This window comes from Mesorhizobium sp., assembly GCF_004962245.1.
Classification (GTDB): Bacteria; Pseudomonadota; Alphaproteobacteria; order Rhizobiales; family Rhizobiaceae; genus Mesorhizobium.
In genome coordinates, this window is record NZ_SUHQ01000011.1 from 1 (window position 1) to 54,810 (window position 54,810).

Annotated in this window: 60 protein-coding genes (1 of these 60 only partly in view); 31 read left to right on the plus strand and 29 right to left on the minus strand. The window is 62.3% G+C overall.

The features are described from left to right. Positions 1-563 (plus strand): TIGR02117 family protein (locus E5X88_RS13350; RefSeq protein ID WP_292161877.1); only part of this gene is annotated, 563 nt, incomplete at its 5' end. Positions 564-585: 22 nt separating this feature from the next. Here the strand turns inward: E5X88_RS13350 and E5X88_RS13355 are convergent. Then, positions 586-1,866 carry an FAD-dependent monooxygenase gene (locus E5X88_RS13355; RefSeq protein WP_292161879.1) on the minus strand — a complete coding sequence of 427 codons (1,281 nt, stop codon included), beginning with the start codon at positions 1,864-1,866 and terminating at the stop codon, positions 586-588. Positions 1,867-1,875: 9 nt separating this feature from the next. Beyond that, positions 1,876-2,121: a zinc-finger domain-containing protein gene (locus E5X88_RS13360; protein ID WP_145720512.1), complete on the minus strand. Its 246-nt coding sequence runs from the start codon at positions 2,119-2,121 to the stop codon at positions 1,876-1,878. A 342-nt stretch (positions 2,122-2,463) separates the two neighbouring features. On the opposite strand from E5X88_RS13360, the gene E5X88_RS13365 reads away from it, so the two are divergent. Both E5X88_RS13365 and ppx read left to right on the plus strand, forming a co-directional pair. Then, positions 2,464-4,665 carry an RNA degradosome polyphosphate kinase gene (locus tag E5X88_RS13365; protein WP_292162195.1) on the plus strand — a complete coding sequence of 734 codons (2,202 nt, stop codon included), beginning with the start codon at positions 2,464-2,466 and terminating at the stop codon, positions 4,663-4,665. Further along, a complete protein-coding gene (ppx, locus tag E5X88_RS13370) occupies positions 4,665-6,197 on the plus strand; it encodes an exopolyphosphatase (RefSeq protein WP_292161884.1) in 1,533 nt (510 codons plus the stop codon). The genes E5X88_RS13365 and ppx overlap by 1 nt, the downstream gene beginning before the upstream one ends. Positions 6,198-6,240: 43 nt before the next feature. Here the strand turns inward: ppx and E5X88_RS13375 are convergent, their stop codons facing one another. The 5 genes from E5X88_RS13375 to E5X88_RS13395 all read right to left on the minus strand — a co-directional run bounded on the left by E5X88_RS13375 (position 6,241) and on the right by E5X88_RS13395 (position 10,784). Next, entirely contained in the window at positions 6,241-6,663 is a 423-nt protein-coding gene (locus E5X88_RS13375) for a DoxX family protein (protein ID WP_292161885.1), read from the minus strand. Positions 6,664-6,840: 177 nt separating this feature from the next. After that, a complete protein-coding gene (locus tag E5X88_RS13380; RefSeq protein ID WP_292161887.1) occupies positions 6,841-7,275 on the minus strand; it encodes a DoxX family protein in 435 nt (144 codons plus the stop codon). 123 nt (positions 7,276-7,398) lie between these two features. After that, positions 7,399-8,796 carry a class II fumarate hydratase gene (gene fumC, locus E5X88_RS13385; protein WP_292161889.1) on the minus strand — a complete coding sequence of 466 codons (1,398 nt, stop codon included), beginning with the start codon at positions 8,794-8,796 and terminating at the stop codon, positions 7,399-7,401. A gap of 142 nt (positions 8,797-8,938) precedes the next feature. Beyond that, on the minus strand, positions 8,939-9,997 hold the full coding sequence (locus tag E5X88_RS13390; RefSeq protein WP_292161892.1) for a glycosyltransferase family 10 fucosyltransferase: 1,059 nt from the start codon (positions 9,995-9,997) through the stop codon (positions 8,939-8,941). A gap of 19 nt (positions 9,998-10,016) precedes the next feature. Then, positions 10,017-10,784, minus strand: a complete 768-nt coding sequence (locus E5X88_RS13395; protein WP_292161893.1) for an NIPSNAP family protein — start codon at positions 10,782-10,784, stop codon at positions 10,017-10,019. Positions 10,785-10,878: 94 nt separating this feature from the next. On the opposite strand from E5X88_RS13395, the gene E5X88_RS13400 reads away from it, so the two are divergent. Then, positions 10,879-11,535: a TetR/AcrR family transcriptional regulator gene (locus E5X88_RS13400; protein ID WP_292161894.1), complete on the plus strand. Its 657-nt coding sequence runs from the start codon at positions 10,879-10,881 to the stop codon at positions 11,533-11,535. A gap of 39 nt (positions 11,536-11,574) precedes the next feature. Next, positions 11,575-12,258 (plus strand): hypothetical protein, encoded by a 684-nt coding sequence (locus tag E5X88_RS13405; RefSeq protein ID WP_292161895.1) that lies wholly within the window; start codon positions 11,575-11,577, stop codon positions 12,256-12,258. A gap of 20 nt (positions 12,259-12,278) precedes the next feature. Here E5X88_RS13405 and E5X88_RS13410 read toward each other — a convergent pair whose 3' ends face one another. After that, positions 12,279-12,863, minus strand: a complete 585-nt coding sequence (locus E5X88_RS13410) for a hypothetical protein (protein ID WP_292161896.1) — start codon at positions 12,861-12,863, stop codon at positions 12,279-12,281. Positions 12,864-12,983: 120 nt separating this feature from the next. Between E5X88_RS13410 and E5X88_RS13415 the strand changes: the two genes are divergently transcribed. Beyond that, positions 12,984-14,114, plus strand: a complete 1,131-nt coding sequence (locus E5X88_RS13415; protein ID WP_292161897.1) for a metallophosphoesterase — start codon at positions 12,984-12,986, stop codon at positions 14,112-14,114. 74 nt (positions 14,115-14,188) lie between these two features. On the opposite strand, the gene E5X88_RS13420 is transcribed toward E5X88_RS13415, so the two are convergent. Next, entirely contained in the window at positions 14,189-14,368 is a 180-nt protein-coding gene (locus E5X88_RS13420; RefSeq protein ID WP_292161898.1) for a CsbD family protein, read from the minus strand. Positions 14,369-14,892: 524 nt separating this feature from the next. Here E5X88_RS13420 and E5X88_RS13425 point away from each other — a divergent pair. From E5X88_RS13425 to E5X88_RS13445, 5 genes are all read left to right on the plus strand, one after another. Beyond that, positions 14,893-15,102, plus strand: a complete 210-nt coding sequence (locus E5X88_RS13425; protein ID WP_010915421.1) for a cold-shock protein — start codon at positions 14,893-14,895, stop codon at positions 15,100-15,102. Positions 15,103-15,450: 348 nt separating this feature from the next. Beyond that, on the plus strand, positions 15,451-15,678 hold the full coding sequence (locus E5X88_RS13430; protein WP_292161899.1) for a hypothetical protein: 228 nt from the start codon (positions 15,451-15,453) through the stop codon (positions 15,676-15,678). Next, entirely contained in the window at positions 15,678-16,085 is a 408-nt protein-coding gene (locus E5X88_RS13435) for a hypothetical protein (protein ID WP_292161901.1), read from the plus strand. Before E5X88_RS13430 ends, E5X88_RS13435 begins: the two co-directional genes overlap by 1 nt. 1 nt (position 16,086) lies before the next feature. Beyond that, the gene (locus tag E5X88_RS13440) at positions 16,087-16,254 is read left to right on the plus strand and encodes a hypothetical protein (RefSeq protein WP_292161903.1); all 168 of its coding nucleotides are present in this window, start codon (positions 16,087-16,089) and stop codon (positions 16,252-16,254) included. A gap of 53 nt (positions 16,255-16,307) precedes the next feature. Further along, positions 16,308-16,643, plus strand: coding sequence for a YkgJ family cysteine cluster protein (locus E5X88_RS13445; protein WP_292162196.1), 336 nt, complete (start codon positions 16,308-16,310; stop codon positions 16,641-16,643). 99 nt (positions 16,644-16,742) lie between these two features. Here the strand turns inward: E5X88_RS13445 and E5X88_RS13450 are convergent, their stop codons facing one another. Further along, positions 16,743-17,531 (minus strand): class I SAM-dependent methyltransferase, encoded by a 789-nt coding sequence (locus tag E5X88_RS13450; RefSeq protein ID WP_292162198.1) that lies wholly within the window; start codon positions 17,529-17,531, stop codon positions 16,743-16,745. A gap of 161 nt (positions 17,532-17,692) precedes the next feature. On the opposite strand from E5X88_RS13450, the gene E5X88_RS13455 reads away from it, so the two are divergent. From E5X88_RS13455 to E5X88_RS13470, 4 genes are all read left to right on the plus strand, one after another. Further along, the gene (locus tag E5X88_RS13455) at positions 17,693-18,775 is read left to right on the plus strand and encodes an ABC transporter substrate-binding protein (protein ID WP_292162199.1); all 1,083 of its coding nucleotides are present in this window, start codon (positions 17,693-17,695) and stop codon (positions 18,773-18,775) included. After that, positions 18,765-19,832 (plus strand): iron ABC transporter permease, encoded by a 1,068-nt coding sequence (locus tag E5X88_RS13460; protein ID WP_292161905.1) that lies wholly within the window; start codon positions 18,765-18,767, stop codon positions 19,830-19,832. Before E5X88_RS13455 ends, E5X88_RS13460 begins: the two co-directional genes overlap by 11 nt. Then, complete coding sequence (locus tag E5X88_RS13465) at positions 19,826-20,617, plus strand: ABC transporter ATP-binding protein (protein WP_292161907.1); 792 nt, start codon at positions 19,826-19,828, stop codon at positions 20,615-20,617. Before E5X88_RS13460 ends, E5X88_RS13465 begins: the two co-directional genes overlap by 7 nt. A 152-nt stretch (positions 20,618-20,769) precedes the next feature. After that, positions 20,770-21,381 carry a LysE family translocator gene (locus E5X88_RS13470; RefSeq protein ID WP_292161908.1) on the plus strand — a complete coding sequence of 204 codons (612 nt, stop codon included), beginning with the start codon at positions 20,770-20,772 and terminating at the stop codon, positions 21,379-21,381. 12 nt (positions 21,382-21,393) lie between these two features. Here E5X88_RS13470 and E5X88_RS13475 read toward each other — a convergent pair whose 3' ends face one another. Then, a complete protein-coding gene (locus E5X88_RS13475) occupies positions 21,394-21,756 on the minus strand; it encodes a nuclear transport factor 2 family protein (protein ID WP_292161910.1) in 363 nt (120 codons plus the stop codon). 48 nt (positions 21,757-21,804) lie between these two features. Beyond that, complete coding sequence (locus E5X88_RS13480; RefSeq protein WP_292161912.1) at positions 21,805-22,263, minus strand: OsmC family protein; 459 nt, start codon at positions 22,261-22,263, stop codon at positions 21,805-21,807. A gap of 142 nt (positions 22,264-22,405) precedes the next feature. Here E5X88_RS13480 and E5X88_RS13485 point away from each other — a divergent pair, with 142 nt between their 5' ends. Then, positions 22,406-23,017 (plus strand): TetR/AcrR family transcriptional regulator, encoded by a 612-nt coding sequence (locus E5X88_RS13485; RefSeq protein WP_292161913.1) that lies wholly within the window; start codon positions 22,406-22,408, stop codon positions 23,015-23,017. 156 nt (positions 23,018-23,173) lie between these two features. On the opposite strand, the gene groL is transcribed toward E5X88_RS13485, so the two are convergent. Next, complete coding sequence (gene groL, locus E5X88_RS13490; RefSeq protein ID WP_292161915.1) at positions 23,174-24,826, minus strand: chaperonin GroEL; 1,653 nt, start codon at positions 24,824-24,826, stop codon at positions 23,174-23,176. Between the two features lie 62 nt (positions 24,827-24,888). Next, positions 24,889-25,185, minus strand: coding sequence for a co-chaperone GroES (gene groES, locus E5X88_RS13495; protein WP_006203049.1), 297 nt, complete (start codon positions 25,183-25,185; stop codon positions 24,889-24,891). 333 nt (positions 25,186-25,518) lie between these two features. Here groES and E5X88_RS13500 point away from each other — a divergent pair, with 333 nt between their 5' ends. Next, positions 25,519-26,454, plus strand: coding sequence for a helix-turn-helix domain-containing GNAT family N-acetyltransferase (locus E5X88_RS13500; RefSeq protein WP_292161917.1), 936 nt, complete (start codon positions 25,519-25,521; stop codon positions 26,452-26,454). 148 nt (positions 26,455-26,602) lie between these two features. Here the strand turns inward: E5X88_RS13500 and E5X88_RS13505 are convergent, their stop codons facing one another. Then, the gene (locus tag E5X88_RS13505) at positions 26,603-27,991 is read right to left on the minus strand and encodes an FAD-binding oxidoreductase (RefSeq protein ID WP_292161918.1); all 1,389 of its coding nucleotides are present in this window, start codon (positions 27,989-27,991) and stop codon (positions 26,603-26,605) included. Between the two features lie 119 nt (positions 27,992-28,110). On the opposite strand from E5X88_RS13505, the gene E5X88_RS13510 reads away from it, so the two are divergent. The 5 genes from E5X88_RS13510 to E5X88_RS13530 all read left to right on the plus strand — a co-directional run bounded on the left by E5X88_RS13510 (position 28,111) and on the right by E5X88_RS13530 (position 35,702). Continuing rightward, complete coding sequence (locus E5X88_RS13510) at positions 28,111-29,019, plus strand: LysR substrate-binding domain-containing protein (protein WP_292161920.1); 909 nt, start codon at positions 28,111-28,113, stop codon at positions 29,017-29,019. Positions 29,020-29,205: 186 nt separating this feature from the next. Beyond that, on the plus strand, positions 29,206-29,685 hold the full coding sequence (locus E5X88_RS13515) for a MarR family transcriptional regulator (RefSeq protein WP_292162201.1): 480 nt from the start codon (positions 29,206-29,208) through the stop codon (positions 29,683-29,685). Further along, positions 29,682-30,860, plus strand: coding sequence for an HlyD family secretion protein (locus E5X88_RS13520; RefSeq protein ID WP_292161921.1), 1,179 nt, complete (start codon positions 29,682-29,684; stop codon positions 30,858-30,860). Before E5X88_RS13515 ends, E5X88_RS13520 begins: the two co-directional genes overlap by 4 nt. 418 nt (positions 30,861-31,278) lie before the next feature. Next, complete coding sequence (locus tag E5X88_RS13525) at positions 31,279-32,814, plus strand: DHA2 family efflux MFS transporter permease subunit (protein WP_292161922.1); 1,536 nt, start codon at positions 31,279-31,281, stop codon at positions 32,812-32,814. A gap of 197 nt (positions 32,815-33,011) precedes the next feature. Beyond that, on the plus strand, positions 33,012-35,702 hold the full coding sequence (locus E5X88_RS13530; protein ID WP_292161923.1) for an EAL domain-containing protein: 2,691 nt from the start codon (positions 33,012-33,014) through the stop codon (positions 35,700-35,702). Between the two features lie 112 nt (positions 35,703-35,814). On the opposite strand, the gene E5X88_RS13535 is transcribed toward E5X88_RS13530, so the two are convergent. Beyond that, complete coding sequence (locus E5X88_RS13535) at positions 35,815-36,330, minus strand: CAP domain-containing protein (protein ID WP_292161924.1); 516 nt, start codon at positions 36,328-36,330, stop codon at positions 35,815-35,817. 276 nt (positions 36,331-36,606) lie between these two features. Here E5X88_RS13535 and E5X88_RS13540 point away from each other — a divergent pair, with 276 nt between their 5' ends. Next, entirely contained in the window at positions 36,607-36,837 is a 231-nt protein-coding gene (locus E5X88_RS13540) for a hypothetical protein (RefSeq protein ID WP_292161925.1), read from the plus strand. A gap of 244 nt (positions 36,838-37,081) precedes the next feature. Here the strand turns inward: E5X88_RS13540 and E5X88_RS13545 are convergent, their stop codons facing one another. The 5 genes from E5X88_RS13545 to E5X88_RS13565 all read right to left on the minus strand — a co-directional run bounded on the left by E5X88_RS13545 (position 37,082) and on the right by E5X88_RS13565 (position 40,136). Then, a complete protein-coding gene (locus E5X88_RS13545; protein WP_292161926.1) occupies positions 37,082-37,552 on the minus strand; it encodes a nuclear transport factor 2 family protein in 471 nt (156 codons plus the stop codon). A 107-nt stretch (positions 37,553-37,659) separates the two neighbouring features. After that, the gene (locus E5X88_RS13550) at positions 37,660-37,986 is read right to left on the minus strand and encodes a nuclear transport factor 2 family protein (protein WP_292161927.1); all 327 of its coding nucleotides are present in this window, start codon (positions 37,984-37,986) and stop codon (positions 37,660-37,662) included. Between the two features lie 10 nt (positions 37,987-37,996). Beyond that, positions 37,997-38,980 carry a saccharopine dehydrogenase NADP-binding domain-containing protein gene (locus tag E5X88_RS13555; protein ID WP_292161929.1) on the minus strand — a complete coding sequence of 328 codons (984 nt, stop codon included), beginning with the start codon at positions 38,978-38,980 and terminating at the stop codon, positions 37,997-37,999. Between the two features lies 1 nt (position 38,981). Then, positions 38,982-39,377 carry a VOC family protein gene (locus E5X88_RS13560; RefSeq protein ID WP_292161930.1) on the minus strand — a complete coding sequence of 132 codons (396 nt, stop codon included), beginning with the start codon at positions 39,375-39,377 and terminating at the stop codon, positions 38,982-38,984. A gap of 15 nt (positions 39,378-39,392) precedes the next feature. After that, positions 39,393-40,136 carry an SDR family oxidoreductase gene (locus E5X88_RS13565; RefSeq protein ID WP_292161932.1) on the minus strand — a complete coding sequence of 248 codons (744 nt, stop codon included), beginning with the start codon at positions 40,134-40,136 and terminating at the stop codon, positions 39,393-39,395. A gap of 135 nt (positions 40,137-40,271) precedes the next feature. Between E5X88_RS13565 and E5X88_RS13570 the strand changes: the two genes are divergently transcribed. Next, positions 40,272-41,153 carry an AraC family transcriptional regulator gene (locus E5X88_RS13570; protein WP_292161934.1) on the plus strand — a complete coding sequence of 294 codons (882 nt, stop codon included), beginning with the start codon at positions 40,272-40,274 and terminating at the stop codon, positions 41,151-41,153. A 180-nt stretch (positions 41,154-41,333) separates the two neighbouring features. Here E5X88_RS13570 and E5X88_RS13575 read toward each other — a convergent pair whose 3' ends face one another. Next, entirely contained in the window at positions 41,334-41,699 is a 366-nt protein-coding gene (locus tag E5X88_RS13575) for a helix-turn-helix domain-containing protein (protein ID WP_292161936.1), read from the minus strand. A 107-nt stretch (positions 41,700-41,806) separates the two neighbouring features. Between E5X88_RS13575 and E5X88_RS13580 the strand changes: the two genes are divergently transcribed. Then, positions 41,807-42,511, plus strand: a complete 705-nt coding sequence (locus E5X88_RS13580) for a glutathione S-transferase family protein (protein ID WP_292161939.1) — start codon at positions 41,807-41,809, stop codon at positions 42,509-42,511. A gap of 59 nt (positions 42,512-42,570) precedes the next feature. On the opposite strand, the gene E5X88_RS13585 is transcribed toward E5X88_RS13580, so the two are convergent. Beyond that, positions 42,571-42,777 (minus strand): hypothetical protein, encoded by a 207-nt coding sequence (locus E5X88_RS13585; RefSeq protein ID WP_292161941.1) that lies wholly within the window; start codon positions 42,775-42,777, stop codon positions 42,571-42,573. A gap of 162 nt (positions 42,778-42,939) precedes the next feature. Between E5X88_RS13585 and E5X88_RS13590 the strand changes: the two genes are divergently transcribed. Further along, positions 42,940-43,377 carry a VOC family protein gene (locus E5X88_RS13590; protein ID WP_292161944.1) on the plus strand — a complete coding sequence of 146 codons (438 nt, stop codon included), beginning with the start codon at positions 42,940-42,942 and terminating at the stop codon, positions 43,375-43,377. Positions 43,378-43,582: 205 nt separating this feature from the next. Continuing rightward, a complete protein-coding gene (locus tag E5X88_RS13595) occupies positions 43,583-44,407 on the plus strand; it encodes a DUF2189 domain-containing protein (RefSeq protein ID WP_292161946.1) in 825 nt (274 codons plus the stop codon). Positions 44,408-44,419: 12 nt separating this feature from the next. Here E5X88_RS13595 and E5X88_RS13600 read toward each other — a convergent pair whose 3' ends face one another. Next, a complete protein-coding gene (locus E5X88_RS13600; RefSeq protein WP_292161948.1) occupies positions 44,420-45,052 on the minus strand; it encodes a LysE family translocator in 633 nt (210 codons plus the stop codon). Positions 45,053-45,245: 193 nt separating this feature from the next. Further along, positions 45,246-47,201, minus strand: a complete 1,956-nt coding sequence (locus tag E5X88_RS13605; RefSeq protein WP_292162203.1) for a TadE/TadG family type IV pilus assembly protein — start codon at positions 47,199-47,201, stop codon at positions 45,246-45,248. A 345-nt stretch (positions 47,202-47,546) separates the two neighbouring features. Here E5X88_RS13605 and E5X88_RS13610 point away from each other — a divergent pair, with 345 nt between their 5' ends. Together E5X88_RS13610 and E5X88_RS13615 are read left to right on the plus strand one after the other, a co-directional pair. Then, on the plus strand, positions 47,547-48,407 hold the full coding sequence (locus E5X88_RS13610; protein ID WP_292161951.1) for a TIGR01459 family HAD-type hydrolase: 861 nt from the start codon (positions 47,547-47,549) through the stop codon (positions 48,405-48,407). Positions 48,408-48,433: 26 nt separating this feature from the next. After that, complete coding sequence (locus tag E5X88_RS13615; protein WP_292161954.1) at positions 48,434-49,417, plus strand: bifunctional riboflavin kinase/FAD synthetase; 984 nt, start codon at positions 48,434-48,436, stop codon at positions 49,415-49,417. 2 nt (positions 49,418-49,419) lie between these two features. Here E5X88_RS13615 and E5X88_RS13620 read toward each other — a convergent pair whose 3' ends face one another. Then, a complete protein-coding gene (locus E5X88_RS13620; RefSeq protein WP_292161957.1) occupies positions 49,420-49,974 on the minus strand; it encodes an HdeD family acid-resistance protein in 555 nt (184 codons plus the stop codon). Positions 49,975-50,167: 193 nt separating this feature from the next. On the opposite strand from E5X88_RS13620, the gene E5X88_RS13625 reads away from it, so the two are divergent. After that, the gene (locus E5X88_RS13625; protein ID WP_292161958.1) at positions 50,168-50,980 is read left to right on the plus strand and encodes a MipA/OmpV family protein; all 813 of its coding nucleotides are present in this window, start codon (positions 50,168-50,170) and stop codon (positions 50,978-50,980) included. Positions 50,981-51,001: 21 nt separating this feature from the next. On the opposite strand, the gene E5X88_RS13630 is transcribed toward E5X88_RS13625, so the two are convergent. The 3 genes from E5X88_RS13630 to E5X88_RS13640 are packed head-to-tail and all read right to left on the minus strand — an operon-like array spanning position 51,002 to position 52,085. Next, positions 51,002-51,436: an RES family NAD+ phosphorylase gene (locus E5X88_RS13630; RefSeq protein WP_292161960.1), complete on the minus strand. Its 435-nt coding sequence runs from the start codon at positions 51,434-51,436 to the stop codon at positions 51,002-51,004. Between the two features lie 2 nt (positions 51,437-51,438). Beyond that, the gene (locus E5X88_RS13635) at positions 51,439-51,813 is read right to left on the minus strand and encodes an antitoxin Xre/MbcA/ParS toxin-binding domain-containing protein (protein ID WP_292161963.1); all 375 of its coding nucleotides are present in this window, start codon (positions 51,811-51,813) and stop codon (positions 51,439-51,441) included. Beyond that, positions 51,783-52,085 carry a hypothetical protein gene (locus E5X88_RS13640; protein ID WP_292161965.1) on the minus strand — a complete coding sequence of 101 codons (303 nt, stop codon included), beginning with the start codon at positions 52,083-52,085 and terminating at the stop codon, positions 51,783-51,785. Before E5X88_RS13640 ends, E5X88_RS13635 begins: the two co-directional genes overlap by 31 nt. A 58-nt stretch (positions 52,086-52,143) precedes the next feature. Here E5X88_RS13640 and ileS point away from each other — a divergent pair, with 58 nt between their 5' ends. Next, a protein-coding gene (gene ileS / locus E5X88_RS13645) for an isoleucine--tRNA ligase (RefSeq protein WP_292161967.1) crosses the window boundary here: on the plus strand, positions 52,144-54,810 show its 5' portion. The gene runs 321 nt beyond the window's last position; only the first 2,667 of its 2,988 coding nucleotides appear in the window; the start codon lies at positions 52,144-52,146; its stop codon lies beyond the right edge, outside the window.

Below are 54,810 nucleotides of genomic sequence, written 5' to 3' on the forward strand. Positions count from 1 at the left end.
ACCCCGCCGCCGCCAGGCACATCCTGGTGCTGAAAAATCCGATCCATACCGATATCGCCATTCCCGTCGATGACGATGTGCGCGAGCGCTTCCATTTCCTGACCGATGCCGGCATTCCGGCCGACATGGCTAAGGTCAGCTACATCGTCTTCGGCTGGGGCGGCCGCGCCTTCTATCTGGAGACCCCGACCTGGTCGGAGCTGAAAGCCGTCCCGGTGATGAAGGCGCTGACATCAGACGCTTCGGTGATGCATGTCGACGTCACCGGCGACATTGTCGAGCCGCATGCCAACGTCGCCGGCTTCGACATCGACGAGGAACGTTTTGTAGTGCTGCTCGACTTCATCGCCGCGAGTTTCCAGCAAGGGCCGAACGGCCCGATCCTGATCGAGAATGCGGCCTATTCGAGGTTCGACCGCTTCTACGAGGCGAATGGCCGTTTCAACGCGCTGGTCGGCTGCAATACCTGGACGGCGGCTGCCTTGCGCACCGCCGGTCTGCGCACAGGCTGGTGGAACCCGCTGCCGGTCTCGCTCGACCTGTCGATGCGGCTTTACAATTGAAGGTCGTTCCGATTGATGATCGCTACGCTGACGACTTGGACCGCCGAGCGTCCGGCACCCGCCAGCCATAGAGCCAGTCAAGATCGGCCGCGAGCTTTTCCGGCGAGCGCAGCTTCAGGAACAGGTTGCGGGCGACCGCCACCGGCCCGGAAGCGTGCCAGGCGAGGTGGTTGAGGGCACCGCGGCGGGCGACTTGGGCGACGCGCCGACGCCGCATCTTTTCCCAGGCGGCAAGCGCGCTTGCGGGATCGGCCGGCGAGGCGGCGACAAAGCCGGCAAGGGTTGCGGCGTCCTCGATCGCCATTGCCGCGCCCTGCGCCGCAAACGGCGTCATCGCATGCGCCGCATCGCCGATCAGCGCTATGCCGGCGGGCGTCGTCCACGGCTGCCTTTGGTCGACCGTATGGACCGGCCATACGGCCCACGGGCCGGCATCCTCGGCAAGCCGGGCCAGTGCCGCGGCCGTGCCACGCATGGCGCTGGCGAGGATGTTGGGGTCGGCGTGGCCCGACCAGTCCTCGGCGATGATCTCGCCCCTGGTGAAGGCGACCAGGTTGAACGCCGTGCCACCGCTGACCGGATAGGCGACAAGGTGGAAGCCGGGATGCAGGAAGGCGGTCACGCAATTGGCGGCGGCGACCGCCGCAAAAGCCTCTCCCGCGGCACTGTCGGCGCCGATCGTGGCGCGCCAGGCAAGCTCGCCCGAAAACCGGCTCGAAGCCGGCCCAGGGGCAGAAACCCCGTTCCTGCCAGACCCGTTCTCGCCGGAAGGGTCGAGGCCACGGATCGTCGACCAGACGCCGTCGGCCCCGATCAGCAGAAAGCCACTCGCCTCGACGGTCTTGCCGGCAATCTCGGCCGTTGCCGTGATATGGCGCGCTCCTGTGGCGATGCTGCCGACGCGCGCGCCGGTGACGAGGCTGATGTCGGGCTGTTCCGTAAGGCGCGCCATCAGCGCGTCTTGCAGATCAGCCCGATGAGCGACGAGATAGGGCGCCTGCCAGCGCCTTTCGGCGGCTTCGCCAAGCGGTACCCGCGCCAGTTCGCGCAGCGTGGCGGCGTCTTTGAGCACGACCGCCTCCGGCCGCACCGCCGCCGGCAGCAGCCGGTCGAGCACGCCGAGATGGCGAAGGATGCGCGTTGCGTTGGGTGAGAGCTGGATGCCGGCGCCGGCCGCTTCGAGGCGCGGCGCCTGCTCGAACAGCCGCACCAGATAGCCGCGCTCGGAAAATGCCAGCGCCGCGGTCAGCCCGGCAATGCCGGCTCCGGCGATGACGACCTGCCGGGACCGCGTATCGTCCATGTGTGCGCGTCAGGCGGCCTGGCCGATATACAGGCACCCCGCAGGCTGCGTTTCCGTCGCCTTCAGCTTTGGCGAATAGCGATAAAGCGTCGAGCAGTAGGGGCAGACCTTTTCATTGTCGTCGCCCATGTCGAGAAATACATGCGGATGGTCGAAAGGCGGGTTGGCGCCGGTGCACATGAATTCCTTGACGCCGATGTCGATCGCCGGATACCCCGCATCGTTCTGGAAATGGGGAATGGAACCGCCTGCCATCGTCCTCTCCTTTAGCTCACGCATGATCTCGAAATCGACATTTTCGAGATATGCGCAAATTGGAATTCTGCGGCGTCCGTTGCGCGTCCGGCAGGACGCGCGGCGCTGCAGTCTCTATCTGCATCTGGATCATAACCCGTCTCTTTGCAAGATCGATGAAATGAAACTGTCGCAAAAGCCTGTCAGAGGATAAGTTAAGCCGGTTAAGGCATGGCCCCGAAAACCGAAATCGGGTTTTCGGGACGGATCATGAGTAGCGTCAGAACGGGCCGCGCGTCCCTTGCGCGTCCGAAAGGACGTGCGGCGCTCTGGCCGGTAGCGGGTGGGAAACAAGCAGGAATGATGAACCAACTAAAGCCAGTGCAGAACGAATTCACCACTGTCGAGGTGGCGAGCCCCGAAGGCGGCAACCCGGATCGCTTCGTCAACCGCGAGTTTTCCTGGCTGCAATTCAACCGCCGCGTCCTCGAGGAGTCGCTGAACGCCAATCACCCGCTGCTCGAGCGTGTCCGCTTCCTGTCGATATCGGCCGCCAATCTCGACGAGTTCTTCATGGTCCGCGTCGCCGGTCTCGCCGGCCAGGTTCGCGAAGGCATCACGCTGAAGAGCCCGGACGGCCGCACCCCCGAACAACAGCTGGAACAGTTGCTGCGCGAGGTCGAGCGTCTGCAGGAGGACCAGCAGAAAAGTCTCTCCGCGCTGATGTTGCTGCTCGACAAGGAAGGCATCGAGAGCATCAACCGCGATGCACTGACCAAGGACGAAAAGGCCTGGCTGGAGGATCATTTCCAGGAACAGGTGTTTCCGGTCCTCACGCCGCTGTCGATCGACCCGGCGCATCCGTTCCCGTTCATTCCCAATCTCGGCTTCTCGATGGCCCTGCAACTGCGCCATCGTAGGAATGGCGAGGAGATGAGCGCGCTGTTGCGTCTGCCGGTGGCGCTGAAGCGCTTCATCCGCCTGCCCGACCGCAAGAATCATGTCCGCTTCATTCCGCTGGAAGAGGCGGTCGGCCTCTATATCGGCAAGCTGTTCCCGGGCTACGAAGTCAAGGGCTCCGGCACCTTCCGCATCATCCGCGACAGTGACATCGAGGTCGAGGAGGAGTCCGAGGATCTCGTGCGCCTGTTCGAGACGGCGTTGAAGCGCCGCCGCCGCGGCTCGGTCATCCGCATCGAATTCGACAAGCTGATGCCGGCCGAACTGCGCGAGTTCGTCGCCGGCGAGCTTGGAGTCTCGTCGAGCCGCATCAGCGTGCTCACCGGTCCGCTGGCGCTCAGCCAGATTTCGGAGATCGTCGCCGTCGCTCGCGACGATCTCAAGTTCACGCCCTATAATCCGCGCTTTCCCGAGCGCATTCGCGAGCATGGCGGTGACTGTTTCGCCGCCATCCGCGAGAAGGACATCATCGTTCATCACCCTTACGAATCCTTCGACGTGGTGGTGCAGTTCCTGCGCCAGGCAATGGCCGACCCGGAAGTGGTGGCGATCAAGCAGACGCTCTATCGCACCTCGAACGACAGCCCGATCGTGCGCGCTTTGGTCGACGCGGCGGAGGCCGGCAAGTCGGTGACGGCGCTGGTCGAGCTCAAGGCGCGTTTCGACGAGGAGGCCAACATCCGTTGGGCGCGCGACCTCGAGCGCGCCGGCGTGCAGGTCGTGTTCGGCTTCCTCGAACTGAAGACCCACGCGAAAATGTCGCTGGTGGTGCGGCGCGAGGACGGCAAGCTGCGCAACTACGTGCATCTGGGCACTGGCAACTACCACCCGGTCACCGCGCGCATCTACACCGACCTGTCCTTCTTCACCACCGATCCGACGATCGCGCGCGATGTCGCCCAGCTGTTCAACTTCATCACCGGCTATGCCGAGCCGACCGAGGAGATGCGGCTGGCCATATCGCCCTTCACGCTGCGCAAACGCATCCTCAAGCACATTTCGGACGAGGTTGCCCATGCGCTGGAGGGCAGGCCGGCGCGCATCTGGATGAAGATGAATTCGCTGGTCGATCCGATCATCATCGACGCGCTCTATGACGCCAGTCGCGCCGGCGTCGAGATCGATCTCGTCGTGCGCGGCATCTGCTGCCTGAGGCCCCAGGTGCCTGGCCTGTCGGAGAACATAAGGGTGAAGTCGATCGTCGGCCGCTTCCTCGAACACAGCCGCATCTATTGTTTCGGCAACGGCCATGGACTGCCCTCGGATGAGGCCGTCGTCTACATCTCGTCGGCCGACCTGATGCCGCGCAATCTCGACCGCCGTGTCGAAACCATGGTGCCGATCACCAATCCAACTGTGCATGAACAGGTTCTCGGCCAGATCATGCTGGGCAACATCATGGACAACCAGCAAAGTTTCGACGTATTGGCTGACGGAACCTCTCGGCGCGCCGTGCTTGAGGAGGGCGAGGAACCGTTCAACGCGCAGGAATATTTCATGACCAATCCGAGCCTTTCCGGACGGGGCGATGCACTGAAATCGCATGCGCCCAAGCGCATCGCGCAGTTCAAGCGCCGCAAGAAAAACGGCGCAGCGTCCGGCTGATGATTTCAACGTCCCAGGGCCGGCTTCAGGACCGCCGACCGCTGTCCATCATCGACATCGGGTCGAACTCGATCCGTCTTGTCGTCTACGAGGGGTTGGCGCGCTCGCCGACCACGCTGTTCAACGAAAAGATGCTGGCTGGCCTCGGTCGCGGCATCGTTTCGACCGGAAAGCTCGACCCCGAGGCGGTGACGCGCTCGATGGAGGAGTTTCGCCGTTTCCGTGCGCTCTCTGACCAGGCCGGCGCCGAGCATATGTATGTGCTGGCGACCGCCGCCGCCCGCGAGGCGGTCAACGGCCCCGATTTCATCCACCGCGCCGAAGACGTGCTCAAGACCGAGGTCCAGGTGCTGAGCGGGCGCCAGGAAGCGCATTATTCCGCGCTCGGCGTCATTTCCGGCTTCCATCCGGCCAACGGCATCGCCGGCGACCTCGGTGGTGGCAGCCTCGAACTGGTCGACGTCGACGGCGAGGCGATCGGCGACGGCATCACGCTGCCGCTGGGCGGCCTGCGTCTGCAGGACATGGCCAGGAATTCACTGCCCCAGGCGGCAAAGATAGCTCGCGACGAACTGGCGCGGGCAAAGCTTCTGAAAGGCGGGCGGGGCAGGCCATTCTATGCGGTCGGCGGCACCTGGCGAAACCTCGCCCGGCTGCATATGGAAATGACCAGATATCCGCTGGCCGTCATGCACCATTATGAGATCGGCATCGACAGCGCCGCGAATTTCCTCAAGCAGGTGGCCAAGGGCGAGATCGAGAAGGTGAGGGGCATCGAGGGCGTCTCGAAGAACCGCCGCTCGCTGCTGCCTTATGGCGCCATCGTGCTGCAGGAGATCATGACGGCGATGCAGCCGTCCAAGATCATCGTCTCGGCGCTGGGCGTGCGCGAGGGCTTTCTCTATTCGCTGCTCAACGCAGCCGAGCAGAGGGCAGATCCGCTGATCTCGGCCTCGGAGGAACTTGCCCGGCTTCGCTCGCGCTCGGTCACCCATGCGCAGGAGCTTGTCGAATGGACGGGCAAGACCTTTGCCGCCTTCGGCATCGACGAGACCGATGACGAGACGCGCTATCGCCGGGCCGCCTGTCTGCTTGCCGACATCGGCTGGCGCGCGCATCCCGAATATCGTGGCAAGCAGTCGCTCAACATCATCGCCCATGCCTCCTTTATCGGCGTCGACCATCCCGGGCGCGCCTTCCTGGCGCTCGTCAATCTGTTTCGCCACGAGGGCCTGTTCAATGAAGCCGCTCCGGAAATCCGGGGACTGGCGACGCCGCGTTACCTCGAGCGCGCCCGCGCGCTGGCCGCGGTAATGCGCGTCGTCTACCTGCTGACGGCGGCGATGCCGGGCGTCATGCCGCGGCTGAAATGGGAGAATCGCGGCAATGGCGTGCTTGCGCTGGTGCTGCCGGCGTCACTGGCCGATCTTTACGGCGAGCGGCCTGCCGGGCGCCTGGTGCAACTGGCGAGGGTCATCAATCGCCGGCTGGTGCTGGAGGTCGAGGGCGGCCCCAGTGTGTCTGCCAAATAGCTCGTTTCTGCCAATTAGGTCGGGCCAAGTAGCCTTGTTTCGGTCAAATGGCGTCGGCATCGATCCCAAATGCCCGGCCGTCGATCGAATAGGCACCTGCGCCAGCCATCGCCAGCGCCAGGAAACCGCCTGATAGGGCGAGGTCCTTCATCAGCATCTGTGAATGCATGAAGGTCAGCGTCGGGTCGCCGCCGCCCTGACCATAATGGCCGATGAAGGCGGCTGCGATGCAGAAGGCGGCAAGCAGGAGTGCCGCGATCGGCGTCTTGAGGCCGACGAGGATGAGCAGTCCGGCGATCAACTCGAATAGGCCCGTCGCCCAGGCCACGAGCGTCGGTAGCGGCAGACCGAGGCCGGCAAAATAGCCTGCGGTGCCGGCGATGTCGCTGAGCCCGTGGAAACCGGAAGGGACGAAAAGCGCGGCGAGCAGCAGCCGGGAAAGCAGAAGCAGCGCATCGTGGGGCATGGTCACCTCCCTTGTCGGCCGAGCCGGTTGGCCTGTTCCTCCCCGACACTTCGATCTTGGCAGAAATTCGCGCCACGCCAACTGGTCCGGCGAATCGAACGTCCGGATGGATCGACAACGAAAAAGGGGCACGGAAAATTCCGCGCCCCTTTTTCTTGCAATAGTCCTGAGACTGCGTCAGCCGCGCTTGGCGTCGACCGAATAGGCGCCGGCGCCCGACGAGGCCAGCACGAGGAAGCCGCCGGCAATCGCCAGGTTCTTCATGAAGCTGATCATCTGCATCTGATCGGCCCAGCCGGTGTGGGCGACCAGCGCCGTGGCGACGGTGAAGACCGCCAGCACCCAGGCGGTGATCCGTGTCTGAAAACCGATGAGGATGGCGAGACCGCCGAGCAGTTCGATCAGGCCGACGGCGATCGCCGTTACGGTCGGCATCGGCAGGCCCATGCTGCCGAAATAGCCTGCGGTGCCGGCGATCGCGGTGAGCTTGCCGAAACCGGAAAGCACAAAGATGACTGAAAGCAGGACACGGCCGAGAAGGATCGTGCCAGAGGCGTTAGAAGCGGCGTTGGAAACGGTGCCGGAACCGGCAACGGAAGTATTGGTGGACATGGTGGTTCTCTCCGGGATGGGGTTGTGATGCCCATCCAGATAGAGCAGGTCGACTGTTCACCAAAGACGCAGATTTGGTTACAGATCGTTCACCGCAGTAACGTTTTTGCGATCGGTCGATGGCTATCCCGGATGCGTCATGTCTTCTGGCCGCACCAGCCGGTCGTAGTCGGCTTCGCTGACCAGCCCGGTGGCCAGCGCTTCCTCGCGCAAGGTTGTACCCTTCTTGTGCGCGGTCTTGGCGATCTTGGCGGCATTGTCGTAGCCGATGGTCGGCGCCAGTGCTGTCACCAGCATCAGCGAGCGGTTCAATGCCTCACGGATGTTGTCTTCCCGCGCTTCGATGCCGACGACGCAGTTGTCGGTGAAGGAGATGGAGGCGTCGGCGAGCAATTGCACCGACTGCAGGAAATTATAGGCCATCAACGGATTGTAGACGTTGAGCTCGAAATGGCCCTGGCTGCCGGCAAAGGTCAGTGCGGCATTGTTGCCGAACACCTGCACGCAGACCTGGGTCATCGCTTCGCACTGCGTCGGATTGACCTTGCCCGGCATGATCGACGAACCCGGCTCGTTTTCCGGCAGCGACAATTCGCCGAGGCCAGAGCGCGGTCCGGAGCCGAGGAAGCGGATGTCGTTGGCGATCTTGAACAGGGCGGCGGCACTTGCGTTGATGGCGCCATGCGAAAACACCATGGAATCATGTGCGGCCAGTGCCTCGAACTTGTTCGGCGCGGTGACGAAGCCGATGCCGGTGATCGCGGCGATGCGTGCCGCCACCTTCTCGGCAAAGCCCACCGGCGCATTGAGGCCGGTGCCGACGGCGGTGCCGCCCTGTGCCAGTTCCTGCAGGCCGGGCAGCGTCATCTCGATGCGCTTGATCGAGGAGGCGACCTGCGCGGCATAGCCTGAGAATTCCTGGCCGAGGGTAAGGGGCGTGGCGTCCTGCGTGTGGGTACGGCCGATCTTGATGATGTGGGCGAACGCCCTGGTCTTGTCCTCCAGCGCCGCGTGCAAATGCCTGAGCGCCGGCAACAGGTCGTGGACGATGCGCTCGGCGCAGGCGATGTGCATGGCCGTCGGATAGGTGTCGTTCGACGACTGGCTCATATTGACGTGGTCGTTGGGGTGCACCGGTTTCTTCGAGCCCATGACGCCGCCCAGGATCTCGATCGCCCGGTTGGAGATCACCTCGTTGGCGTTCATGTTGGACTGTGTGCCCGAGCCGGTCTGCCAGACAACCAGCGGGAAATGATCGTCGAGCTTGCCGTCGATGACCTCCTGGGAGGCTTCGATGATCGCCTTGCCGATTGCCGGGTCGAGCCGCTTCAGCTCCATATTGGCCTCGGCCGCCGCCCGCTTGACGATGCCGAGCGCGCGAACGATCGACGCCGGCTGCTTTTCCCAGCCTATTTTGAAATTGCCCAGCGAGCGCTGCGCCTGCGCGCCCCAGTAACGGTCGGCGGCGACCTCGATGGGACCGAACGTGTCGGTTTCAGTTCTGCTCTCTGGCGCGCTCACGTGTCTCTCCGGTCTGTCGAATTCGGCACCGGCGTATCGCGTTGCACAACTGGCTTCAAGCGAAGATTAGGGACGGGAGCGATGCAAATCGGTTCAAAAGGACGCCCTTCCGGCACCGGACAGCGGGGAGGCGAGCGGATTGTCAGCTCGGGGCTTTTTTCCGCCAGCGACGTAGCCGCGTGCGCAGGAAAGAGATGCGGCCGAAAGGCAGCGTTGGCCTTCCGGTTGGCGGGGCTGTGCGGTTCTCCATACGTTGACGAACGAGGTTCGCCAATCGACAGAAGGCAGGTGTTTCAAGGTGTTGCAGGCGCTTGATGAGCTCGTGAGGCAGCGGCTTTGCCCGCCAGGCAAAATAAGCTTCGTAGGCTTGCGGCGTTTCTATCAGATGTTGGAGGTATGAGGCCAGATCCTTGGCGTCGTGGAAGGCGTTCGCATCGATATACGAATTCTCCGGGACGAATTCACCCACATTCGGCGCGCCAAGATAGATCGGTACGGTACCGGCTCTGAATGCATCGAAGATCTTCTCGGTGACGTAATCGGTCTCGATCGAGTTTTCCAGCGCGAGGCAGAATCTGTGTCGCGCAATGGTTTCGATCTTTGTTTTCGAACCAAGATCGGGACCGGAAATCGATCGATTGTTGAGATGCCGGCCATAGGAATCGATCTTGATATGGCGTGAAAGCTCAGCTGCGAAATCGACGCGGCCGCTGTAGTTCAATCCAGCCGATTGAAAATGCGCCACCGGAGCGATTTCCGTCTTCAACGGGACTGGCCTGGCAAGCGTTTTTTCCCACCAGCGGATGCGAGGAAGATAGGGCGCCCAAACATCCGACCGGGATTCATACGTCATCGTGATGTCGAAATGTTTCATGATTTCGGCGTCTGCGAGTCGCTTGTAGTTTTGGCGGCTCTCCATCGACCAGGCGACCCAATACTGGCCCGGGTACTTGTAAGCATCGCCGATATCCCGAAAGTTCGGAATATGGAAGACGACCGCGGCCGCCTCGGAAATCCGGCTCTTGTCCAGCGTCCACCGTCCAGGCACGTCACAGCGTATAGATGCGATATCGACAGGCTTGCTGAAAAAAGTCGTGTAGAAAAGGATCAGCGGGTCGTTCGATGGCATGAAGCTGGCACCACGATTGTAGGACAGGCTTCTTACGTCAGGCTGGCCGGAAAGCGAAATTTGCTCGGTCATGCGTCCTCACGATATGTCATCACCCCAGCAGCGATTGTGAGGTGGGCGAAAGGCGCAGCGTTTCCGTCGGCCTGGCCAGATCCGACTGCAACGCCTGCCAGACCGGCGCGGTGGCAAGCGCTGCCTCAAGGCTTGCATGGGCGTCGGTGCCGTCGATACCGGTGACGGTTATGAAGACGTTTTCACTCGTCCGCACCGGCAGACGGGGAAAGCTGTTTTCGGCATGCTCGCTGACAAAAGCCGCAAGCGGCCGCGCGCCAAGTGCCGCCAGCATGGGAATGGCGTCGGTTTCGAAGCGGCTGGCGAAATCGGCCTCGGCGCCGGGCCGCAAATGATGAATCCGGATGACAACAATACCCGACAACCGATTGTCCCTGCTTGGCTTTTTGTCACCCGGAAAGTCCGCTCGTTGCGAACCCGTCAGGTCGAAACCCGCACCTGGCCATGCCGGCTTCAGCAACAGCACGTCGTCGGAGGAGATCATCGTGGCGTTGGCGGCATCGCGCCAGGCAGCCCACACGGGTCCCTCGTAGAAAGCGGTCAGCGCATTTTTCCGTGCCTCCATGCCGTCGAAGCCGCGCAGCCATACGAACATGTCAGGCCGGTCGAGATCGCGGAACTGGCCGATGATGGTCATCCCTGCCACTTCCTGGCCCTCGATCAGATGGCCGTCGAAGATACCGATCAGCGCATCGCGCTGGCCGGGTTTCAGCACGTACTGCCTGAGTTCGACGACCGGCGAGGCGTTAAGGCCAGATTTCGGAGGGGCATTCACGGGCAGGTTCATAGCGCAATCTCCAAAACAGGGTGTTTATCCTGTTTTAAAACAGACCGGTTGTCCTGTTTTGTCAATCTGCTATCGTGCGGAAATGTCAGCAGAGATGACCGCTCGCCCAAAGGTGCGGCCCGGGAAACGCACCAACGACCCGGAAGGCCTGCGCAAACGCGTGCTCGATGTCGCCGAAGCCTCCTTTCAGGCGCGCGGCTACCACGCTTCCAGCCTCGGCGACCTGATGGCGGCGGCGGGCGTCACCGGCGGCGCGCTGCATCATCATTTCCCCACCAAGAAGGCGCTGGCGCTGGCGGTGATCGAGGAGCGGGTGGCGGCTGCCGTCGAGGAAACATGGATTGCCCCGGTGCGGGCGGCAGGCTCGGCGCGCGAGGCTGTGCGCGGCGTGTTCGAGGCCGTGGCAACGGAACTGGAGCAACAAGGTTTCGTGCGCGGCTGCCCGCTCAACAACCTGGCGCATGAACTGTCGCTCGCCGATCCGGATTTCCGCACTGCCCTTGCGAGCATCTTTTCGGTATGGCGCCAGGCGATCGCCGACAAGATCAGAGACGACCAGCAAGCGGGCAGGGAGCAGGGGACCGATCCGCAACGTTTCGCCGCGCTCTCGGTCGCCACCTATTCCGGTGCCATGTCGATGGCCAAGACGACGCAGGATGCTGGTGTGCTGCGCGACTGTGTACGCGCGCTGGACGAGAGGGGCCCCTGTAATACTGCCGCTGTTCGCCAGGTTTGCCACTCGCCCGACTGATGTTATCCTGAATGACTTGCTGGATGGCTGGGGGGACAATTGCTCTCGAAGACAGTATTCCAACGTGCGGCCTTGCCTTGCGCCATCGCCCTTGCGACAGTTCCGGTGTTTGGGCTCGCCGAGCCTTCAATCAAGGCGTTGTACGAGATCAAGCTCGATATCGACAATGATGGCAAAACGGATCGAGCCGTGTTGGTGTTGGTGGGCGGTCCCGAGCGCACGGACTTTGGCCCTTTGAGCGACGAGCGGTACGGGTTGGGCGCTGGCGAGAGCGTGGACCTTTATCTCTACTTGGCCGTCGGCGATGAAAAGCTCGATCTTTCGCGCAAGCCGGCCTTTCTTAGAAAGGACATCGTCGATCCGGAAGAAACCCCCTGGGTTCAGCCACTAGAAAGCAATGGCAAGGGATCGCTGATCGTCACGTCCGTTTACGGCTGGGGAGCCCGGCAATCATGGGGCCAGGGCATCACGATCGTCCATCGCGGCGGCGAATTGCTGGTCGCAGGCTACTCCAGAGACTGGGAGTGGGGCAACGAAGTCCACAAATCGGATGGGTCATGGGACGTGGAGACAACCATCGGCGGTTGTGACATCAACTTTCTCACCGGAAAGGGCATTGTGTCGGAAGGACTGGAGGAAAGTAAACCGATCGAAGGGAAATTCACACCCGTGAAGCTCGCAAACTGGTCGAATGACAAGCGCCCCGAGGCCTGTGATTTCTAAGGCGCTTGATGGGCCTCACCCTACTGCAGCGGTTCGATGACCTCGTAGCCGACCACGCTTTCGGCGTTGGTGCCTTCGTCATAGCGCCTGGCCAGAACCGCCTGCAGGTCGGGCGCGTAGAGCGCGGTGAATTCATCCAGTGTCTTGCCGGCCTCGTTCTTGATCGTCTGCTTGACGGCGAGCACGTTGTACTTGCAGTCGCCGAGGCTGAACGTCTCCTTGCCCTTGACGTTGATTTCGAGCGTTTCGGTGCCCTTCGGTTGTTTGTCTGGCGCAAGGCGGACGAACAGGGTCTTGCTTTTCGTCCCTGCCTTGAGCGGAAACAGCTTTCTGAGATCGGAAAACGGGATCATGGCAAGCTGACCGGTCTCGCTGTCGCGGAGCACCTCGATCAGACCGCCGAACAGGAATTGCGCCTGCGGCGATTGAGACTGGTATGTGTTGGCGACGGACATCATCCCACCCGCTGCCGGTCGAAACTCGCTGCGGATCCCAGGCTTTTCGAGAATGAAGCCGGCCTTGGCGGCCTTGGCGTCGATGCACTCGGCACCATGAGCGGCGCTCGCCAGGATGGTGAGTGTCATGCCGATGGATATCGTCTTCATAGCATCTGCCCGCTTAAGTTGAGTTCCGACACTGAAAGGAATGCCAGACCTGCGGCACCGTGTCGACATCCGTTCGAGTCCACTGGACGAAGAGGCACCGACTGTGCTGATTTTCGCCCCATGGATCGCGTCTCGGCAGGACCACTTTCACGGCGCAGCTTTCTGGCGCAGGCGGCGGGATTTGCCGCGGCCGTCGCCCTTGTGCGGCCGGCGTCCGGTCAGACCGGGCAGCGCATTGCGCCTGTCGACGCCACCTTCCTGTTCATCGCCGATGTCCATGCCTGTCGCATGGCCAGCGGGCTGAGCCCGAATTGCCAGCAGGAAGGCAAGACCGATGCCGCCCTGCTGCGCAATGTCGCCGCGTTGAACGGCATCGGCGACAAGGAGTGGCCGGCCGAAATCAACGGCATCGCGACCGGCCTGCGCTCGGCCGGCAGCCGCATCGGCACGCCGCTCGGCCTCGTCGTCGGCGGCGACATGACCGACGACGGCGGCGGCCAGGTCACCCAGCCCAGCGAAGGCACGCAGCTTCTCCAGTTCAGCCAGCGTTACCAGCAGGGCGTCGGTCCCGATCGCGTGCATGTGCCGGTCTATGTCGGGCTCGGCAACCACGATCTGGACCAGAACGGTCCGCCGCCGCATACCGACTGGTACCGCCGCGAAATGCGCGACTATGTCGAGGTCAACCATCGTGCCGGCGTGTTCTTCAAGCCGCCGGTGCCGGCAGCCAGTTACGATATCGACACCGACTGCTACTCATGGGACTGGGGCGGCCTGCATCTCGTCCAGACGCACCGTTTTGCAGGCGACACCGGCCACGGCGCCGTTTCCAGCCTGCCGTGGCTGAAGGAGGACCTGGCAACCCATGCGGCGGACGGTCGCCCCGTCATCCTGTTCCAGCACTATGGCTGGGATGTTTTTTCGATCGAACGGTGGGATGCCGCCAAAAGAACCTTCGACGATGACGGCACCGGCGCGCCGCATTGGTGGAGCGAAGCGGACCGGCAGGCGCTGCTGGCGGCGCTGAAAGGCTACAATGTCATCGGCATCTTCCATGGCCACCAGCACGAGACGCCGATGATCTACAGCCGCGACGGGCTCGACCTGTTCAAGCCGAAGGCCGCCTTCATGGGCGGCTTCGCGCTGGCGCGGGTGACCAGCGACTGCGTGGACGTGGTGCTTGGTGAAGCCATCGGTGACCATGGCGAGGTCGCCTTCACCAACGCTTTCTCGAAGAACCTGAAGATGTGAGGACCAACGGTGCGCTGCGCGTTCCAGGCGAGGGCGGACAGCGCTCTGGCACTTTGATTTCAGCGTCGCAGGGATCAGAGTGCCTTGCTGACCTTGTCCTTCACGTCGCCATAGGCCTTCTGCAATTTGCCGGCGATCTTGTCGGCCGAGCCTTCAGCCTGGACGCGCCTGTTGCCGGTCGCCTTGCCGGCGGCTTTCTTGACCGAACCCTTGACCTGCTTGGCTAGGCCCGCAACCTGATCCTTGTTCATCATGGCCGCATCTCCTGGGAATTTGTGTTCGTCCTGGGAAAACGGGCGGCAGGTTTCTCCGGTTCTGAGGCCGATTGCCGCTCGCGATAAAAAGAACGCCCCTCGCGTTTTGATAAAAAGAACGCCCCTCGCGCGTTTTATTGCACGGGAGGCGTCCTTTGTGTCAGCCTTCCCAAGATTGCTCTCATGAACTGCTGACGATACTCAAAATGCGCGATCACCAAAATGGTTCCCGTAATGGTGCGATTTTTTTTATGCCGGCGCTGGCCCGGTTCCGACGCCGGATCCGCCAATCGGATTGCGTGCTTCGGACCAGCTTGCGGCGACGGGTCCGCTGGCGGCGAAAGCAAAAATTGACATAGCGCCAAAAGAAGTCTAAAAGAAATTCGTCGATATTTGTTTGACTGACTTTTGTTATCCGCGCGCCCAGGCGCGCCTTTGACGAACTTCCCCCATCAAAATCGAGACAAACGTTGTTGTGCATTCGCATGACGGCGAACGAATATTTGCCACGGAAAGGGTTCGTTATGAGCACAGGCACAGTTAAATGGTTCAACGCCACCAAGGGTTTTGGTTTTATTCAGCCTGACGACGGCTCGGCCGACGTTTTTGTCCACATCTCGGCCGTGGAACGCGCCGGAATGCGCGACATCGTCGAGGGCCAGAAGCTCGGCTACGAGATGGTTCGCGACAACAAGTCGGGCAAGATGTCCGCCGATCAGTTGAAGGCGGCCTAAAACGGAATTCAGCCTCGCCGGTGACCACGGATGTACTGGCACCGGTGAACGGCGAATTCCAGCGCATGATCCGGAAACTTCAGTTTCCAGGGATCATGCGCAGATGAGAAGTGTCAGCGCGTTCATCCGGACGCGCGGCGCTCCAGCGCACAAGGTCAGGCAATGCCTGGCCTTTTGCATTGGGGGTGCTTCAAAAATTCGAGAAAGAGCACCGCGCGTTCGCCTGAACGTGTTAAGGCTGCTCCAGCAATTTGAATCCGACTGCCGTATTGCCTTGTGCATGGTCCTGGTCGAAAGACCGGTCTCGCCATTTTTTGCGGCATCATGCTCCGAACCGGGAGAAAGACCTTGACCGCCACTTCAAAGAAATCCCGCGACCAGGCCGAATCCATCTTCAGCAAGGCCCAGACCCAGTCCATGTCGCTCAACCGCATCATTTCCGAACAGGATGCCGTCAGCCAGGCCCGGGAAGCCAAGACCGCGCGGCTGCGCGAACTGCGCCTGGAAAAGGAAGCCGACGAGATGGCTGCCGCCGCCGCGCTTGCCGCCTCGCCGAAGCGCGCGGGCAGACGCTGATGGCCACCAAGCGCGTCCCGCAAAAAGCGATCGCCGCCGATTCGACCATCGCCGATGTCGTGGGAGCCCTCGACAAGCCAGTCGAATATGTCCGGCGCGTGCTCGAAAAGCTCGAGCGCTGCAAGCGCGCCCACGGCGATGCACAGGTGCGGCTCGGCGTACGTGGCCGCTCCGAATGCCCGAACTATCTGATCGAATATGTCCGCGAAAATGCCAAGACCCATGAGCGCGTCACCCATCAGGATGCCGCCTATAGCGGCAGCACGCATCGCGAGCTGGCGCCTCGGCACATCGAGGAGGCGAGGAATTGGTCGCCCGAGGAAATGAACATCACGGCGGTCTCGGCGCTGATCGGCCGCCTTCGTAACCCGAATGCGCCATCTTCGCGTTTCTCCGACGAGGACTGATATGGCCATAAAATTTTCTGCCAAGGACCAACCGGCAGCACCAGCCGCCACCGCAAAGCTGGCCAAGCCGGCCGCGGCGCCGAAAGCCGACGCATCCGTCGAGGCCGCGACCGATCTGTTCAAGTCGCCGGCGGAGGTGGCGTCGCGCAAGGCCAGGAAGAAGAAATAGCGCTCTTGCCGCGAAACGCTGATCTTGATCCTGTTGCGCCAGGGCTGCTTGCCTTGGCGGTCGCCGGGGCCTTTTCGTCTCTGGAAGAGAACGCCGCTCCTCTCTTCGATTGCCAGAGCTGCGGCGCCTGCTGTTCCTATTCGGCCGAATGGCCGCGCTTCTCGACAGAAGACGACGCGCAGCTCGACCGGATTCCGGCAAAATACGTGTCCGCCGACGAAGCCGGCATGCGCTGTGACGGGACGCGCTGCTCAGCGCTTGCCGGCGAGGTTGGCAAGTCCACCGCTTGCGGCATCTACGAGATCCGCCCCGATGTCTGCCGCGCCTGCATGCCCGGCGGCGACGATTGCCTGATGGCGCGCAAGGCGCACGGATTGCCGACGCCGTAATAACGGCCCTCAGGTAGTGTCTCAGTGAATTTCCGCTTCGGGTCAAATTTTGCCCGCGCGGTTCCTCCTACGCAATCGACGTCAAGCCTGCTCAGAGCTTTACTTCGGCTTCGTCGCGCAGATCGCGAAGCGGTGTTGGGTGGCTCGTTCGATCGCCTTGGGCCAACGCATCTTCCGCGCCTGGGCGCGATGGATCGCGCCCAGTTTCCAGTCGACGACGGGCTCATCGAACCCGGCTTCGGCCAGCAAGCGCCCAATCACTTCCGCCCGTGCGCCGCCCGAGAAATAGACTCGGGCAAGAATGCTCCGGTGGCGTCCGGCAATAGAGGCGCCGTCATTGTCCACCAACCGCGACTTGCCGGCTGTGAGCTTCTCCCAAAGTTCCCGCAAACTCGTTGCCCAGTTGCGGCTGACAAAATCGCCATCGATGACCAGCAGCTTGCCGCCCGGCTTCAGCAGCGAGAACCATTCGGCAAAGGCCGCCTTCGGATCCACCAGCGTCCAGACGAGATGACGAGTGACGATGACGTCGTAGCTCGCCTTGTCCTCGATCGTCCGTTCAGCATCACTTACGATGAACCGGATAGCGGCGCCGCGTTTTTGCGCCTTGGCCTGCGCTTTGGCGAGCATGGCTTCCGACCAATCGAGGCCCGTCACCACAAATCCCAGATCGTGCATCAGATGCGAAATGACGCCCGTCCCACAGGCGATATCCAAAGATGCCCGCCCGGCGCCAGGCCCGAGGTGCTTGCTTATGAGCGCATGCCAGGCGGTGCGCTCCTGCTCGGAAAAAATTTCGTGGCCGACCTGCAGGTCGAAGGTCTCGGCGCGGTCGGACCAATAGTCCCGGATTTCGTCGCGCAGCGAATAGTTTGCGTGAGCCGTCATCGCCGAAACACTCTCCCCAGAAGCGGCACATTGGAATTGCTCTAAAAGATAATTCTTGATTACACAATTCATGTTTTCTAATCCGGACCGGCAAACTGAATTGCGAGAGCACAATGATTTTGAAGTCGATATTTGCAGCCGCGGTCGCCCTCGCGGCCTTCATGCCGCTAACCGATGGCGCGCGCGCTGAGACCGTCATCGACATTACCGGCCGCAAGGTCGAGGTGAAGACGCCGGTTGAGAAGGTCATCCTCGGCGAAGGCCGGCAGATCTACCTGATTGCCGCGCTCGATACCGACAATCCCTTCAAGCGGATCGTCGGCTGGCGCGAGGATTTCTCCCAGGCCGATCCCGACAATTACGCCATCTATCTGGAGAAATTCCCCTCGATGGCTACGATCCCGACCTTCGGCGGTTTCAAGGACGGCACCTTCGACATCGAGCAGGCCATCGCGCTTCAGCCGGACGTGATGATCATGAATATCGAGTCCAAGCAGGCAACCGAGGACGCGCAATATATCGAAAAGCTCGCCGCCGTCGGCATCCCGGTGGTCTATGTCGATTTCCGCGAGCATCCCTTCACCAACACCGAGCCGAGCATGCGCCTCATCGGCAAGCTCTTTGGCCAGGAAGAGCGGGCCGAAGAGTTCGTCGCCTACCGCACCGCGCAGATCGCACGTGTCACCAAGGTGATCGAAGAGAAGGATCCAAAGCGCCCGACTGTTTTCATGGAGCGCGCTGGGGGCTATTCCGACGATTGCTGCATGAGCTTTGGCAATGACAATTTCGGCAAGTTCGTGGAGATGGCCGGCGGCCAGAATATTGCGGCGGACCTGATCCCGGGCACCTTTGGCGCGCTCAACCCGGAACAGATCATCGCAAGCGATCCTGATCAGGTGATTGTGACAGGCGGCAACTGGGAGGCGTATGTGCCGGGCGGCAAGTGGGTCGGAGTAGGCCCCGGCGCGGACAATGCGGAGGCACTCAGGAAGCTCAAGGGCCTAACGGAACGGCCTGCCCTCACGGGCGTCAAGGCGGTGGAGAGCGGGCGGATCCACGCCATCTGGCATCAGTTCTACAACAGCCCCTACCAGTTCGTCGCCATCCAGCAGATGGCCAAGTGGCTGCACCCCGACCTGTTCGCCGATCTGGACGCCGAGGCCACCTTCAAGGAGTTGCACGAGAAGTTCCTGCCGGTCGAGTACAGGTCTGGCTATTGGGTCTCGCTCTCCGATGAGCAGTGAACCAGCGGCATTGTCGGCCAAAGAAGGGCGCGGGCTCTACCGCGCCCTCGTCCTGCGCAAGCAGCTCATCCTCGCATGGCTCGCCCTGGCGCTGCTCCTGAGCCTTTGCATCGACCTCGCGCTCGGCCCTGCCAGCTACAGCCTCGACCAGGTGGTGCTCGCCCTCGTTTCTCCCGGCTCCGTACCGCTTCAGGTGCGCGTCGTGCTTTGGGAAATCCGGCTTCCCATCGCGCTGATGGCTGTGGTCGTTGGCGCTGCACTCTCGGTTGCCGGGGCTCAGATGCAGACCATCCTCAACAATCCGCTTGCCAGCCCGTTTACGCTCGGCATTTCGGCGGCAGCCAGCTTCGGCGCAGCACTCGCGCTCGCCTTCGGCGTCGCGCTCGTCCCCGCGGCAATCGAATATGTCGTGCCGCTCAACGCCTTCGCGGTTGCGATGCTGACCGCGCTCGTCATCCATCTATTGAGCCTCAAGCGCGGCGTGACCGTCGAAACCATAGTGCTTCTCGGCATCGCGCTCGTCTTTACCTTCAATGCGCTGCTGTCGCTCGTCCAGTATCTGTCCTCAGAGCAGGCGCTGGCCGCGGTCGTGTTCTGGACGATGGGAAGCCTCACCAAGGCCACCTGGCCCAAGCTCATCATCACCAGCCTCATCCTTCTCGCAACGCTGCCGATATTCGCACGCCGCGCTTGGGCGCTGACGGCGCTACGGTTGGGCGAAGACAAAGCCGCGAGTTTCGGGGTCAACGTCGCGCGCCTGAGGCTCGAAACCATGATGATGGTGAGCCTGCTCGCCGCCATCCCCGTCGCCTTTGTCGGCACGATCGGCTTCATCGGGTTGGTCGGCCCGCACATCGCCCGCATGCTGATCGGAGAAGATCAGCGCTTCTTCCTGCCCGCCTCGGCTCTTTCGGGGGCGCTCGTCCTTTCGGCGAGTTCGGTCGCCAGCAAGTCGCTCGTTCCGGGTACGATTTTCCCGATAGGCATCGTCACCTCGCTCATTGGCATTCCCTTCTTCATCTCGCTCATCCTCTCGAATGTGAGGCGCTCATGGTGACGATCAGGCTCGACGATCTCGGAGCTTTCCACGGTAACCGGCTGGTGCTGAGCGGGGTTACGACACCGCATCTTTCCGGCGGGCATGTGGTCGCTGTCATCGGTCCCAACGCCGCGGGTAAGTCCACATTGTTCAAGCGTATCGCCGGGCTCTTGCGGGGCCCGGGCCGTATCGAGATCGAAGGCGCACGCGCCGCGGCGCGGAATACCATCTGCTACATGCCGCAGGATACAGCCGCCAGCGCAGTGCTGACCGTCTACGAATCGATCCTGCTCGCCCGCAAACAGGACTCGGCCTGGAGCGTCACTGCCGCGGATCTGGCAACGATCGACCTAACCATCGCCGCCTTGGGCCTGTCTGCCATCGCCTTTCGCAATATCGGGGAGCTTAGCGGCGGGCAGCGGCAGTTGGTGAGTATCGCGCAGACATTGGTCCGCGAGCCAGAGGTGCTGCTGATGGACGAACCGACCTCCGCGCTGGACCTCAACCGCCAGGTGGAAGTCTTGAGCTTGATGCGAACGGTCGCGCGAGAGAGGGGCGCGGCGGTGCTGATTGCCCTTCACGACATCAATCATGCCCTTCGCTTTGCCGATCGGACCATGGTCATCGTCGAAGGGAGGCTCGTCGCATGCGGCCCGTCGCGCGATGTCATCACCAGCGCCCTTTTGCGGCAGGTGTACAACGTGGACGCACGGATCGAGATGTGTTCCCGGGGCATCGGTCATGTGATCATAGACGGAGCAGTGAATGAGGCGGCGACAAAGCCGGCGCCTATGGCGGCGTAGCGCGAAGTTAAAGGCAGCGCACCGTGTGAAGACCTCCAACAGAACGAGCGGGACGCGGACTTTGCCGACGTTCCTGCGACCAATCGCCATGGCTTGTGCTACGTGCCCTTGCTGACTACCTTGCCGACGGGCAGGGTACGGGAGGAACCATCGTGAGCATCGAATTCCTGTTGACGTCGCTGATTGTCGTGGCTTCGCCTGGCACCGGCGTTCTCTATACGCTGAGCGCCGGCCTGTCGCGCGGCGCACGCGCCAGCATCATTGCTGCTTTCGGCTGCACGCTCGGCATCATCCCGCATATGGCGGCGGCCATCACCGGCCTGGCGGCGCTGCTGCACACCAGTGCTGTCGCCTTCGAGACGCTGAAATATCTGGGCGTCGCCTACCTGCTCTACATGGCCTGGAACACGCTGAAGGAGGGCGGCGGCTTGAGCGTCGCGCAGGATATCGCGCCGCGCTCGGCCGGCAAGATGATCGCCTCGGGCGTCCTCATCAACATCCTCAACCCAAAACTGTCGATCTTCTTCTTCGCCTTCCTGCCGCAATTCGTCAGCACGACCGAACCGCATGCGCTGTCGAGGATGCTGGAGCTCAGCACCGTCTTCATGCTTTTGACCTTCATCGTCTTCGTCGGCTATGGCATTTTCGCCGCCTCGATCCGCAGCCATGTCGTTTCGCGGCCGATGGTGCTGACGTGGATGCGGCGCACCTTCGCCGGCGCTTTCGTCATGCTCGGCGCAAAGCTGGCGCTGACTGACCGGTAGCGCCAACTGGCGCTACCCCTTCACGTATCCCAGACCCTCGACGATCTTTCCGTCCCGAACGCGCATGATGTTAACTCCTCGAACCCGGTCCGCTTCGCGCTCGCTCCAGCGAAGTTGCCAGCGGATGATCCCACGGTCGCCCATCGCGGAGATTTCCTCAGCTTTGAAGACAAGGTTGGCGGACGATGCCACTCCCTTCCAGAAATTGAGGCAAGCCTCACGCCCTTCGTAGCGCGCTCCATCCGGAGCCGGCGCCGTATTTTCGAGGACGCAGCCCTCGCCGATCAGATCATCGAGGTCTTCGGGGCGATGCATCTCAAATGCGCCGTTGAAGCGTTCCATGATTTCGCGGGTAACGTTGCTTTCAGTGGTCATTTTCTCTCCTCATCCTTGGACATTCACGAGCGTTCCTCCTTCGAGGCACTAATGTGTTGATTTATCTGCGGCAGCCGCGGCGATGAGCTCGGCCTTGAGCCTGATATCAGCCACGCCGGCCAAGGCGCGGGAGACGAGGCATGTTGCTTTCGCGGATTGGGCAAGGCGCTGGAATTCCTCGGGCGAGAGGCCGGGAATTTCGGCTTCCGTTTCAAGGTCGATGCGGGTGATCGTCGGCCCGGCCGCGCTGGCGCCGAGATGCACCTTGGCGACGGTGTGGATCCGCACGGGGACATGGCCGCCGCTGCCGAGCACGGCGCTCAGCGCCATCGAAAAGCACCCGGCATGCGCCGCCGCGATCAGTTCCTCGGGATTCGTGCCGGGACCGTTCTCGAAGCGCGACGGGAAGGAATAGGCGCCTTCGAAAACGCCGCTGCCGAGCCGCAGCCGGCCCGAACCTTCTTTCAACGACCCCTGCCATTGGGCCTCTGCTTCACGGATGGTCATTCGTCGCTCTCCTCTTCGATGAAAGTTGCGGCGGTGGGCATGCCGATCTTTTCCATAATATGTAGATTGATCTACATATTATGTAGACCGATTGTCATATTCGAATCAACGCCTATAATGCTCACTCCTGACAGAGGTTGACATGGCGAACGATACCCGCACCCGCATGCTCGAGGCGACGGCGCTGCTGCTGAGGCAGCGCGGCTATCACGGCACTTCGCTCAACGATATTTTGAGCGCCTCCGGTGCGCCGAGAGGATCGCTCTACTTTCATTTTCCGGGCGGCAAGGACCAATTGGTCGTCGAAGTGACGCGCGACAGCGTCGAAAAGGTCACGCAATGGCTGGGTGAGGCGCTCGCCGCCGAGCGGGACCCGGCGGTGGCCGTCCACCATATCTACCAGTCGGTCGCACGCATGCTGGAGGACAACCAGTTCACGCTTGGCTGTCCGGTCGCGCCCGTAGTGCTGGACTCGCCGGCCGACATGCCGGAGCTGGCCGAACTGTGCCGGTCGGCCTTCGCGCAATGGATAGGCTTGCTGCAGGCGGCCTTCGTCGGGGCAGGGGTGCCCGAACGCCGCGCTCACGCTCTGGCGCTGCTTGTCGAATCATCGCTGGAAGGGCTGATGGTGATCGCGCGCGCCACCCGCGACCGCGCCCCGGTGCTGGCGGTGGCCAATGAGGTCGCCGCGCTGATCGAGGATGCATTGCCTGCCAAAGGGGAACTGACACGGCGCATTGATGCCGCCGTCTGAGCCGGGCAGTCCGCTAAATAAAGCAAACAAAAAGGCGCCTTTCGGCGCCCTTCCGTGAATGCGAGGCAATGCTGGATCAGAAGTCCATGCCGCCACTCAAGCCCGCTTGCGGGCTTGAGCAACTAAGATTCATGGGCGTGCTTTTTATGGATTTCCTTAGAAATCCATGCCGCCCATGCCACCCATGCCACCAGGCATACCGCCCGGCATGCCGCCGCCAGCCGACTCCTTCTTCGGAGCCTCGGCGATCATGGCTTCGGTGGTGACCAGCAGGCCGGCGACCGAAGCCGCGTCCTGGAGAGCCGTGCGCACGACCTTGACCGGATCGACGATACCCATGGCGATCATGTCGCCATACTCGCCGGTCTGGGCGTTGTAGCCGAAGGTCGCGCCCTTGTTCTCAAGGATCTTGCCGGCAACGATCGATGCTTCCGCACCGGCGTTGGCCGCGATCTGGCGGGCCGGAGCCTGCAGCGCGCGACGCACGATGTTGATGCCGGCAGCCTGGTCGGCGTTGACGCCGGTGGCCTTGATGTTGGCCGAAGCGCGCAGCAGGGCAACGCCGCCGCCAGCGACAATGCCTTCTTCGACGGCCGCGCGGGTCGCGTTGAGGGCGTCATCGACGCGGTCCTTCTTTTCCTTGACCTCGACCTCGGTCGCACCGCCGACACGGATGACGGCAACGCCGCCTGCCAGCTTGGCGAGACGTTCCTGCAGCTTCTCCTTGTCGTAGTCCGAGGTGGTCTCCTCGATCTGCTGCTTGATCTGGGCGACACGGCCCTGGATCTCTGCCTTCTTGCCGGCGCCGTCGACGATGGTGGTGTTCTCCTTGGAGATCGACACCTTCTTGGCGCGGCCGAGCATGTTGAGGCCGACATTCTCGAGCTTGATGCCGAGGTCTTCCGAGATGACCTGGCCACCGGTGAGGATGGCGATGTCTTCCAGCATGGCCTTGCGACGATCACCGAAGCCCGGCGCCTTGACGGCGGCGATCTTCAGGCCGCCACGCAGCTTGTTGACGACCAGCGTGGCCAGGGCCTCGCCTTCGACGTCTTCCGAGATGATGAGCAGCGGCTTCGAGGTCTGCACGACGGCTTCGAGAACCGGCAGCATGGCCTGCAGGTTGGAGAGCTTCTTCTCGTGCAGGAGGATGTAGGCGTCCTCGAGATCGGCAACCATCTTGTCGGCGTTGGTGACGAAGTAGGGGCTGAGGTAGCCGCGGTCGAACTGCATGCCTTCGACGACTTCGAGTTCGGTCTCGGCTGTCTTGGCTTCCTCGACAGTGATGACGCCCTCGTTGCCGACCTTCTGCATCGCTTCCGCGATCATCGCGCCGACGGACTCATCGCCATTGGCCGAGATCGTGCCGACCTGGGCGACTTCCTCGGAGGTCTTGATCTTCTTGGCAGCCTTGCCGAGCGCCGCGACGACTTCAGTGACGGCGAGGTCGATGCCGCGCTTCAGGTCCATCGGGTTCATGCCGGCGGCAACCGCCTTGTGGCCTTCCTGGACGATCGACTGCGCCAGAACGGTCGCGGTCGTGGTGCCGTCGCCGGCGATGTCGTTGGTCTTCGAAGCAACTTCGCGGACCATCTGCGCGCCCATGTTCTCGAACTTGTCCTCAAGCTCGATTTCCTTGGCGACGGTGACGCCGTCCTTGGTGATGCGCGGGGCGCCGAACGACTTGTCGATGACGACGTTGCGGCCCTTGGGGCCGAGCGTGACCTTGACCGCGTCGGCGAGGATGTTGACGCCGCGCAGCATGCGCTCGCGGGCGTCGCGGGAGAATTTTACGTCTTTGGCAGCCATGTTTAACTCCTGGCAGAGGCTCGGATCGAGCCCGAAGATTTAAGTGACGGTGAGGCCGATATTCAGCCGATGATGCCCATGATGTCGGATTCCTTCATGATCAGAAGGTCTTCGCCATTGAGCTTGACTTCGGTGCCCGACCACTTGCCGAACAGGATGCGGTCGCCAGCCTTGACGTCCAGCGGGACGAGCTTGCCGGCTTCGTCGCGAGCGCCGGAACCAACGGCGATGATCTCGCCTTCCTGCGGCTTTTCCTTCGCCGTATCCGGGATGATGATCCCGCCGGCGGTCTTGGATTCGGATTCAACCCGGCGTACGACCACGCGGTCATGAAGCGGGCGGAACTTCGACTTTGCCATTTTTTATTCCTCGATGAGAATGGTGAGAACAGTTCCTCCGTCCGGCGGCGCCGGACCTGGTTAGCACTCACCAATGGCGAGTGCTAACGTGGCGGTGAGATAAGCTGGCGGCTTGCGAGAGTCAAGGCGCGAGAGGGTCAAATTCAGCCGTGCCGCTCCGGGATGATGACGTTGCCGGAGCTTCGGCGATTCAAAGACCAGAAGCGGGCACTGTTCCATCATGCCATAGACCCGGTGGAGGTGGTGAGAATGCTGTCGAACCGGCCTGGCCGATCTCCTAAATACTTGACTATGTCAAGTAAATGATTGATCTTGTGCAAGCAGGAGGCTGCCATGACGATTCATCATCAACCCAGCAAGGAGCGGATCGATGCGGTGCGGGCCTTTAACCGCTTCTACACCCGCCAGATCGGTCTGCTTGACGAGGGATGGCTGAAAAGCGCCTTCTCGCTGACCGAGGCTCGGGTGCTCTACGAACTGGCGCATCGCGATGGCCTGACCGCCACTGACCTGGCGCGCGATCTCGGTCTCGATCCCGGCTACCTCAGCCGGCTGTTGAAAAAGTTCGAGGAGCGCGGCCTGGTGGAGCGCACAGCGACGGAAGCCGATGCGCGGCGCTCGTCGATTATGATGACGCCGGCGGGAAGGACGGCCTTCGCGCCGCTGAACCAGGGTTCCCACGATCAGGTCGCGGCCTTGCTCGACCGGCTTCCCGCTCTGGACCAGGACAGGCTGGTCAAGGCCATGCTGACGGTGCAACGCCTGCTTGGCGAGACTGCGGAGCCCAAGGTCCCCTACATGCTGCGGCCTTTGCAGGTTGGCGATATCGGCTGGATCATCCATCGCCAGGGCCTGCTCTACGCGCATGAATATGGCTGGGACGAAACCTATGAGGCGCTGGTCGCCGAAATTCTAGGCGCCTTCGTCAAATCCTTCGATCCGAAACGGGAACGCAGCTGGATCGCCGAGCGGGAAGGGGAGGTCGTCGGCTCGGTCTTCGTCGTACGCAAGTCGGATGCGGTGGCGAAGCTGCGCCTGCTCTATGTCGAACCCTCGGCGCGCGGTCTCGGCATCGGCAGGCGGCTGGTCGAGGAGTGCATCGGCTTTGCCCGTGCGAAGGGGTACAAAACGCTGACGCTGTGGACCAACGACGTGCTCGCCTCAGCGCGCCGCATCTACGAGACATCAGGCTTCAAGCTGGCCGACGAGGAACGCCACCACGCCTTCGGCAAGGACCTGGTCGGCCAGAACTGGAACCTGGAGCTATAACGGCGCTTCCTGCGCTTCCGTGCCGGGCCTTGCGGCCGGCCCGCCTCATGCCTTGACCGGTATCCAGATTTCCAGCCCGCCATAGCGGCCGCGCGGATCGAATTCGGGGCGCATCGGCGATCGGACCCGAAGTCGCCTCGGAAATCGCTCAGATTGTCGGCCTGATGTTCTGATTCAAGCGGAAGAAATTCGTGGGATCATACTTGTTCTTCAGGGCAGCCAATCTCGGGTAGTTCTCGCCGTAAGCCGCCAGAACCCGGTCCGTGCCCTCTTCGCCGAGATTGTTGGCATAGACGCCGCCGGTCGAGAACGGTCTCATTGCGTCCCATAGGTCACGCGCCCAACGGATGTGCGCTTCGTCATCAGCCGGATTGTCCCAGATCGAGATCGGGAAGCAATCGTAAAGCGCATCTCTGTTGGCGTACGGGGTTTCGGCTATCGGTATACGCGAGATTGCGCCGCCAACCTGCTGCAGGACAAGAAGCGACTCGCTGGGTGCGGTCGCATAAGCCGCGAGCAGCGTGTCGATCGCCTGATCCGTGATTTCGCGCATGAACTGCGCCTTCCAGTAGTAGCGCCGCCCGCGCGGAAAGATGCTGTCTCCGGCCGATTGGATTTGAGTATACGAGACGGCAGCGATCTGGTCCTCTACCGGCGTGCCGTATTCTCTCAACGGTTGGACGATTTGCTCGCCCTCGCCGAGCGGGCCGATGTAACACGCTGAGATGCTGAAGAAGCGTTCGCCTGAGGGCGCAGTCACAAGCGCTGCGTCCAGGCTCAACTCATCGGGCGCCTTGCTCGAAAACGTGCGGTAGAACCGCATTGCTTCGCGCGCGTGATCGTAGCGGTGCAGCACGGACCCCGCGATGAGCAGGGGACCCACGGGATGAAGCTTGTACTCGAAGGCTGTAACGATGCCGAAATTGCCGCCGCCGCCCCGAATGCCCCAGAAAAGGTCCGCGTTTTCCGCCGCGTTTGCCTTGAGCAACCGGCCATCCGCCGTCACGATTTCGACGGCTATAAGATTGTCGCAGCTCAGTCCATGTTTGCGGCCAAGCTTGCCGAACCCGCCACCGAGTGTCAGTCCGGCAATGCCGGTATCGGCGTTGACGCCCATGGTCGTCGCGAGACCATGAGCCTGGGTGGCGGCGTCGAACTCTCCCAGGTTCAAGCCGGCCTCCGCGCGCGCTATACGGCGGATCGGGTCGACCTCGATCCGCTTCATGCGTGACACATCAATGACCACGCCGCCGTCGCACACCGAACTGCCGGCGACGTTGTGACCACCGCCGCGAACGGCGACCAGAAGGTTTTGCGACTTGGCAAAGCTGACGGCCGTGACGACGTCGTGGGATTCGGCGCAAAAGATGACCACTGCTGGTCTCTTGTCGACCATTCCATTCCAAACCTTGCGTGCCAGGTCATAGCCTGGATCGTCCGGGAGGACCAAATCCCCGCGAATTGCCTGCCTGAGCCGCGCGATGTCCGATGCCTGCAGAGTTGGCCTGGAATTCTCCGCAAGCTTGAGCATGCTCATTGAGGGGCTCCCTTCGTGATCCGGGGACAGGCTAGACTCCATGATCTCATGGGCCTTCATTCGCCGCAAAGTCGAATATCTCAGTCGCTAGATGAGTTGGATTCATCTAGACTGCATGAATGAGAAAACTTCCGCCGCTCGGATCCCTTCGCGCCTTCGAGGCTGCTGCCAGGCGCATGAGTTTCAGGGAGGCCGCGATCGAACTCGGCGTGACGCCCACGGCCATCAGCCACCAGATTCGATTGCTCGAGAGCGTCTGCGGACAACCCCTGTTTCGGCGGCGCCCGCGGCCGCTTGTGCTTACGGAAGTGGGCGAACGGTTGTTCCCGGTCATTCGCAACGGCTTCGACGCCTTTGCCACCGCAATTGCGTCCGCTTCGGCTGGCGTCGGCCAACGCCCGCTGCGGGTGACGAGCCCGAATGCATTTGCCAGCCGGTGGCTGGTACCGCGTCTGCCAAAATGGCGGGAAGAGCACTCGAAGATTCCTCTGGAGATTATCGGAACCGACTCGGTGTTGGACCTGCGCGCCGGCAATGCCGATGTCGCGATACGCTACGCGCGCAGGATGCCTCCGAACCTTGCCGTCCAGGAGATCTTTCGGGACACGTTCTTTCCGGTGTGCAGCCCGGAATTGCTCGCGAAGGGCACCCGACAGATCGAGCGGGCCGCCGATGTGCTGCAATATCCGCTCATCCATTTTGATTGGATGAACCGTGATCGCGAAGCGCCGACCTGGTCGCGATGGCTGGCGGCGGCACGCTCTGTCGATCCCGACATCCCGGATACCAACAAGGCTTGGGACCTAAGCTTTCGCGAAGAATTGCATGCGATCGACGCGGTCGTGGCAGGCCAGGGTATCGCTATCTGCAGCGACGTGGTCGTCAGCCGCGAACTCAAAAGTGGAGCGCTGGTCAAGGCACATGATCTCTCTCTGCCAGGCTACGGCTTCTATTTCGTTTACGTCCCCGATCACCCCTTGCAGCCGCACATCGAGGCCTTTTCTGCCTGGATGAGATCGTTGGTGTAAGCATTGGCTCAAGCATGACCATCGGGCTCTGGGGGTCCGATGTCGGTGCAAGGCAGAAGTTTTTCCTTCATTGCCATTCATAAATTGCTAACCATGACTGCCTTGCATGGCTGACATACAAATTTATCGGCTCCTGGCGCAACGCAGCGTCTTGAATCATAAGCACGCTTATAATATATGCCGCTCATGGTTTCCGACGGCATCGACAGATTGGGCTTTTTGATCCACGACGTGCAGCGCCTGATGCGCAAGCGCTTCGAGGCGAAGGCCAGCGGACTCGGCCTTTCCTCGGCGCAATGGCGGCTTATGGTCCGCGTCGCCAAGGAAGAAGGCATCACGCAAGCGCGGCTCGCCGAGCTTCTCGAGATCGAACCGATCAGCGTGTCGCGCCTGGTCGACCGCATGGAGGAGGGCGGCTGGATCGAGCGCCGTTCCGACGCCGCCGACCGCCGCGTCCGCATGATCTTTCCGACCGCCAAGGCGAGCGAAGCCTACGCGGAGGTCAAGAGCCTCGCTGGCGAAGTCTATGAGGAATCGCTGACCGGCGTGTCGCCGCAAGATCGCCGCGTCCTGATCAAGGCACTGGAGGCGATGGCCGAAAACCTGGCGGACGGCGAAACGCCGTCCTGCGAGAAAATCAAGGGTGCAGAAGGCGCAGCAGCATGAACGCGGTAGCCAAGGTAGATGAGAATGCGACCAAGCTGGAGATGGAAGCTCCCGCGCAGCCGGCGGCAGTTCCGGTCGAGGTCGCTCCGCAAGGTGCACCGGCGCCGCTGGCGCCGAAGAAGAAGCGCCGTGCCGGCCGTTTCCTTTTGATGTTTGCGCTGCCCGCTGCGCTGATCGCCGGCGGCAGCTATGTCTGGGTGACCGGCGGCCGCTATCAGGAAACCGAGAACGCCAATCTGCAGCAGGCCAAGGTGTCGATCGCCGCCGATACGGCGGGGCGAATCGTTCAGGTCGACATTTTCGACAACCAGTCTGTCAAGCAGGGTGACGTGCTGTTCGCCATCGATCCCGAGCCCTACCGGATCGCGCTGGCCCAGGCCGACGCTGCGGTGGCCGGCGCGCGCCTAAATGTCGAACAACTGCGTGCGGCCTACAGCCAGGCGGTGGCGCAGGAGAAGTCCGACGCCAGCCAGGTCGACTACGCGCAGTCGCAATACGACCGGGCCGCCGACCTTGCCCGCAAGGGCATCAACGCCAAGTCGTCGCTGGACGAGGCCAGGAACGATCTCGACAAGGCCAAGCAGCAACTGGCCGTGGCCCAGCAGGGCATCCTCAGCGCCAAGTCGGCACTTGGTGGCAATCCCGATATCGAGACCGACGAGCATCCGACCGTGATGGCGGCACTCGCCGCGCGCGACAAGGCTGCCTACGATCTGGCGCAGACCACGGTCAGGGCGCCCGCCGACGGCATCGTCAGCCAGGCTGCCTCGTTCAAGGTCGGCCAGTATGTCGGCTCGGGTACGCCGCTGTTTTCGCTGGTCGAGACCGGCGATACCTGGATCGATGCCAATTTCAAGGAAACCCAGCTCACCAACATGAAGCCGGGCCAGAAGGCCGAAATCGTGGTCGACACCTATCCGGGCAAGACCTTCGAAGCCACGGTCAAGGCGATCGGCGCCGGCACGGGGGCCGAGTTCTCGCTGTTGCCCGCCCAGAACGCCACCGGCAACTGGGTCAAGGTCACCCAGCGCATTCCGGTGCGCCTGGAACTGGCCGATGCCGACGCCAAGATGGCGCTGCGCACCGGCATGAGCGCGACAGTCACGGTGGACACCGGCGTTTCCCGCGGGCTTCCGGGCATCTTCGGCCACGCCACGGCGGGCGAAGCGCAATAGGACGTCGGAAGTAGAATTCTCGCTTCACGGCGAGAGAATGCAGAGGACAGGATTGGTCCGGTGGGACGTGCGGTGAGGGTTGGGGTTTGGACCGGGCTGCGTTGCGGCCTGACCGAAGCCTGAACAACGCGACGCAGGTCCTTCGGTCCTCAGGTTTCCGGGCGGCAGGTGTCCGTCTTATCGAGACGCTCGGTCGATGTAACCCCCACATCGATACTCGCGTCCCACCGCGATGAGGGTCTCTTCATACGGAAGGCATCGCCGCCCGGAAACCTAGCGCATCGGCCCGAAAATCGGAATCGATTTTCGGAAAGCACGATGCGCAGACTCAAAAGTACTAGAGCGTACTTTGTGCGTCCAAATGGACGCACGTCGCTCTAGTGTACACGTTTTTGTTACCTGTCGGAAGTTCCGCATCATGAGCACGTCAGAACCCTTTCGCGAAGTGCCGCATCGCGGCCTGATCACCGTTGCGCTCATGCTGGCGACGATCATGCAGGCGCTCGATACGACGATTGCCAACGTCGCGCTGCCGACCATGACCGGCGATCTCGGCGCCTCCCCCGACAATATCAACTGGGTGCTGACCTCGTACATCGTCGCCGCGGCCATCATGACGCCGGTCACCGGCTGGCTTGCCGACCGCTTTGGCCGCAAGGAACTGTTCCTGACAGCGGTGGTCGGCTTCACCATCTTTTCCATGCTGTGCGGTCTGGCATGGAGCCTGGAGAGCATGGTGCTGTTCCGCCTCATGCAAGGCGTGTTCGGCGCGGCGATCGTGCCGCTGTCGCAGACCTTCCTGCTCGACATCAACCCCAAGGAGCGCCACGGCCAGGCGATGGCCATCTGGGGCGCCGGCATTATGCTGGGACCGATCCTCGGCCCGACTCTGGGTGGCTGGTTGACCGAGAATTTCAACTGGCGCTGGGTCTTCTTCATCAACCTGCCGGTCGGCATCATCGCCTTCCTTGGCATGGCCGCATATCTTCCCAGCATTGCCAGGCGGGTGCGGAGCTTCGATTTTTTCGGCTTCGCCATGATATCGCTCGGCGTCGGCGCGCTTCAGCTGATGCTCGATCGCGGCGGCGAGGTCGACTGGTTTTCTTCGGTCGAGATTTGGATCGAGCTTGGTCTTTCGATAACCGGCTTCTGGGTGTTCATCATTCACACGATGACGGCGGAGCACCCCTTCATCGACCCGAAGATCTTCCTCGACCGCAATTTCGTGACCGGGCTGGCATTCATCTTCGTCATGGGTGTGCTCATCCTGGCGAGCATGTCGCTGCTGCCGCCCATGCTGTCCGCCATCTTCGGCTATCCGACCGTCACCATCGGTGTCGTCATGGGGCCGCGCGGTATCGGCACGATGGTTGCGATGCTCGTCGTCGGGCGGCTCATGAGCAAGGTCGACGCCAGAATCCTCGTCGTCATCGGCTTCCTGCTCACCGCGCAGTCGCTCTACACCATGGCCAGCTTCACGCCGCAGATGGACAACTGGCTGATCCTCTCCTCCGGCGTCATCCAGGGCCTGGGAATGGGCATGGTGTTCGTGCCGCTGTCGACCGTGGCTTTCGCCACGCTCGACGCGCGCTACCGCACCGATGCCACGGCGCTATTCAGCCTGGTGCGCAATCTTGGCTCCTCGATCGGCGTGTCGGTGGTGACGGTTCTGCTGGTGCGCAATACGCAGGTCAACCACAGCGAGCTCTCGGCTTTCATCAACCCGTTCAACCCGAACCTGTGGGCGGTCTCGCCAGCGGCGGCAGGCGGCGATCCAACGGCGCTTTCGCAGATGGACAGAATGGTCAATATCCAAGCGATGATGATCTCTTACGTCAATGACTTCAAGCTGCTGATGATGATGACGCTGGTTGCCGTCCCGTTCGTTTTCCTGCTGCGCAAGCCAAAGTCTGGTCCGACCGCCGGCGAGGCACCCGCCGCGCATATGGACTGATGTTCGGGGCCTGCATCCGGGCTCCGAACTCAAAGTCGTAACCGTGAGAACACCACCTGGGTCCCGGCTATCCACGCCCGGTAACCCTCGGGCATAGAACCGGTTCACCTGCCATTAGTATATCCGGACCACTATGCAGTCGTTTAGCTTGCAGGCGAGCCTTCCTTGCCCAAGCGCCGGGCCCGGAGGAATTCCGTTTGGTTACGAAATCATCGAGGCAAGCCGCCGAAGCGCGCGAAGCGCCCGAATCGGCCAATCTCGCCGCGCTGGCGAAACTGACGACCGCCTCGTACGAAAACCTCGAGCGCGAGCTTCGGGCTACGATCGCAACGCTCGAGCGGCAGGCGCTGCGGTTCGAGACGGCGATCGAGAACGTCTCGCAAGGCATCTGCTTTTTCGACGCCGATGAACGGCTGATCCTTTGCAACCGCCGCTATGCGGAGATTTACCGCATTGCGCCTGAGCAATTGCAGCCGGGCGTGACGCTGGGCGAAATCGTCGAGCGCCGCGTCGCTGCCGGGACGTCCGCGATGGCCACCGACGCCTATCTGGCAATGGCCCGGGCGGTCAATGCGGGCACGGCTTCGGGAAACTGGGCCGCCGAACTCGCCGACGGGCGGACAATTCAGATCCGCCATCAGCCGATGCCCGACGGCGGCTGGGTCGCCACGCATGAGGACGTCACGGAACTCACCGCCAATCGCCTGATCGTCGATGAGCGTATCTCGCTGCAAACGCTGATCGACTGGGTGCCCGATTACATGTGGGTCAAGGACACCGAAAGCCGCTTCGTCGTGGCCAACAGGGCCATTGCGTCCGACAGCGGCAAGGACAAGACCAGCGACATGATCGGTTTGACCGATTTCGACCTCCATGCCCCGGAGCTTGCGCAGCGATTTCGCGCCATCGAGCAGGACGTGCTGCGCACCGGGCGGCCGATGATCGACGAGGAAGAGTTTGTGGTCGACGCGTCGGGCACCGGCAAATGGCTCTCGTCGACGAAGGTGCCGTTGCGCAATGGTCAAAATGATGTCTTCGGTCTGGTTGGCATCGCCCGCGACATCACTGCCCGCAAGCAGGCGGACGTCCTTCGAGACGGGCAGGCGCATATACTGGAAATGATCGCGACGAGCGCTCCGCTCGAAGACGTGCTCGACCGCCTCATGCGCCTCGTCGAATCCCAGTTGACGGGGATATTCGGGTCCGTCCTGTTGCTCGACAAGGATGGCAGCAACTTGCACCACGGCGCCGCGCCGAGCTTGGCGAAAGACTATACGAGCGCCATCGACGGGGTTGCCATCGGTTCCAAGGTGGGATCCTGCGGAACCGCCGCCTACCGGCGCGAGCCGGTTATTGTCGCCGACATCATGCAGGATCCGCTTTGGGAGGATTATCGCGAACTGGCGGCCGCCCATGGCTATCGTTCGTGCTGGTCGACCCCGATCCTGTCGCATCAGGGCGCTGTGCTGGGCCTCTTTGCGATGTATTCGATGACGGTGCGCGAACCGACCGAGGCCGAGACCCGGCTCATCGATTTCACGACGCGCATTGCCGGGATCGCCATCGAGCGCAAGCTGGCTGAGGATCGAATACACTTCATGGCCAACCATGATGTGCTGACCGGGCTTCCCAATCGCGCCTTGCTCGAGGACCGGCTTTCGCAGGCGATCCTGTACGCGCAGCGATACGATCGCTGGGTGACGGTGGTGTTCATCGATCTGGACAATTTCAAACTCGTCAATGACACGCTGGGCCACAATGCCGGGGACGAGCTCCTGAAGACCGTTGCCGCCCGCATGGTCGAATGCGTAAGGGCGACCGATACCGTCGTTCGGCTTGGTGGCGACGAATTCGTCATAGTCCTGTTCGACCAGCCGACGAATGTCGATCTCATCGCCGAGACCCTGCAAAAGATCCGTACGGCGATTGCGGAGCCGGTTCAGCTCGGAGCGCATCGGCTGAGGGCGACGGCCAGTATCGGCATCGCAAGCTACCCCAAGGATGGGGCAAACCCGGACGCGCTGCTGGCCAACGCCGATGCGGCCATGTATCGCGCGAAGGAGTTCGGCCGCGACAATTTCCAGTTCTATGCTCCCGAATTCAACACCACGGCGCACGAAAAATTCGTGCTTCAGGAGGAATTGCGAAACGCCCTGGTCCGTTCGGAATTCACCCTTGTCTATCAGCCGCAAGTCGATCTTCGGTCGGGCCGGGTCTTCGCGGTCGAAGCGCTGATACGCTGGAATCATCCGACGCGGGGCACGATAGCGCCGACCGCCTTCATTCCGGCGGCCGAGGAGACAGGCCTGATCGTACCGATCGGCGACTGGGTTCTGCACGAAGCCTGTCGCCAGAACAAGGCCTGGCAGGACGCGGGCCTGCCGCCGATGACTGTCTGCGTGAATGTGTCGGCACGGCAATTCAGGGAAAGGAACCTGATCAGCCGTGTCGTCAACGCGCTCACGGAGAGCGGTCTGGAGGCCGGATATCTCGAGCTGGAGGTGACCGAAAGCCTCATCATGCAGGATATCGACCTGGCGGTCGCGACCATGAACGAACTGCAAAGCCTGGGTGTTCAAATCTCGATCGACGATTTCGGAACGGGCTATTCCAGCCTCAGTGCGCTCAAGACCTTTCCGGTCGCGCGGCTGAAGATCGACAAGTCTTTCATCAACGATCTCGCCGCCGACGAGAACGATCAGGCTGTCGCCAGCGCCGTGATTTCATTGGGTCAAAAGCTCAATCTGAGGGTGATTGCCGAGGGCGTCGAAACAGACGATCAGGTGGCCTTCCTGCGCAAGAACAACTGCGATGAAATGCAGGGCTATCATTTCAGCAAACCGGTTTCGGCCAGCGACATCGAGGACTTGCTCGGCCACAAGGATTGACGGCGTCCCAGCAGTTCCCCGACGATCTTCGCAGCCGATGGCAGCACGCGCTGCGCATATGAAATGACGGCTGCGGCCGGCGGGCTGGTCACGTCGCCCGTTTGCCCGAGCCCTATCTGCCCAGAACCAGGCTCCAGTAGCGCAGCGAACTGTCGCGGCCGTCGCGGACATAGGCCAGACCAAAGCGCGTGAAGCGAGGGTCGAGCATGTTGCGGCGATGGCCGGCCGAATGCATCCAGATATCGAACAGTTTCTGCTCGTCGAAGCGACCCGCGGCGATGTTTTCGGCGGCGGCACCGGCGATGCCGTTGCCCCTGACGCGCGAGGCAAATCCCTTGCCCCAGCCGGTGGCATGGGTCATGCGGCCGCCGCGCGCCATATAGCCGGACTGCTGCAGGGCTGCCTGTTCGAGCCGAGGATCGGGGACAAGCGGTCCAAGACCGGCGGAAGTGCGGATGCCGGCCAGCCTGCCGGCGGCCGTGGCCGAGACACCGGCGCCTTCGCCGGTAGGCAGCACGGTGGCGCAACCAGCGAGCGCGGCCAGTGCGCCAAGGCCGACAGCCCTAAGCAGCATTCGCCTGTTCAAGCCTGATCGGATTTCGCAATTTTCGATGTTTGCAATGGTCATGCCGCCTGACATAAGCGCGATCATGGCTTTTGGCGGGCAGGCGCTCAAAAATCTCGGTCGCTACGGTTCGTTTTCCCGGTGGTAAAATCCGACGCGTGGTACCGAAATACCAGCTTTGCCCCGTCATGGACATGGCGAGCCAATGACCGAATGGCTGGGGGTCGGGTCGCGCCAGGAACCTGCTATGCCGGTAGAGACGATTGACGGTCTCATCGGTATCGGCGGAGCCGCGAATCTGTGGTAAGCCGCCGCTCAACCAACCAAAGGACGACACCTGTGAGCGAACCGACCGTGGCCCAGGCGACCGAAAGTATCTATGCCTCCCTCCGGGCGGACAATGCCGACATCGACGCACATATCGCGACGCTTAAAGCGGCGCTGACACGAGAAGGGATAAAACAGGCGGTGTTCGATCCGACCATGTTGGCGCAGAACAACCGCTCGGGGCGCAAGTTGATGCAGGCCTATTTTCGGCAGCGCGGCGTGAGCGTGAGGTTTTCGGACTAGTAGAGCCGCGCGGGTGATCTCAAGCGCGCCGTTGGGAGTTCTCGGGCCGGTCCGGCGGTTCGCCATCTGGACATCGGGATTGCGCCTATTCCGGCCGTTCGCGCGTTATCCGAAAGTTCCTGGAAGCGGACATGGAAGCGGCTGAGGAGGCGGCATGTTTCCGTCAAGAGCGGTCATCCGCATGAGAATGGCGGCGGAAACAAAAGCCCACCGCCATTCCATTCGCGTCGTCTTCTTTGGAGACTTAGATCTCGGAGAGAACCGTCAGATCGCCCGTCCGCCAGACATTGTCGACCGTATTGCGCGTGATGACCCAGACATCGCCTGCCCGGATCAGCTCGACGTCGTAGCGGTTCTTCATCAGATAATGACGCGAGGGATCGCCACGGGGAACGTGCTGCGCTTCCACGAGCACATCCATGCGCGCCGTGTCGCCGTCGATGGTCACACGCGGATTACTGACGGAGTGGGTGGTGTCCAGCATGCTGAGCGACGTCGACAGGGCCGCGACAATGACATCCCGACCTTCGATGACGGGATATTCGAACCCGGCCTTGGCGGCGGCCGGCCGGAAGTCTGAGACCGCGTTTTCTGCGAGCGACGACGAGAGAAGCTCCTTGTCTCGGAGGTCGATACCAGCCGCGAAGCGATACAGCGCTTCGACGACAGCCAGCTTGTCGGCAGCCCCCTGAGTGAGAGATGGCGAGATTGTCATGAACATACTCCTTCTTGTGCCGGAGGCTTGCGGATGCATGCCTTCCCCGGCATCCGCGCCTCAGGCGCAGATGTTCGTTGTCTTGATGAGACTGTAAGGTGGGCCTGCTACTCGAGATCGGCGTCGATCCGCTCGATCAGGCCCTCAGAATTGATCGCGATCTTGAGGATGCCCACCTCGTGGCCGAAATCTCCCGTGAAATCGAGGCGTACGTTCGCGTTGAAGTTGTCCAGAGTCTCGATGGACAGCAGCCTGCTTGCGGTGTTGTAACCAACGAAGAACCGCTCGAAATAGATCTGGACGCCATCCCTGCCGACGAAGGCGTCGCCGACCGAAACATCGTCGATGACGGCATCGGGAGCGAACAGTGACAGCGCGCCCTCGACGTCGAAGGCGTTTGCGGTCGCGATGAAGGATTCGACGAGCTTCTGCATCGTGCGTTCCTCAGATGTCGACGATCGTGGTGTCGGCGATGGTCTGAGCGAAGCCGCTTCCGAACAGAACGGCGGGCGCCTGGAAGCCGGGGCGGACTTCGCCTGCGAGCACACGGCGGCCAGCTTCGGCCGCAGCCATCGCGGTGAAGGTGTAGCCGTTGACCGTGTCGAGAAGCGAGCGGGTCACCTGGCCTTCCGCGTCAGTGACTTCGACGGCCGCCTGGTATCGGTTCGCGAGACGATCCTCTTCACTCGGCCCATCCGGAAGCAGGGAGAGATCGCCCTGCGGAAAGCCGTCGCCTGTCACATGCACAAAGGTCTCGACATTAGGGACGCCCGTCGACCGCCAGATCGTGATGAGATCGGGAAGTGTCACCGGGAAACAGTCGACCGCACCCTTGCCGAAGTCGAATTTCCGAATGCCCTCGGCAGGAGCGCCGACGAGCTTGCCGTCGATTCGAGCCAGGGTCCGGGTGGTGACATTTTCGACGGCGCTGATCGCCGACCCACGCGAGAGACCACCTGCGACATGCAGCGCGATCCTGATTTTGCGGGGGTCGCGGACCTTCCCGACAGCGTGCCCGGCTAGGCTGCCGAGCATTGCGACGCTGCCACCACCGCCTGGCATCAGCATGATACCTGCTGCCTTCGCCTCGTCGTCCAGGTCTTCGGCCAGACGGTAGCTGTCGAGTTCGGCCGCAGTGTCGAGATAGTGTACGCCGTTGCGGAGCGACGCCCGCATCAGGGCTTCGGCGGTCCGCAGGAAAGGACCGGCGCAGTTCAGCAGGACCGAAATACCGGCAAGGCCTTTGTCGATCGCCGCGGTGTCGTCGAGGCCGAACATCCGGTATTCAACGCCGAGTTCGGCGGCAAGCGCGGAGAGAGACTCCTCTCTGCGGCCTGCGAGAACGAGAGGCGTGCCCGCCGCCTTCGCATGTTTCGCTGCCATGCGGCCGGTATAGCCGGTCGCGCCATAGATCATTAGTTTTGTCATGTCAGTGCTGCCATTCCTTGTAGACGAATTCGAGGCTGTAGCCGTCGGGGTCGCGAACCTGCGCGGCGTAATAGCGTGGGTCGTAGTGAAGCTGCGGGGCGGGCGGATGGATCTCGGTTGCGCCCGCAGCCATGGCGGCGTCGTAGGCGGCATCGACTTGGGTGGTGCCTTTGGCGACGAAGCCGACATGAGCCGAGCGGCCTTCGACGACCCCTTCGCGAAGCCAGAAGAACACCCTGCCGTTCGCCCCAAAACCTTTCAGGTCCGGATGGCCGGGAGGCCCGTCCTTCCCTTCGTAGTCATGTGCATGGACGATTCCGAGCGGTGCCAGCGCCGCCTCGTAGAAGGTGACCGAGCGGGTGATGTCGCTGACTGAGATGAAGACATGATCGAGCACGCTGCTCTCCTTTGGTCAGATGACGTAGCCGCCGGCAACTTCGATGTTCTGGGCGTTGATCCAGCGATTCTCGCTCGACAGAAGGCTGGCCACGACACCGCCAACCTCTTCGGGTTCGCCGACGCGGCCAAGCGCAGTCTGGCCGGCAAGCATCACCTCGAACTCGTCGTTCAGGCCGCCACCAAGTTCGGTGCGGATTGCACCGGGTGCGATCGAGTTCGCCCTAATCCCTCGCTCGCCGAACTCCTTGGCCATGTAGCGGGTCAGGACTTCGAGACCACCCTTGAACGAGGCATAGGGTGCGACGCCGGCCGTCGCCACGCGCGAGGTGGCGCTGGTGATGTTGATGACCTGGCCGCCGTCCACCATCATCGGCAGGAGCATCTGGGTCAGGAAGAAAGGTCCCTTGAGATGGACGTTGAACAGCCCGTCGAACTGTTCTTCCGTCACTGTGACGATCGGATTGAAGAGGCCGTATCCGGCGTTGTTGACGAGATAGTCGAAATCCCCACGGCCCCAGACGGATTGCAGTTGGGCGGCGACGGCGTCACGAAACGCCGGGAAGGAACTGACGTTTCCGACGTCGAGCTTCAGGGCCACGGCCCTGCCGCCGCTCTGCACGATCGTCTTCACGACCTCCCCTGCTTTTTCGGGATTGCTGTTGTAGGTTACGACCACGCCCATGCCGTTGCGGGCGCATTCGACGGCGGTGCTCGCTCCGAGTCCCCGGCTGCTTCCGGTGACGATGACGATCTTCATGGGTCTTTCCTTCTGTGTTCGGTGTGACCTGAAGCTAAGCCTGCAGCGTCTCCCGCGCTCACCCATTTCTCCCTGAAGCTTGCCTATTTCTGCTTCGTGCTTGCGAGGCCTTTCCCGGTCTGTCACGTTCCCCTCATGGAAGAGCAACTTCAGGAACTGCGCAGCCTGGCCTCGTCGGCCGAAAACCGCCGGACGGAAACAGGGATTCCCCGCGTCGCCATGGTCCAGGGCGAAATACCGGAGCACCGGCTTTCGGCCGTCTACGAGCCGATGATCAACCTGATCCTGACCGGCTCGAAGACGATGACGGTCGGCGAACGGACCTTCGCCTACGACCCCGCCACCTATTTCGTCATGTCGGTCGATCTGCCGGCCGTGGGGTCGGTGCATCCGTCGGCCATGGGGGAGCCGTATCTCGCGGTCAGTCTAACGCTCCACCCTCCGACTGTCGCGGCGCTGATCAGTGACCTGCCCGTGCAGGTGTGCAGCAAGCTGTTCGGGTCGGGCTTCTCGGTTGCGCCCGTCAGCGAGGAATTTCTCGACGCCTGGGTGCGAATGCTCCGGCTTATGGACCGGCCGGACGAGGTCGCCGTGCTCGCGCCTGCCTACGAGCGGGAGATCCTGTTCCGGGTGCTGCAGGGACCCTTGGGCTGGATGCTACGGGACATCGCGGCGCCCGACGCGGCGCTCTCACGGATCGGCGTCGCGATCCAGTGGATTCGGCAGAATTTCGCAAAGCCCCTGAGGGTCGAGGCGCTCGCCGAGATGGCGGCCCTGAGCGTCTCGGCATTCCACCGCCATTTCAAGGCCGTCACGGCGCTCAGCCCGATCCAGTACCAGAAGCAGGTCCGCCTGCTGCACGCCCGGACGCTTCTGATGGCCGGAGAGGGAACCGCGACGTCAGTAGCCTTCGGCGTCGGGTACGAAAGTCCGAACCAGTTTAGCCGGGAATATGCCCGACAGTTCGGGCTGCCGCCGTCAAAGGATGTAGTACGTCTTCGAGGAGAGGCCGCTTAACTGTGCCTATGGACCGCCCAGCAACGGACGGTCGGTAGTCGGCCCCGAACACGTCATTCGATGTTCAGCTCAGCGATGAACACTTCTGGTGCTACCCGCGCTCCCGACCCGGACCGCGCAATCCCACCCAAAGCGCGGCTGTCCAGCCTCGAGTAGCAAGGGTCAGGTTTTCACCACTGGCTATTCCGCCGCCACGAGTCGCGTTTCCGCGCTCGATGAAACCCGGCCGGCCCGATCGTCTTCGGTATCTTCCCACCAGTCGCCCAGGGCGTCGATCAGCGGCACAAGCTTGAGGCCGGGCGCTGTGAGGTCGTAGTCCACGCGCAGCGGGTAGCCGGCATGCGCCGTTCGCCGCACGATCCCGGCTACCTCCAGCTTGCGCAGTTCCAGCGCCAGAATGCGGTGCGACACGGTCGGGTTGTCGCGCCTCAGGTCGCTGAAGCGCTTGGTCCCGTCCTTGAGATAGTAGAGCAGCAAGGTGGGCCAGCGACCGCTGAGCACACGCATGGCCTCTTCGATCGGGCAGCTTGAGACGACGTCTTTCATGGGCGGTCCGTGGTTACAGAATAGTGCGTAATTTACATGGGGCGACCAGCGTTTAGGGTCAAGCTCCGCTGCGCAGCGTGATCCCCTAACATGGAAGAGACAAAGATATGGAACCTATTCTCCTTTATGGCTTCCCGGCGGGAAGTTCGATGGGGCTCGTCGCTGCTTTTGAACGCGTCGGACAGCCCTACCGCCTGTGTCGCGTCGACATGCTTATCGAGATGAAGAACGATGCCTATGCCAGCATCAACGGCCGTCAGGAAACGCCGGTGTTGATCACGGACGAGGGCAGGGTGCTCACCGAGACCATGGCGATTGCCGCGTGGCTCGAAGCCCGCGACACGCAACGTCGTATCAGCTTCGACCCTCGTTCGCCGGAAGCGGATCGGATGCATCAGTTGATGGCTTTCGTGAACACCGGTTTTACCGCCGCCTTCAGCCCGCTCTGGGTCGCGTATGAAATGGAGTCGGCCGAACCGGCTCTGCTGGCGACCTTGCGCGACTTTGGCCGCAAGGCCGTTGCCGAGCGCCATGATCGGCTCGAGGCGATGATCCTCGATACGGACTTTCTGGTCGGCGATCGCCTGACACTGGCGGATACCACGCTGATTGGCGTGGCGCGCTGGGCGGAATTCCACAAGGCGGTCGACGGCGCAGCCTATCCCAGGCTGGCGGCGTTGCGCCGGCGGATCGAAAGCGATCCGGTCGTGCGATATGCGAAGGCGATCGAGGATGGCGAAGAGCCCGCCGGCTCTGGCGCCTGTCTTGGCCATGTCCCGCTGGCCGAGGTGATCGAACGCTTTGGCGCCTAGCCCACGTCAGCCGCCCGGCGCCAATGTAGCTCGCGCCGGGCAGTGGATCAGTTTGAAATTCAGCCGGTGCGGCGGAACGCGTTGTTCAAGAGGACGAGCATAAGTTCGTCCTCTGTTTCGATCCCGCTTTGGTAGTGCGTAAGGATGATCGCCGCTACATCTTCACGTTCGGCGCGGCTGACGATGCCCGCGTGGTGGCAGTAGGCGTCTAGTACGCCAACCATCATCCGAACTTCTTCAGGGCTCGTCACAACCCCGAGCTTCATGGTCAACTCTCCCATGATGACCAGTCACCACAATTTAAATCCGGCCCATCTGGAGTCAATAAATTATGAGTTGAAGGGATCAATCGGGCGTTGTCATTCTGGGCTGAATCTCAACCCACTACGACACCTTGTAGTTTGGAACGACACCTGGAGATTGGAAACATGGCGCTCAAGCGGATGGACAACGTAGGAATCGTCGTCGAAGACCTCGGAGGGACGATTGATTTCTTTCGCGAACTCGGCCTCGAGCTCGAAGGGCGGGCCACGATCGAAGGAGAATGGGCCGGACGTGTCACTGGACTGGGCGATCAGCGTGTCGAGATTGCCATGATGCGCACACCGGACGGCCACAGCCGGCTCGAGCTCTCCCGCTTCCTCACGCCGACTGTCGTCGCAGATCACCGGAACGCCCCGGTCAACGCCCTAGGCTACCTCCGCGTCATGTTCGCCGTGGACGACGTCGACGAGACGCTTGAAAGGCTCAGCACGCGCGGCGCGCAGCTCGTAGGCGAAGTGGTCCAGTATAAGGACGCGTATCGGCTCTGCTACATCCGTGGGCCTGAAGGGCTTCTCATCGGACTCGCCCAAGAACTCAGCTGAGCGCGCGTCCGGGACCCGCCTGTTCGAGGTCCATCCCTCCACGGTCGCCCGCGTTCTCGCCAAGCACGATTAGGTCGTCACCCGGGCCGGCCGCGCAGTGGCGACAATCGCCGGCAAATCGGTTATGATACCGCCTGATCTAGAAGTGGCAGCTACGGGCGGCCATCCTTGGCGGTGACCGCCCCCGACACACCGGAGGAAGGTTATGGCCAGCTTTCATGTCATGTCGGACGCGCGTGGAATGCACGTGCAGCCCACGGTGCGCCGCATCGCCACTGCGGACCTGATGGATGCGTTGCGGCTCGGCGTCGAGGATTTCTGGGCGAAGCCCTCGCACTACGTGTTCCTGTGCCTGATCTATCCGATCGTCGGCCTGATCCTGACGCGATGGAGCTCCGGCTCAAACGCCATCCAGCTCATCTATCCGCTGATGTCCGGCTTCGCCCTGATCGGGCCTTTTGCCGCGATCGGCCTCTACGAGATCAGCCGCCGTCGCGAACTCGGCATGGACACCTCCTGGCGGCACGCGCTCGACGTGCGCCACTCGCCGGCGCTGCCGGCGATTGCCGTCATCGGCATCATGCTGCTGGCACTGTTCCTGCTGTGGCTGTTCACAGCGCAATCGATCTACACCAGCCTGTTCGGCAATCAGCCGCCGGCTTCGATCGCCGGCTTTTTGCGCGAGGTGCTGACGACGACCAGAGGCTGGACGCTGATCCTGCTCGGCAACGCGGCCGGCTTCGTCTTTGCCGTGATCGTGCTGGCGACGACGGTTGTCGCCTTTCCGCTGCTGCTCGACCGCGATGTCGGCGCGGTCTCGGCAATCGAGACATCGGCACGGGCGGTGATGACGAACCCGCTGCAGATGGCGCTGTGGGGGCTGATGGTCGCCGTGCTGCTGGTCATCGGCTCGATCCCGCTGTTTGCCGGGCTCGCCGTCGTCATGCCCGTGCTTGGCCATGCGACGTGGCATCTCTATCGCAGGGTGGTCGAGCCGGAGCGGGCTCAGCCGGACCGGCGGCCGATGTAGGTAAGCGCAGCGTCAACGCTGCGCGTCTGTCGCCATCTTCAGCGCCAGTGCGGTCAGCACCGTGCCCATCATCCAGCGCTGGATCACCAGCCACAGCGGCCGGCCGGCGAGGAAGACGGCAATCGAGCCGGCCGTCACCGCGATGATGGCGTTGACGGTGAGGCTGATCGCGATCTGCGTGGTGCCGAGCACCAGAAGCTGGGACAGCACACCGCCCTTGCCGGGACTGATGAACTGCGGCAGCAGCGACAGATAGAGCACCGCCACCTTCGGGTTGAGCAGATTGGTCATCAGGCCCATGGCGAACAGCTTGCACGGCCTGTCCTTAGGCAGTTCCCGGACCTGGAACGGCGAGCGTCCGCCGGGCCTCACCGCCTGCCAGGCAAGCCACAAAAGGTAAAGCGCGCCGGCGAAGCGCAGCGCGTCATAGGCGTAAGGCACGGCAAGCAGCAGCGCGGTGATGCCGAATGCCGCCGACAGCACGTAGAAGAGAAAGCCGAGCGCCACGCCACCGAGCGAGATCAGGCCGGCCTTCGGTCCTTGTGACAGCGACCGCGAGATCAGATAGATCATGTTCGGACCAGGCGTCAGCACCATGCCGAGGCAGACCAGCGCGAAGGCGAGATGGTTGGCGGCTTCAGGCATCGAGGCATCTCCGGATGGCGGTGGGGACACCCACCACATGCTTTCATCAGCCGCAAGAGCATGAGGGCCGAAGCCTTTGCGCCAGCGCCGCTGTCAGCCGGAAGAACGGTTAGGTCAGCGATCCTTCGCGCCCCCTCTGTCCTGCCGGACATCTCCCCCACGAGGGGGGAGATCGGCAGCTTCGGCGAGGTCCTCAGCCGACGATGCGCAGGTTCGACAATTCGTCGGCGATTTCCTTGAAATTGTCCGACAGCGTCGCCCCGGTCGCGTTCCAGAACAGCTTGGCCGGTTTGGTCGGATCGGTGGAATCCTTGCGGAAGCGCGAGTCCGAGGAACAGGCCTTCAGCGCGTCGAGTGCTTTCTTGTCGCCGGCATCGCTGGTCGACAGATCGAGCGCGACGGTCATGACGAGAATGTTCGAATTCTTCGCGTTGGCGCAAAGGGTCTGCATCTGCTCGTCCAGCGCGGCCGTGTAATTGGTGCTGGTATAGGTGGTCTTGCCGATACTGGTGCTTGTGTTCATGAACAGGCGCGTCACGCTTCCCGACCCTGGATATGTCAGGCCGGTGTAACCGTAGGCGGCGTAGGTCGACCTGTTGTTGGCATAGCTGCTGTCGCTGACGGCGCTGTAGGTATTGGCGCCGTCGGTCAGCACGATCACCACTTTGTCGTTGCCCCTTTCGGTGTTTGGCCGGCCCTGCGTGAACGGTTCGTTGCTCGACACCGTACGCCAGCCCCAGGCAAGGCCTTCCGGCACGTTGGTGTTGCCGTTCGGCGCCATGGCGTCGATGGCGTTCTTGATCTCCTCCTTCTCGGCAAGCTGGCTCACGTCCTTGAGCGGCGTGATCGGGTTGGTCGTGCAGGACGCATTCGGACCGTCGCCCGAGCTAGCCGACTTCGAGCCGTAAGGCTTAACCAGGAAATATTTGCGCATGTCCGACTGCCGCTCGGAAGCGGTCGGATTTGGGGTGTAGGGCCAGTCGGCCCACCAGTTGTTGCCGTAATTATACAACGTGCTGTTGACGTCGTTGACGCCGTCGCGGTTGAAATCGAGCCACAGGGTACCGGCCTCGTCCGGTGCGAACATCGGCACGAACAGCGTGGCCGGCGTGGCGGTGTCCGGCGTCGTGTCGTCGTTGTTGTACGGGTATGGCCTCGCCTCCACGCAACCCTGCCAGCTCGCGTAGCGGCTGGTGGTGTAGATATATTCCGGGGTGGTCCAGTGGCCGGTCCGGCACGTGCCGTTTTTCCTGTATTCGTCGCAAATATATTGCTTGGTGTTGGGCACCTCTTCGCGGCCGGACTCGACCGTCATGTCGGCGTATAGGCTGAAGCGGGTCAGCGGCTGGTCCTCTGTGTCTCCCCAGCCGGTCCCGCGCTTGTACCAGACGCCGTTGACCTGCTCGGCATATCTGTTCGGGTCGTTGGCCGAGCTCATCGTCGTCCAGTCGAAATTCTCATGCTGGATCGGGGAGGTGCCGTCCTGATCCATCCAGCTGTCCTGGTCATACGTGGGCCCGACATTGACCGACGCGGCGAACGGCACGAGAGAAAACTGCACCGGTTTGCTGATCTGCTTCATCTGCTGCGCCTGGAGTGCAAGCGTATCGACAAGCTGCTTGGCGGCTGCCTTCAGCAGATCTATCCGCTTCTGGCCGGTGCCCGAGCCCAGATTGTTCATCGAGCCGGAATTATCGAGTGCAAGGGCTACTTCCAGAGTGTTCTTGAGGCGGATTTCGGAGCACGCCGTGAAGCTTGCATCGCTGGTGGTCCCGCCCATCAGCACGGCGGCGGCCGGCAGAAAATAGGGATGGTACGTCAAGTCGCTGCACAGCTTCAGCGTGCCGCCACCCGCATTGTTGTTGGGCAGGGTGACAGTGAGCGACGTATTCGCCGGATCAACGCGGCCGAGATTGGCTTCGAAGAAATCCTTGGCATAGGCCCTGATGTCGGCTTCGCTTGCACCGGCAACGATCTGCCGAGCCGTGGCGATGCCGGCGGCATCCAGGGCGTTCAAGGTATTCTGCTTCTGGCGGAGCAGTTCCGAGTAATCGACGCTGAGCGCCAATCCGCCCATGAGCGGCACCATGGTGATGACCGTCATCAGCGTGTAGTTACCACGCCGGTCGCGACCGAATTTTCGGATCATTGCCCTCAGCACCCCGCCATACCCCAGTGGCGGGACGATGCCAGCAATCATTAAATTTCATATTGCTAGAATGCATCCAAGGCCGGCCCATTTTTTCAAAGCCCGTTAACCACGCCGCCGATCACGGCAACGCTGCCCGCGATCGGACCACTGCGAACCCTTCGGGATCAGCTAAAGATCTGGAAAATAAGGGACTCTATGCCTTTCGATGTTGCCTTCATCGCGAGTGGCAATCCTGAACATCGCGAAAGCTGGTGACAGGCTGAAGAGCTTCGGCTAATGCGGGCCTGCCGCGGCGGACCGTCGGCGGCGGCGCTCGCAACCATCATGACTTGGGAAAACGGTATGGCGGATTCGCCCGATATCATCGGCTCGCTCGCGGATTTGTCGGGAGCCTATTCGGCCATCCTGTGCGATGTCTGGGGCGTGGTCCACAATGGCGAACGGCATTTTCCGACCGCGGCTCTGGCGCTGGCAACCGCGCGCGAGGCGAAGATACCTGTCGTGCTGATCACCAACTCGCCGCGCCGAAGCGCCGATGTGGTGGCGCAGATGAACGCGATCGGCGTTCCCTCGGCCGCCTACGACCGCGTCGTCACCTCCGGCGACGTGACCCGCGACCTGATCGCCGAAGGCCCGCGGAAAATCTTCCACATTGGCGCCGATCGCGATTTCACGCTCTATGACGGTCTTAACGTCGATCTGGTCGAGGAGTTCGAGGCATCCGGCGTGGTCTGCACCGGGCTGTTCGACGACGAGGTGGAGACGCCGGAAGACTACGCCGATCTTCTGCGGCGGTTGCGCGCCAGGAACCTGCCTTTCATCTGCGCCAATCCCGACATCGTGGTCGAGCGCGGCGAGCGGATGATCTGGTGCGCGGGCGCCTTGGCTCGCGACTACGCCCAGCTCGGCGGGCGCACGCTGATCGCCGGAAAACCTTACGCGCCGGTCTATGACGTCGCGATGAAGGAGGTCGCCGACCTGCTCGGCCGCCCGGTCGAGCGCTCGGATGTGCTGGCCATCGGCGACGGCATGATGACCGACATCAAGGGTGCCGCCGACAATGGCTTCGATGTGCTCTACGTGTCCGGCGGCATCCATGCCCGTGACTATGGCGACGCTCTGGGCCCGGATCCAGCCAGGCTAACGGCCTTCCTGGAAAAGCACGGCTACCGGCCGGTCGCCGTCATTCCGAGACTGCAGTAGGGTCGCCCGATGACGGAAGCCTTGAAATGACGGAAGCCTTCGAACGCGTTTCAGCAGTCTCGCCGCTGCCTGCCCATTTGCGTGGCGGGGTGGTGGCGATCGGTAATTTCGACGGCGTTCACCGCGGTCATCAGGCCGTGCTCGATCGCGCGCTTGCCGAAGCCCGCCAGCGCGACGTGCCCGCCCTGGTGCTGACCTTCGAGCCGCATCCGAGAAAGGTGTTCCGGCCTGATATGCCGCTGTTCGTGCTGACGGCGCCGCCGATGAAGGCGCGGCTGCTGTCATATCTGGGCTTTGCCGCACTCGTCGAACAGCCGTTCACGCGCGATTTCGCTTCGCTGTCGGCGGAAGCCTTCGTGACCGACGTACTGGACAAGAATCTCGGCATCATTCACGCCGTGACCGGCTTCGACTTCCACTTCGGCAAGGACAGGCAAGGCGGCCCGGCCTATCTGATGGCGGCCGGCGAACGCCACGGCTTCGGCGTCACGCTGGTCGACGCCTTTCGCGACGAGGGCGCCGAGGTGGTGTCGTCGAGCCGGATCCGTGCGCTGCTCTGCGAGGGCGCGGTGGCCGAGGCCGCTGGCCTGCTTGGCTACCGCTTTACGGTCGAGAGCGAGGTGATCGGCGGCCAGCAGCTTGGCCGCACACTCGGCTTTCCAACCGCCAATATGAGGCTTTCGCCGGAAGCCACGCTGAAGGAAGGGATTTATGCCGTCCGCTTCCGTCGTGCCGACGGCACGCTTCACGACGGTGTTGCCAGCTTTGGCCGCCGCCCGACCGTCGACGACAATGGCACGCCACTATTGGAAACCTTCGTTTTCGACTTTTCCGGCGATCTCTACGGCGAGATATGCGCGGTGTCCTTCTTCGGTTTCCTGCGCGCCGAGGTGAAGTTCGATGGGCTCGACGCGCTGGTCGCGCAGATGAAACGCGACGAAGCCGAGGCGAGGGCGCTGCTTGCCGGCGTCAGCCCACTTTCCGAGCTCGACGCCCGTATCGCTTTTTGAACCTACTTTTTCAGCGCCAGGCCGACGGCAATGAAGGCCCAACCCTGGAAGATCAGGTCGATGGCGAGGAACAGCCCCAGCACCCACAGGCTGTTGACTGGCCAGCCCATGGCGATGACCAGGCCCGCCAGCGCGCTGATGACGCCCGCCGCGACGATCCAGCCCCAACCCTTCTGCGGCCTGTGCTGGTAACCGACCCAGGCCCTGAGTATGCCGGAAGCGACGAGGGCGACCGCCAGCAGCAAGGTCAGCACCGCCGAGGCCAGCAACGGATTGTAGAAAGCGAAGAATCCGGCGACGGCATAGAGAAGCCCGCTGAGCAGCCAGTAGAAGAACCGGCTCCATGTCTTCACTCCGAAGGCATGCAGGATCTCGATGACGCCGGCCATCAGCATCAGCCAGCCGACGACATAGACCGAGGCAACCGTTGCGATAAACAGATTGCCGAAGGCGATGCCGCCGAGGATCAGCAGCAGCACGCCGAGCCCGACGAACCATCCCCATTTCGCCTGCGTCTGACCAATCGCATCTTTCAAGGCATCGCCGTGCAGGGACATTGTCGCCGTCTCCATCTCCGCGATACGGAGGTTAGCGCCGAAGGCCTTGCTCGTCCAGCGAGCAGCTTGCACCGGAGGCGCACCAAAAAAGCGAACGGGCCGTTTCGAATTTAAATCAAATTTTACCGAACGGGCGCCATGGCTCCCGGCAGGCCGGTTGTTCCTGCCGGTGTTTCGTGTGTATGGGGTAACGATGCGTTCTGTCAGGGTGTTTCAGGTGGTCTTGGCCACCTTCATGCTGGGTGCGCCCGGTGCCGCTAAAGCCGGCGAGGGCGCCTTTGGCTGGCTGTCCGGCGACTGGTATCTGACCGTCGGCGCCACTGGCATGATCGCGCCGGATTTCGAGGGCAGCAAGAAGTACCTGCTCAGCGCCTCGCCGATCATCTCGCTCGGCAAGGTTGGGCCCGCGGCTCGCTTCACTTCGCGCAACGACAACATCTCGCTGGCGCTGATCGACGACGGCGGCCTCCGCGCCGGCCTGACCGGAAAATTGCTGTTTTCGCGCGATGGCGGCGACGCCGACGAGTTGAAAGGCCTCGACCCGGTACGCTGGGGCGGCGAGGCCGGCGGCTTCTTCGAATTCTATCCTTTGGACTGGCTGCGCGCCCGCGCCGAGTTGCGGCACGGCATTCGCGCCCATAGCGGCTTTGTCGCCGACATCTCCGCCGACGCCTTCTACGATGTGACGCCGGACGTCAGGATTTCGGGCGGGCCGCGCGTTTCGTTCGCCTCATCGGACTATTTCGACGCCTATTACGGCGTCAATGCCGAGGAAGCCGTGGCTTCGGGCCTCAGCGAATACCATCCGGGCGGCGGGGTGAAATCGGCGGGCCTCGGCGGCGCGGTGACCTGGAAAGTGACCGAGCCGATGACGGCCAGCCTGTTCGGCGAGTATTCGCGGCTGATGGGTCCGGCTGCCGATTCCAGCCTGGTCAGGGAGCGCGGCGACCGCAACCAGTTCACGATCGGCGTCTCGACGACCTACCGCTTCAATTTTTCGATGTGACGTCGCAGGCCGTCGGCTGGTTTATTTGATCAGGCGGCTGTCGAACGGATAGCGGTATAGGCTGGCAATCGTGATGCGTGGCGCGTCGTCATGGTTCGGGTTGAGCAGGTAGTTGCTCGCTTTCCGCATTACGACAGAAGGAATTTTCATGAGCGCGTAACGATTGGCCGAGAGAAAGTCCGTGCCCTGTCGCCTTGTCGATTCCATGTCCTTGTCCCAGCCGTCATGGATAACCGGTTCGGTCGTTTCTATTCCGTCCGGAACGTCGATTTCGATAAGCTGGTAGGTTCTCGGAACAGTTTCGCGCGTCGCATGCACCAGTATCTCCAGCAGTGCCGTCGAAGGGTGGTCGGTGCAATAGACGATGGGCATCCCGCGCCTGTTCCACCTTCCATCAACGAGCGTTCCGCCACGACCCGAGAGATCCCCGAAATTGGAGATGCGCCAGATGCGCATCGTTAGGCAAACATGCCAAAGTCGATGCGGATAAGCTCTTCGAAAACGATGTGGGCGCCGGTCTCTGTCTCGAGGAGATCGATCGGCCTTGCGCCATCCAATGCGATAATCTCGCTTCGCAGCCAACGCTGGGCCTTCTCATGACTGCCGAATACTCGATCCGCCTGCTCAGCGATGCGTTCCAGGCGCAAGGCGCGGTCGGATTCATCTGGCGAAAGCGGCTCGCCATGTTCCTTGCGGCGCGCCAGCGTGCGGCGGGGCGCAACGATACGATAGAGCTCTTCGCTGCTGAAACCCAGACTGCGCAGATGATCGATCTTGTCCGTAGGGACGGAAAAGTCGTGTGTTACGCGAATTGCCCTTGCGGCGACCGACATAGGCGTCTCCCTGGCATCTGCAGGCCATTCTGATGCCATCTGCCTGCGAATGTATGCGCAATTGGCACATGATACAAGGAGGCCATCGCGAGTTCGGGCTTTTCAATAGCGTCGGCCTCGGTTAAAAGCCCAGCCATGACGAGCTTTTCGCGCCTTCTCGCGATCGCGATACGAATTACAAGCTCGGTGTTCCGGGCGGCCTGACAGTCGCCGGAACCACCGGGAATCTTGCGCGTGGCCTCTCGCGCTTTTTCCAGATCATGATAGTTCAACACCCGGGCTCCTTCGCCGCCGGGCAATGCATATGGCAAACCAATGACCGATACCCCAATGACCGACACCGTTGAAACGATCGACTATTCCAAAACGCTTTATCTGCCGCAGACGGATTTCCCGATGCGCGCCGGCCTGCCCGAGAAGGAGCCGCTGCTGGTCAAGCGCTGGCAGGACATGGACCTTTACCGCAAGCTGCGCCAGGACGCCGCCGGCCGCGAAAAATACGTGCTGCATGACGGCCCGCCCTACGCCAACGGCAACATCCATATCGGCCATGCGCTGAACAAGATCCTCAAGGACGTCATCACCCGCTCGTTCCAGATGCGCGGCTACGACTCGAACTACGTGCCCGGCTGGGATTGCCACGGCCTGCCGATCGAATGGAAGATCGAGGAGCAATACCGCGCCAAGGGCAAGAACAAGGACGAGGTGCCGGTCAACGAGTTCCGCAAGGAATGCCGCGAGTTCGCCGCGCACTGGATCAAGGTGCAGGGCGGCGAGTTCCAGCGGCTTGGTGTCGTCGGCGATTTCGACAACCCCTATATGACGATGGCGTTCCATGCCGAGGCGCGCATCGCCGGCGAATTGTTGAAATTCGCCATGTCGGGCCAGCTCTATCGCGGCTCCAAGCCGGTGATGTGGAGCGTGGTCGAGCGCACCGCGCTGGCCGAGGCCGAGGTCGAATATCAGGATTATGAGAGCGACACGATCTGGGCGAAGTTCCCGGTCGTCAGTCTTGCCTGGCAAGTCACCAACGTCATGGATGGGCAACTCGCAAAGCTAAATCCAAAGCTTACGGAGACGTCACTGGACTTGCTGGAGGCCCATGTCGTCATCTGGACGACCACGCCGTGGACCATCCCAGGCAACCGTGCCGTCAACTATTCGCCACGCATCAATTATGGCCTCTACGCGGTCACGGCGGCCGAGAACGCTTTCGGCCCGCAGCCTGGCGAAAAGCTGATCTTTGCCGACGCGCTGGCGGAAGAGGCGGCTGTCAAAGCCAAGGTCACCTTGAATCGTCTTCGCAGCGTCAGCGCCGAAGAGCTTGGAAACCTTACTCTTTCGCACCCTTTCAAGGGTCTTGCCGGCGGCTACGAATTTGATGTTCCCATGCTTGCCGGCGACCACGTCACCGACGAGGCCGGCACCGGCTTCGTTCACACCGCGCCGGGCCATGGCCGCGAGGACTTCGATGCCTGGATGGACGCTGCATCGGACCTGCGCCAGCGCGGCATCGACACCGCGATCCCGTTCACCGTCGACGATGCCGGCTTCTTCACCAAGGATGCACCGGGCTTTGGCCCGGACCGCGAGGGCGGAGCGGCGCGCGTCATCGACGACAACGGCAAGAAGGGCAATGCCAACCAGGCGGTTATCGACGAGTTGATCAAGCGCGAAGCGCTGTTCGCGCGCGGCCGCCTGAAGCATTCCTATCCGCATTCGTGGCGGTCGAAGAAGCCGATCATCTTCCGCAACACGCCGCAATGGTTCGTCTATATGGACAAGGAGCTGGGCGACGGCACGACGCTGCGCAGCCGTGCCTTGAAGGCGATCGACGACACCCGCTTCGTGCCGGCCGCCGGCCAGAACCGGATCCGCGCCATGATCGAGGAGCGCCCCGACTGGGTGCTGTCGCGCCAGCGCGCCTGGGGCGTGCCGATCGCCGTCTTCGCCGACGCCGACGGCAATGTTCTGCGTGACGAGGCGGTCAACCAGCGCATCATGGAAGCCTTCGAGAAGGAAGGCGCCGACGCCTGGTTCGCGGTCGGCGCCAAGGAGCGTTTCCTTGGCAATCACGACGCCTCGAAATGGCAGCAGGTGATGGACATCCTCGATGTCTGGTTCGATTCCGGCTCGACCCATGCCTTCACTCTGGAGGATCGTCCGGACCTGAAATGGCCGGCCGACGTCTATCTGGAAGGATCAGACCAGCATCGCGGCTGGTTCCACTCCTCGCTGCTCGAAAGCTGCGGCACCAGGGGCAGGGCGCCTTACGAGACCGTCGTCACCCATGGGTTCACCATGGACGAGGAGGGGCGGAAAATGTCGAAGTCGCTCGGCAACACCGTGGTGCCGCAGGACGTCATCAAGCAGTCGGGCGCCGATATCCTGCGGCTATGGGTGGTGACGACCGATTATTGGGAAGACCAGCGGCTCGGCAAGAACGTGCTGCAGACCAATATCGACGCCTATCGCAAGCTGCGCAACACCATCCGCTGGATGCTGGGCACGCTTGCCCATGACGATGGCGAGGACGTGCCGCTGGACAAGATGCCGGAGCTGGAGCGGCTGATGCTGCATCGGCTCTCCGAGCTCGATGAGGTCGTGCGCACGGGCTACGACGCCTTCGAGTTCAAGCGCATCACCCGCACGTTGCTCGACTTCATGGTGGTCGAATTGTCGGCTTTCTATTTCGATGTCCGCAAGGACGCGCTCTACTGCGACGCGCCGTCGAGCGTGAAGCGAAAGGCTTCCGTGCAGGTGGTGCGCCATCTGTTCGACTGCCTGGTGAAATGGCTGGCGCCGATGCTGCCCTTCACCATGGAGGAAGCCTGGCTCGACCGTCACCCCGACGTCGTCTCGGTGCATCTCGACCAGTTTCCGCAGATCCCGGCCGACTGGAAGAACGAGGCGCTGGCGGAAAAATGGCGCAAGGTGAGGCAGGTCCGCCGTGTCGTCACCGGCGCGCTGGAGATCGCGCGCGCCCAGAAGGTCATC

Bases quoted from the DNA above. Each gene is read 5' to 3' on its own strand.
- E5X88_RS13355 (WP_292161879.1), bottom strand. From the start codon at position 1,866: ATGGACGATACGCGGTCCCGGCAGGTCGTCATCGCCGGAGCCGGCATT.
- E5X88_RS13360 (WP_145720512.1), bottom strand. From the start codon at position 2,121: ATGGCAGGCGGTTCCATTCCCCATTTCCAGAACGATGCGGGGTATCCG.
- E5X88_RS13365 (WP_292162195.1), top strand. From the start codon at position 2,464: ATGAACCAACTAAAGCCAGTGCAGAACGAATTCACCACTGTCGAGGTG.
- ppx (WP_292161884.1), top strand. From the start codon at position 4,665: ATGATTTCAACGTCCCAGGGCCGGCTTCAGGACCGCCGACCGCTGTCC.
- E5X88_RS13375 (WP_292161885.1), bottom strand. From the start codon at position 6,663: ATGCCCCACGATGCGCTGCTTCTGCTTTCCCGGCTGCTGCTCGCCGCG.
- E5X88_RS13380 (WP_292161887.1), bottom strand. From the start codon at position 7,275: ATGTCCACCAATACTTCCGTTGCCGGTTCCGGCACCGTTTCCAACGCC.
- E5X88_RS13390 (WP_292161892.1), bottom strand. From the start codon at position 9,997: ATGACCGAGCAAATTTCGCTTTCCGGCCAGCCTGACGTAAGAAGCCTG.
- E5X88_RS13395 (WP_292161893.1), bottom strand. From the start codon at position 10,784: ATGAACCTGCCCGTGAATGCCCCTCCGAAATCTGGCCTTAACGCCTCG.
- E5X88_RS13400 (WP_292161894.1), top strand. From the start codon at position 10,879: ATGACCGCTCGCCCAAAGGTGCGGCCCGGGAAACGCACCAACGACCCG.
- E5X88_RS13410 (WP_292161896.1), bottom strand. From the start codon at position 12,863: ATGAAGACGATATCCATCGGCATGACACTCACCATCCTGGCGAGCGCC.
- E5X88_RS13415 (WP_292161897.1), top strand. From the start codon at position 12,984: ATGGATCGCGTCTCGGCAGGACCACTTTCACGGCGCAGCTTTCTGGCG.
- E5X88_RS13420 (WP_292161898.1), bottom strand. From the start codon at position 14,368: ATGATGAACAAGGATCAGGTTGCGGGCCTAGCCAAGCAGGTCAAGGGT.
- E5X88_RS13425 (WP_010915421.1), top strand. From the start codon at position 14,893: ATGAGCACAGGCACAGTTAAATGGTTCAACGCCACCAAGGGTTTTGGT.
- E5X88_RS13435 (WP_292161901.1), top strand. From the start codon at position 15,678: ATGGCCACCAAGCGCGTCCCGCAAAAAGCGATCGCCGCCGATTCGACC.
- E5X88_RS13440 (WP_292161903.1), top strand. From the start codon at position 16,087: ATGGCCATAAAATTTTCTGCCAAGGACCAACCGGCAGCACCAGCCGCC.
- E5X88_RS13450 (WP_292162198.1), bottom strand. From the start codon at position 17,531: ATGACGGCTCACGCAAACTATTCGCTGCGCGACGAAATCCGGGACTAT.
- E5X88_RS13455 (WP_292162199.1), top strand. From the start codon at position 17,693: ATGCCGCTAACCGATGGCGCGCGCGCTGAGACCGTCATCGACATTACC.
- E5X88_RS13460 (WP_292161905.1), top strand. From the start codon at position 18,765: ATGAGCAGTGAACCAGCGGCATTGTCGGCCAAAGAAGGGCGCGGGCTC.
- E5X88_RS13465 (WP_292161907.1), top strand. From the start codon at position 19,826: ATGGTGACGATCAGGCTCGACGATCTCGGAGCTTTCCACGGTAACCGG.
- E5X88_RS13475 (WP_292161910.1), bottom strand. From the start codon at position 21,756: ATGACCACTGAAAGCAACGTTACCCGCGAAATCATGGAACGCTTCAAC.
- E5X88_RS13480 (WP_292161912.1), bottom strand. From the start codon at position 22,263: ATGACCATCCGTGAAGCAGAGGCCCAATGGCAGGGGTCGTTGAAAGAA.
- E5X88_RS13485 (WP_292161913.1), top strand. From the start codon at position 22,406: ATGGCGAACGATACCCGCACCCGCATGCTCGAGGCGACGGCGCTGCTG.
- groL (WP_292161915.1), bottom strand. From the start codon at position 24,826: ATGGCTGCCAAAGACGTAAAATTCTCCCGCGACGCCCGCGAGCGCATG.
- groES (WP_006203049.1), bottom strand. From the start codon at position 25,185: ATGGCAAAGTCGAAGTTCCGCCCGCTTCATGACCGCGTGGTCGTACGC.
- E5X88_RS13500 (WP_292161917.1), top strand. From the start codon at position 25,519: ATGACGATTCATCATCAACCCAGCAAGGAGCGGATCGATGCGGTGCGG.
- E5X88_RS13505 (WP_292161918.1), bottom strand. From the start codon at position 27,991: ATGAGCATGCTCAAGCTTGCGGAGAATTCCAGGCCAACTCTGCAGGCA.
- E5X88_RS13510 (WP_292161920.1), top strand. From the start codon at position 28,111: ATGAGAAAACTTCCGCCGCTCGGATCCCTTCGCGCCTTCGAGGCTGCT.
- E5X88_RS13515 (WP_292162201.1), top strand. From the start codon at position 29,206: ATGGTTTCCGACGGCATCGACAGATTGGGCTTTTTGATCCACGACGTG.
- E5X88_RS13520 (WP_292161921.1), top strand. From the start codon at position 29,682: ATGAACGCGGTAGCCAAGGTAGATGAGAATGCGACCAAGCTGGAGATG.
- E5X88_RS13525 (WP_292161922.1), top strand. From the start codon at position 31,279: ATGAGCACGTCAGAACCCTTTCGCGAAGTGCCGCATCGCGGCCTGATC.
- E5X88_RS13535 (WP_292161924.1), bottom strand. From the start codon at position 36,330: ATGACCATTGCAAACATCGAAAATTGCGAAATCCGATCAGGCTTGAAC.
- E5X88_RS13545 (WP_292161926.1), bottom strand. From the start codon at position 37,552: ATGACAATCTCGCCATCTCTCACTCAGGGGGCTGCCGACAAGCTGGCT.
- E5X88_RS13550 (WP_292161927.1), bottom strand. From the start codon at position 37,986: ATGCAGAAGCTCGTCGAATCCTTCATCGCGACCGCAAACGCCTTCGAC.
- E5X88_RS13555 (WP_292161929.1), bottom strand. From the start codon at position 38,980: ATGACAAAACTAATGATCTATGGCGCGACCGGCTATACCGGCCGCATG.
- E5X88_RS13565 (WP_292161932.1), bottom strand. From the start codon at position 40,136: ATGAAGATCGTCATCGTCACCGGAAGCAGCCGGGGACTCGGAGCGAGC.
- E5X88_RS13570 (WP_292161934.1), top strand. From the start codon at position 40,272: ATGGAAGAGCAACTTCAGGAACTGCGCAGCCTGGCCTCGTCGGCCGAA.
- E5X88_RS13575 (WP_292161936.1), bottom strand. From the start codon at position 41,699: ATGAAAGACGTCGTCTCAAGCTGCCCGATCGAAGAGGCCATGCGTGTG.
- E5X88_RS13580 (WP_292161939.1), top strand. From the start codon at position 41,807: ATGGAACCTATTCTCCTTTATGGCTTCCCGGCGGGAAGTTCGATGGGG.
- E5X88_RS13585 (WP_292161941.1), bottom strand. From the start codon at position 42,777: ATGAAGCTCGGGGTTGTGACGAGCCCTGAAGAAGTTCGGATGATGGTT.
- E5X88_RS13590 (WP_292161944.1), top strand. From the start codon at position 42,940: ATGGCGCTCAAGCGGATGGACAACGTAGGAATCGTCGTCGAAGACCTC.
- E5X88_RS13595 (WP_292161946.1), top strand. From the start codon at position 43,583: ATGGCCAGCTTTCATGTCATGTCGGACGCGCGTGGAATGCACGTGCAG.
- E5X88_RS13600 (WP_292161948.1), bottom strand. From the start codon at position 45,052: ATGCCTGAAGCCGCCAACCATCTCGCCTTCGCGCTGGTCTGCCTCGGC.
- E5X88_RS13605 (WP_292162203.1), bottom strand. From the start codon at position 47,201: ATGATCCGAAAATTCGGTCGCGACCGGCGTGGTAACTACACGCTGATG.
- E5X88_RS13610 (WP_292161951.1), top strand. From the start codon at position 47,547: ATGGCGGATTCGCCCGATATCATCGGCTCGCTCGCGGATTTGTCGGGA.
- E5X88_RS13615 (WP_292161954.1), top strand. From the start codon at position 48,434: ATGACGGAAGCCTTCGAACGCGTTTCAGCAGTCTCGCCGCTGCCTGCC.
- E5X88_RS13620 (WP_292161957.1), bottom strand. From the start codon at position 49,974: ATGTCCCTGCACGGCGATGCCTTGAAAGATGCGATTGGTCAGACGCAG.
- E5X88_RS13625 (WP_292161958.1), top strand. From the start codon at position 50,168: ATGCGTTCTGTCAGGGTGTTTCAGGTGGTCTTGGCCACCTTCATGCTG.
- E5X88_RS13630 (WP_292161960.1), bottom strand. From the start codon at position 51,436: ATGCGCATCTGGCGCATCTCCAATTTCGGGGATCTCTCGGGTCGTGGC.
- E5X88_RS13635 (WP_292161963.1), bottom strand. From the start codon at position 51,813: ATGTCGGTCGCCGCAAGGGCAATTCGCGTAACACACGACTTTTCCGTC.